The sequence below is a fragment of the Paraburkholderia sp. GAS334 genome (assembly GCF_050436625.1).
Lineage (GTDB): Bacteria > Pseudomonadota > Gammaproteobacteria > Burkholderiales > Burkholderiaceae > Paraburkholderia.
On the sequence record NZ_JBNDMO010000014.1, the window covers coordinates 1 to 57671 of the forward strand.

General features: G+C 62.5%; 48 protein-coding genes (1 of these 48 running past the window's edge). 16 read left to right on the forward strand and 32 right to left on the reverse strand.

What is annotated here, in order from left to right; translation table 11 throughout:
* Positions 1 to 135 precede the first annotated feature (135 nt).
* The 3 genes from P3T21_RS23550 to P3T21_RS23560 all read right to left on the reverse strand — a co-directional run bounded on the left by P3T21_RS23550 (position 136) and on the right by P3T21_RS23560 (position 7147).
* Entirely contained in the window at positions 136 to 1041 is a 906-nt protein-coding gene (locus P3T21_RS23550) for a cation diffusion facilitator family transporter (protein WP_429258359.1), read from the reverse strand.
* Between the two features lie 50 nt (positions 1042 to 1091).
* Positions 1092 to 2156: a selenide, water dikinase SelD gene (selD, locus tag P3T21_RS23555; protein WP_429258360.1), complete on the reverse strand. Its 1065-nt coding sequence runs from the start codon at positions 2154 to 2156 to the stop codon at positions 1092 to 1094.
* Positions 2157 to 2308: 152 nt separating this feature from the next.
* The gene (locus P3T21_RS23560) at positions 2309 to 7147 is read right to left on the reverse strand and encodes an NAD-glutamate dehydrogenase (protein ID WP_429258361.1); all 4839 of its coding nucleotides are present in this window, start codon (positions 7145 to 7147) and stop codon (positions 2309 to 2311) included.
* Between the two features lie 413 nt (positions 7148 to 7560).
* Here P3T21_RS23560 and P3T21_RS23565 point away from each other — a divergent pair, with 413 nt between their 5' ends.
* Complete coding sequence (locus tag P3T21_RS23565) at positions 7561 to 9126, forward strand: acetate kinase (protein WP_429258362.1); 1566 nt, start codon at positions 7561 to 7563, stop codon at positions 9124 to 9126.
* Positions 9127 to 9167: 41 nt separating this feature from the next.
* Here P3T21_RS23565 and P3T21_RS23570 read toward each other — a convergent pair whose 3' ends face one another.
* The 6 genes from P3T21_RS23570 to P3T21_RS23595 all read right to left on the reverse strand — a co-directional run bounded on the left by P3T21_RS23570 (position 9168) and on the right by P3T21_RS23595 (position 16049).
* On the reverse strand, positions 9168 to 10910 hold the full coding sequence (locus P3T21_RS23570; protein WP_429258363.1) for a hypothetical protein: 1743 nt from the start codon (positions 10908 to 10910) through the stop codon (positions 9168 to 9170).
* A gap of 8 nt (positions 10911 to 10918) precedes the next feature.
* Positions 10919 to 11605, reverse strand: a complete 687-nt coding sequence (locus tag P3T21_RS23575) for a C39 family peptidase (protein WP_429258364.1) — start codon at positions 11603 to 11605, stop codon at positions 10919 to 10921.
* Between the two features lie 3 nt (positions 11606 to 11608).
* Positions 11609 to 12088, reverse strand: a complete 480-nt coding sequence (locus tag P3T21_RS23580) for a hypothetical protein (RefSeq protein WP_429258365.1) — start codon at positions 12086 to 12088, stop codon at positions 11609 to 11611.
* 191 nt (positions 12089 to 12279) lie between these two features.
* The gene (locus tag P3T21_RS23585) at positions 12280 to 13563 is read right to left on the reverse strand and encodes a hypothetical protein (protein WP_429258366.1); all 1284 of its coding nucleotides are present in this window, start codon (positions 13561 to 13563) and stop codon (positions 12280 to 12282) included.
* Between the two features lie 672 nt (positions 13564 to 14235).
* Positions 14236 to 15018 carry an alpha/beta fold hydrolase gene (locus P3T21_RS23590; protein WP_429258367.1) on the reverse strand — a complete coding sequence of 261 codons (783 nt, stop codon included), beginning with the start codon at positions 15016 to 15018 and terminating at the stop codon, positions 14236 to 14238.
* Positions 15015 to 16049 carry a M14 family zinc carboxypeptidase gene (locus P3T21_RS23595; RefSeq protein WP_429258368.1) on the reverse strand — a complete coding sequence of 345 codons (1035 nt, stop codon included), beginning with the start codon at positions 16047 to 16049 and terminating at the stop codon, positions 15015 to 15017. The genes P3T21_RS23590 and P3T21_RS23595 overlap by 4 nt, the downstream gene beginning before the upstream one ends.
* Before the next feature lie 279 nt (positions 16050 to 16328).
* Between P3T21_RS23595 and P3T21_RS23600 the strand changes: the two genes are divergently transcribed.
* Entirely contained in the window at positions 16329 to 17165 is an 837-nt protein-coding gene (locus tag P3T21_RS23600) for an EamA family transporter (protein ID WP_429258369.1), read from the forward strand.
* Between the two features lie 68 nt (positions 17166 to 17233).
* On the opposite strand, the gene P3T21_RS23605 is transcribed toward P3T21_RS23600, so the two are convergent.
* Positions 17234 to 18754: a PLP-dependent aminotransferase family protein gene (locus P3T21_RS23605; RefSeq protein WP_429258370.1), complete on the reverse strand. Its 1521-nt coding sequence runs from the start codon at positions 18752 to 18754 to the stop codon at positions 17234 to 17236.
* Between the two features lie 131 nt (positions 18755 to 18885).
* Between P3T21_RS23605 and P3T21_RS23610 the strand changes: the two genes are divergently transcribed.
* Both P3T21_RS23610 and P3T21_RS23615 read left to right on the forward strand, forming a co-directional pair.
* Complete coding sequence (locus tag P3T21_RS23610; RefSeq protein ID WP_429258371.1) at positions 18886 to 20184, forward strand: 4-aminobutyrate--2-oxoglutarate transaminase; 1299 nt, start codon at positions 18886 to 18888, stop codon at positions 20182 to 20184.
* 36 nt (positions 20185 to 20220) lie between these two features.
* Entirely contained in the window at positions 20221 to 21690 is a 1470-nt protein-coding gene (locus tag P3T21_RS23615; protein ID WP_429258372.1) for an NAD-dependent succinate-semialdehyde dehydrogenase, read from the forward strand.
* 59 nt (positions 21691 to 21749) lie between these two features.
* Here the strand turns inward: P3T21_RS23615 and lipA are convergent, their stop codons facing one another.
* The 5 genes from lipA to P3T21_RS23640 all read right to left on the reverse strand — a co-directional run bounded on the left by lipA (position 21750) and on the right by P3T21_RS23640 (position 27079).
* Positions 21750 to 22727 (reverse strand): lipoyl synthase, encoded by a 978-nt coding sequence (lipA, locus tag P3T21_RS23620; protein ID WP_429258373.1) that lies wholly within the window; start codon positions 22725 to 22727, stop codon positions 21750 to 21752.
* Between the two features lie 2 nt (positions 22728 to 22729).
* Positions 22730 to 23842, reverse strand: coding sequence for an acetoin dehydrogenase dihydrolipoyllysine-residue acetyltransferase subunit (locus tag P3T21_RS23625; protein WP_429258374.1), 1113 nt, complete (start codon positions 23840 to 23842; stop codon positions 22730 to 22732).
* A 3-nt stretch (positions 23843 to 23845) separates the two neighbouring features.
* Positions 23846 to 24850, reverse strand: a complete 1005-nt coding sequence (locus tag P3T21_RS23630) for an alpha-ketoacid dehydrogenase subunit beta (RefSeq protein ID WP_429258375.1) — start codon at positions 24848 to 24850, stop codon at positions 23846 to 23848.
* A 106-nt stretch (positions 24851 to 24956) separates the two neighbouring features.
* A complete protein-coding gene (locus tag P3T21_RS23635) occupies positions 24957 to 25940 on the reverse strand; it encodes a thiamine pyrophosphate-dependent dehydrogenase E1 component subunit alpha (RefSeq protein ID WP_429258376.1) in 984 nt (327 codons plus the stop codon).
* Positions 25941 to 26020: 80 nt separating this feature from the next.
* Entirely contained in the window at positions 26021 to 27079 is a 1059-nt protein-coding gene (locus tag P3T21_RS23640; RefSeq protein WP_429258377.1) for an ATP-NAD kinase family protein, read from the reverse strand.
* Positions 27080 to 27508: 429 nt separating this feature from the next.
* Between P3T21_RS23640 and P3T21_RS23645 the strand changes: the two genes are divergently transcribed.
* Positions 27509 to 29437, forward strand: a complete 1929-nt coding sequence (locus P3T21_RS23645) for a sigma-54-dependent Fis family transcriptional regulator (protein ID WP_429258378.1) — start codon at positions 27509 to 27511, stop codon at positions 29435 to 29437.
* An 11-nt stretch (positions 29438 to 29448) separates the two neighbouring features.
* On the opposite strand, the gene P3T21_RS23650 is transcribed toward P3T21_RS23645, so the two are convergent.
* Entirely contained in the window at positions 29449 to 30381 is a 933-nt protein-coding gene (locus tag P3T21_RS23650; protein WP_429258506.1) for a helix-turn-helix transcriptional regulator, read from the reverse strand.
* 161 nt (positions 30382 to 30542) lie between these two features.
* On the opposite strand from P3T21_RS23650, the gene P3T21_RS23655 reads away from it, so the two are divergent.
* On the forward strand, positions 30543 to 31820 hold the full coding sequence (locus tag P3T21_RS23655; protein WP_429258379.1) for an APC family permease: 1278 nt from the start codon (positions 30543 to 30545) through the stop codon (positions 31818 to 31820).
* 60 nt (positions 31821 to 31880) lie between these two features.
* Here P3T21_RS23655 and P3T21_RS23660 read toward each other — a convergent pair whose 3' ends face one another.
* From P3T21_RS23660 to P3T21_RS23670, 3 genes are all read right to left on the reverse strand, one after another.
* Entirely contained in the window at positions 31881 to 32450 is a 570-nt protein-coding gene (locus P3T21_RS23660; RefSeq protein ID WP_429258380.1) for a hypothetical protein, read from the reverse strand.
* A gap of 242 nt (positions 32451 to 32692) precedes the next feature.
* Positions 32693 to 33895, reverse strand: a complete 1203-nt coding sequence (gene pcaF / locus P3T21_RS23665) for a 3-oxoadipyl-CoA thiolase (protein ID WP_429258381.1) — start codon at positions 33893 to 33895, stop codon at positions 32693 to 32695.
* Positions 33896 to 34223: 328 nt separating this feature from the next.
* Positions 34224 to 34808: a hydroxypyruvate isomerase family protein gene (locus tag P3T21_RS23670; protein WP_429258382.1), complete on the reverse strand. Its 585-nt coding sequence runs from the start codon at positions 34806 to 34808 to the stop codon at positions 34224 to 34226.
* Between the two features lie 172 nt (positions 34809 to 34980).
* Here P3T21_RS23670 and P3T21_RS23675 point away from each other — a divergent pair, with 172 nt between their 5' ends.
* Positions 34981 to 35814, forward strand: coding sequence for an IclR family transcriptional regulator (locus tag P3T21_RS23675; RefSeq protein ID WP_429258383.1), 834 nt, complete (start codon positions 34981 to 34983; stop codon positions 35812 to 35814).
* Between the two features lie 48 nt (positions 35815 to 35862).
* Here the strand turns inward: P3T21_RS23675 and P3T21_RS23680 are convergent, their stop codons facing one another.
* The gene (locus P3T21_RS23680) at positions 35863 to 37053 is read right to left on the reverse strand and encodes a M20 aminoacylase family protein (RefSeq protein ID WP_429258384.1); all 1191 of its coding nucleotides are present in this window, start codon (positions 37051 to 37053) and stop codon (positions 35863 to 35865) included.
* 126 nt (positions 37054 to 37179) lie between these two features.
* Positions 37180 to 37734, reverse strand: a complete 555-nt coding sequence (gene phnN / locus P3T21_RS23685) for a phosphonate metabolism protein/1,5-bisphosphokinase (PRPP-forming) PhnN (RefSeq protein ID WP_429258385.1) — start codon at positions 37732 to 37734, stop codon at positions 37180 to 37182.
* A gap of 529 nt (positions 37735 to 38263) precedes the next feature.
* Between phnN and P3T21_RS23690 the strand changes: the two genes are divergently transcribed.
* Both P3T21_RS23690 and P3T21_RS23695 read left to right on the forward strand, forming a co-directional pair.
* Positions 38264 to 39046, forward strand: a complete 783-nt coding sequence (locus tag P3T21_RS23690) for an ABC transporter substrate-binding protein (protein ID WP_429258386.1) — start codon at positions 38264 to 38266, stop codon at positions 39044 to 39046.
* 343 nt (positions 39047 to 39389) lie between these two features.
* Complete coding sequence (locus tag P3T21_RS23695) at positions 39390 to 40511, forward strand: succinylglutamate desuccinylase/aspartoacylase family protein (protein ID WP_429258387.1); 1122 nt, start codon at positions 39390 to 39392, stop codon at positions 40509 to 40511.
* A 110-nt stretch (positions 40512 to 40621) separates the two neighbouring features.
* On the opposite strand, the gene P3T21_RS23700 is transcribed toward P3T21_RS23695, so the two are convergent.
* Positions 40622 to 41434: a MetQ/NlpA family ABC transporter substrate-binding protein gene (locus P3T21_RS23700; RefSeq protein ID WP_429258388.1), complete on the reverse strand. Its 813-nt coding sequence runs from the start codon at positions 41432 to 41434 to the stop codon at positions 40622 to 40624.
* 293 nt (positions 41435 to 41727) lie between these two features.
* Between P3T21_RS23700 and P3T21_RS23705 the strand changes: the two genes are divergently transcribed.
* The 4 genes from P3T21_RS23705 (at position 41728) to P3T21_RS23720 (ending at position 45316) form a co-directional block, all read left to right on the forward strand.
* Complete coding sequence (locus tag P3T21_RS23705; RefSeq protein ID WP_429258389.1) at positions 41728 to 42900, forward strand: porin; 1173 nt, start codon at positions 41728 to 41730, stop codon at positions 42898 to 42900.
* A 299-nt stretch (positions 42901 to 43199) separates the two neighbouring features.
* Complete coding sequence (locus P3T21_RS23710; RefSeq protein ID WP_429258390.1) at positions 43200 to 43625, forward strand: DUF6232 family protein; 426 nt, start codon at positions 43200 to 43202, stop codon at positions 43623 to 43625.
* 195 nt (positions 43626 to 43820) lie between these two features.
* The gene (locus tag P3T21_RS23715) at positions 43821 to 44162 is read left to right on the forward strand and encodes a hypothetical protein (protein ID WP_429258391.1); all 342 of its coding nucleotides are present in this window, start codon (positions 43821 to 43823) and stop codon (positions 44160 to 44162) included.
* Between the two features lie 92 nt (positions 44163 to 44254).
* Positions 44255 to 45316: a hypothetical protein gene (locus tag P3T21_RS23720; protein WP_429258392.1), complete on the forward strand. Its 1062-nt coding sequence runs from the start codon at positions 44255 to 44257 to the stop codon at positions 45314 to 45316.
* An 84-nt stretch (positions 45317 to 45400) separates the two neighbouring features.
* Here the strand turns inward: P3T21_RS23720 and P3T21_RS23725 are convergent, their stop codons facing one another.
* Entirely contained in the window at positions 45401 to 47854 is a 2454-nt protein-coding gene (locus P3T21_RS23725) for a glycogen/starch/alpha-glucan phosphorylase (RefSeq protein WP_429258393.1), read from the reverse strand.
* 312 nt (positions 47855 to 48166) lie between these two features.
* Between P3T21_RS23725 and P3T21_RS23730 the strand changes: the two genes are divergently transcribed.
* Positions 48167 to 48394 carry a hypothetical protein gene (locus tag P3T21_RS23730; protein ID WP_429258394.1) on the forward strand — a complete coding sequence of 76 codons (228 nt, stop codon included), beginning with the start codon at positions 48167 to 48169 and terminating at the stop codon, positions 48392 to 48394.
* Positions 48395 to 48750: 356 nt separating this feature from the next.
* On the forward strand, positions 48751 to 50118 hold the full coding sequence (locus tag P3T21_RS23735) for an MFS transporter (protein WP_429258507.1): 1368 nt from the start codon (positions 48751 to 48753) through the stop codon (positions 50116 to 50118).
* A 149-nt stretch (positions 50119 to 50267) separates the two neighbouring features.
* On the opposite strand, the gene ltaE is transcribed toward P3T21_RS23735, so the two are convergent.
* The 3 genes from ltaE to P3T21_RS23750 all read right to left on the reverse strand — a co-directional run bounded on the left by ltaE (position 50268) and on the right by P3T21_RS23750 (position 52487).
* Complete coding sequence (ltaE, locus tag P3T21_RS23740) at positions 50268 to 51272, reverse strand: low-specificity L-threonine aldolase (protein WP_429258395.1); 1005 nt, start codon at positions 51270 to 51272, stop codon at positions 50268 to 50270.
* Between the two features lie 137 nt (positions 51273 to 51409).
* Entirely contained in the window at positions 51410 to 52147 is a 738-nt protein-coding gene (locus P3T21_RS23745) for a peptidoglycan DD-metalloendopeptidase family protein (protein WP_429258396.1), read from the reverse strand.
* Between the two features lie 28 nt (positions 52148 to 52175).
* Positions 52176 to 52487, reverse strand: coding sequence for a cupin domain-containing protein (locus P3T21_RS23750; protein WP_429258397.1), 312 nt, complete (start codon positions 52485 to 52487; stop codon positions 52176 to 52178).
* Positions 52488 to 52833: 346 nt separating this feature from the next.
* Here P3T21_RS23750 and P3T21_RS23755 point away from each other — a divergent pair, with 346 nt between their 5' ends.
* On the forward strand, positions 52834 to 53154 hold the full coding sequence (locus P3T21_RS23755; protein ID WP_429258398.1) for a hypothetical protein: 321 nt from the start codon (positions 52834 to 52836) through the stop codon (positions 53152 to 53154).
* 59 nt (positions 53155 to 53213) lie between these two features.
* On the opposite strand, the gene P3T21_RS23760 is transcribed toward P3T21_RS23755, so the two are convergent.
* The 6 genes from P3T21_RS23760 to P3T21_RS23785 form a co-directional block, all read right to left on the reverse strand.
* Positions 53214 to 53525: a DUF4148 domain-containing protein gene (locus P3T21_RS23760; protein WP_429258399.1), complete on the reverse strand. Its 312-nt coding sequence runs from the start codon at positions 53523 to 53525 to the stop codon at positions 53214 to 53216.
* A 257-nt stretch (positions 53526 to 53782) separates the two neighbouring features.
* Positions 53783 to 55192 carry an NADP-dependent phosphogluconate dehydrogenase gene (gene gndA, locus P3T21_RS23765; RefSeq protein ID WP_429258400.1) on the reverse strand — a complete coding sequence of 470 codons (1410 nt, stop codon included), beginning with the start codon at positions 55190 to 55192 and terminating at the stop codon, positions 53783 to 53785.
* A gap of 125 nt (positions 55193 to 55317) precedes the next feature.
* Positions 55318 to 55932 carry a DUF938 domain-containing protein gene (locus P3T21_RS23770; RefSeq protein WP_429258401.1) on the reverse strand — a complete coding sequence of 205 codons (615 nt, stop codon included), beginning with the start codon at positions 55930 to 55932 and terminating at the stop codon, positions 55318 to 55320.
* A gap of 26 nt (positions 55933 to 55958) precedes the next feature.
* The gene (locus P3T21_RS23775; RefSeq protein WP_429258402.1) at positions 55959 to 56876 is read right to left on the reverse strand and encodes an NAD-dependent protein deacetylase; all 918 of its coding nucleotides are present in this window, start codon (positions 56874 to 56876) and stop codon (positions 55959 to 55961) included.
* Positions 56873 to 57061 (reverse strand): oxidoreductase-like domain-containing protein, encoded by a 189-nt coding sequence (locus P3T21_RS23780; RefSeq protein WP_429258508.1) that lies wholly within the window; start codon positions 57059 to 57061, stop codon positions 56873 to 56875. Before P3T21_RS23780 ends, P3T21_RS23775 begins: the two co-directional genes overlap by 4 nt.
* A gap of 123 nt (positions 57062 to 57184) precedes the next feature.
* Positions 57185 to 57671: the 3' portion of an SDR family oxidoreductase gene (locus P3T21_RS23785; RefSeq protein WP_429258403.1), read on the reverse strand. The gene runs 281 nt beyond the window's last position; 487 of the gene's 768 nt are visible here — the last part of the coding sequence; its start codon lies beyond the right edge, outside the window; its stop codon occupies positions 57185 to 57187.

The window sequence follows — 57671 nt, forward strand, 5'->3', positions numbered from 1 at the left end:
GCTGTCTGGGCCTCGGGGCTCGTCTTGGGTTTGCGTGGCATACATGCTCCTTGAGCTACATGTTATGCCTTACACACAAAATTTATGACAGGCCCGGAAAGGCCAAAAAAACCCCGAACAGACAAACAAAAAACCCTAACCCCGAGCCACATCGGGCTCAAAAAAAACCCACCGCACCTGCGGAAACCTCTCCTGCATATCGGCTTCAATAACATTAATCGCGTCGACCATCGCGCGCCCACTCTCATAGTCGATCATCTCCGCCTGAACGGCGACCACCACATCCCGTCCCCACTGCAATGTAATCAGATTGATCACGCCGCGAACTTCAGGCCGTGCGCGCACAAACGCCTCGACCTCGCGTCGAACCTCCGGGCTCGCGGACTCGCCGACAATCATCGACTTCACCTCTCTCGCCACCAGCCACGCAATCGCCATCAAAAGCACGCCAACGCCTATCGATCCCAGCGCATCGTATACCGGATTGCCCGTCATCATCGTCAGCAGCACGGCCACAAACGCGGTCGCCAGCCCCGCGAGCGCAGCAACGTCTTCGCCCGCCACCACCAGTAATTCCGACTCGCGCGTTTCCCGAAACCATCGCCACATCGACTTGCGCGGATGGCTCTTGCGGATTTCCTTAACGGCGCCCGCAAGCGACAGCGACTCAAGCACCACCGATACACCCAGCACCACCAGAGCAACATACGCATGCGAGAGCGGCTCGCGCGCAAACAACCGGTGAATCCCCTCATAAACCGAAAACGCACCACCCACAAAAAACAGCAGCAACGCAACCAGCAACGAGTAAAAATAGATCTCGCGCCCCGAGCCCATCGGATGAAGCCGGCTTGCCGGTCTTCGCGCCTGGCGCAGTCCGAAGAGCAAAAGAATCTGGTTGCCGCAGTCCGCCGTCGAATGGATCGCCTCCGCAAACATCGAACCCGAACCGGTAAATGCAGCGGCGGCGAACTTGAAAATCGCAATGCCCAGGTTTGCAGCGAGCGCGTAGAAAATGGCCTTCGGCGATTCTTCTGTCATCGTGAGTGCAACGGGTTAAAGTTGAAATCGGCCACTAAACGACCGAACGGTCAGCCAGCGAACACGCGCGGCAGGCCATCGCGCATCTCGCCAATCACGGTCGCGCAATCGAAACCGTCGGCATGGAAGAGCGCCAGCACATCGTCGACAGTGTCCGGCGCGCACGCCACCAGCAATCCACCCGATGTCTGCGGATCCGTGAGTAGCGCACGGGCGTGATCGGGCAAGCCAGCGTCAAGCGAAATGCTTTCGCCAAACGACAACCAGTTGCGCGCCGATGCACCTGTCACCACGCCCGACGAAGCGAACGCTTCCACGCCCGGCAGCCACGGCAGGTCGGCATATCGCAGATGCGCACTCAGCCCCGCGCCGCGTGCAAGCTCCAGCGTGTGACCCAGCAAACCAAAACCGGTGACATCCGTCATCGCATGCACGCCCTTTAGCGCAGCGAGTTCAGTGCCCGGACGATTGAGCTTCGTTGTCGTCGCAATCATCGCTGCGTAGCCCGCTTCATCCAGTTTCTCTTTCTTTAATGCCGCCGATAGCACGCCCACGCCCAGCGGCTTCCCAAGCACGAGCACGTCACCCACCTGCGCCGAAGCATTGCGCTTGACGCGTTGCGGATGCACGATACCAAGCGCAGCGAGCCCGTAAATCGGCTCGACAGAATCGATCGAATGACCACCCGCAACAGGAATACCAGCCAGTGCGCAGATGTCCTCACCGCCGCGCAATATCGTTGCGATCACGTCATGCGGCAAGACGTTGATCGGCATGCCGACCAGCGCCAGCGCGAGAATGGGCTTGCCGCCCATCGCGTAGACGTCGGAGAGCGCATTCGTGGCTGCAATTCGGCCAAAGTCATAAGGATCGTCGACGATCGGCATGAAGAAGTCCGTCGTCGCGACGATCGCCTGTTCGTCGTTCAGGCGATACACCGCTGCGTCATCAGCGGTCTCAGTACCGACCAGCAGATCGGGAAATGCAGGGAACGGCACACTGCGTTTCAGCAGTTCTGACAGCACGCCAGGTGCGATCTTGCAGCCGCATCCGCCGCCATGCGACAGGCTGGTAAGGCGCGGCGCGGCCGCATTCAACGATAAGTCTTGGGTCATGGCGGGTAACGGGTCGGGATGGCAATAATCCGTATTATGGGCAATCCCGCAGACATACGTACAGCAGGCGCGCCACGCATGCTCCGCGTGCGCGCCTCCAGCCCGCGCTGATCAGCCGCGAGGAACAGGGCCAAACGCGGCCCTGAATACCGTCAGGCCCGTTCAAGCACTGCCATTTCCCGCACGATGACAAGGAGCATCGAGAGACTCGCGCCGCCTGTCGCCCGAAGATCGGCCAGCAGCCTCGCGTAGCGTTCCAGCGCAGCCTTGCGCTTCTCGTCCCATGTTTCGACCAGCGACGCCGGCGTGTCGTGCTCAGAAGCGGATGCCAGCGCACTCGTCGTCAGCGCGCGCTTCAGGCGCGCCAGCTCAGCGAGCGCCGCCGCACGCGCCAGCATGTCCCAATGCGTCGGCGTGGGTAACGCCAGCGCGCGTTCGGCGATCCAGCTGTAGTTCAGCCGCGTGCCGAGCGCGAAGTACACACCCGCAACGAGTTCAAGGTTGCGATTGCACGTCGCCGCGACTTCGGCAATGTCAAGCAGTTCCGCTGAAATCCCGCCACTCGCCACATGTAACGCCAGTTCACTATCGACGCCTGCCTCCACCAGTTCGCGCTGACGTTCCGATAACGCCTCCATATCGGCCTGCGGCAAAAGCGTCGGCAATTGCGGCGCAAGCCGTTGCACGGCCTCGCGACACCGGCCAAGCAGATCCGCAACACCGCCGTCGTGCACGGCCCCAAGCTGAAATTGCCGCATAAACCAGAGCGCAGCACGCTCAAGCAGGCGTGTGACTTCGACAAACATGCGTGCCTGCACATCGTCAGCGACATGGTTATCGAGCGCATCGATCTGCCGCCAGACTTCGTTCAGATCGAACACATCGCGTCCCATGACGCACGCCCGCACGATGTCGCCAGGCTTTGCATCGGTCTCCTCCATCAGACGATGCACGAATGCACAACCGACGCGATTCACTAACGCATTCGTCAGATGCGTCGCCAGAATTTCCCGTCTTAGCGGGTGATGCGCCATTGGCGCACTAAAGCGCATCTGCAAAGGCCGCGGAAAATATTCGACCAGCATGTCAGCCACCAGCGGATCTTCCGGCATGTCGGATTCGAGCAGCGCGTCGTACAGCCACATCTTGCTGTACGCGAGCAGCACCGCGCGTTCCGGCGTCGAGAGACCGAGCCTGGCCGTCTGCCGCTCGGTGATTTCCTCGTCGGTGGGCAGAAATTCGATCACGCGGTTGAGCCGTCCAGCCCTTTCCAGCCAGCGCATCAGGCGCACTTCCGTATCGAGCATGTCGACGCCATAACGCCCGGCGATCGATAACGCCTGTGTCTGATAGTAGTTGTCCTGCAGCACCAGCAACCCGACTTCATCGGTCATTTCCGCCAGCAGCGCGTTGCGTTGTTTCTCCGTCATCTCGCCGTCGGCCACCACGAGACCCAGCAGAATCTTGATGTTGACCTCATGATCCGAGCAGTCGACGCCAGCGGAATTGTCGATTGCATCCGTGTTGATGCGGCCGCCGCGTTGCGCGAATTCGATGCGGCCGAGTTGCGTCAGCCCAAGATTGCCGCCTTCCGCGACGACCTTGCAGCGCAGATCGGCACCGTTCACGCGTATCGCGTCGTTCGCACGATCGCCGACCTGCAGATGCGTTTCGCCGCTCGCCTTGACGTAGGTGCCAATGCCGCCGTTATAGAGCAGATCGACCGGCGCCATCAGGATCGCGCGCATCAATTCGTTTGGCGCGAGCGCAGCAGCGTTGATGCCGAGCGCGGCCTGAACAGCCGCCGACAGCGGGATCGTTTTCGCCGTGCGCGGAAACACGCCGCCACCCGGTGAAATCAGCGCGCTGTTGTAATCGGCCCAGCTCGAACGTTCCAGCGCGAACAGACGGCCGCGCTCCGCAAGACTCGTCGCCGGATCCGGCGTGGGATCGAGAAAAATATGGCGATGATCGAAAGCCGCGACGAGGCAGATATGTGGCGACAGCAGCATGCCATTACCGAACACATCGCCTGACATATCGCCTACGCCGACAACCGTGAAATTCATCGTCTGCGTATCGACGCCCATCTCGCGGAAGTGTCGCTTTACCGATTCCCACGCACCGCGCGCGGTGATCGCCATCTTCTTGTGGTCGTAGCCGACCGATCCGCCCGAAGCAAACGCGTCGTCAAGCCAGAAGCCATACTCGCGGGAAATCGCATTGGCGTAGTCGGAAAACGTAGCCGTGCCCTTGTCGGCGGCGACGACAAGATAAGGATCGTCAGGATCGTGGCGCACCACGTCTGGCGGTGGCACAATCGTGCCGCTTGCGAGGTTGTCCGTCACATCGAGCAGCCCGCGCAAAAACGTCTGATAACACGCAACGCCTTCGCGCAGCCACAATTCACGGTCCGAAGGCGGCGGCGGATTCTTCACGACGAAGCCACCCTTCGAGCCGACGGGCACGATCACCACGTTCTTCACCATCTGCGCTTTCATCAGGCCAAGCACTTCCGTGCGGAAATCCTCGCGACGGTCGGACCAGCGCAAACCGCCGCGCGCCACGCGCCCACCGCGCAGATGCACGCCCTCGACACGCGGCGAATACACCCAGATCTCGAACATCGGCTTGGGCTCGGGCAAACCCGGCACCTTTGACGGATCGAACTTGAACGACAGATACGGCTTCGGTTCTCCGTGCCCGTCGTGCCGGTAATAGTTCGTGCGCTGCGTCGCGTTGATGACGCCGAGAAACTGGCGAAGAATCCGGTCCTCATCGAGATTCGGCACCTGATCGAGTGCGGTATCGATCGCCTTCAGCAACTGTTCGCGTCTGGCTTCACGCGTTTCGCCATAGGCGGGATCGAATCGCGCAATGAACAGTTCGACAAAGCGGCGCGCAATATCCGGATTGCCCGTCAACGCGCGTTCGATGTATGCGTCGCTGAAGGTGGATCCAACCTGGCGCAGGTATTTAGCGTACGCCCGCAGGATCGTCACTTCGCGTGCATTGAGCTTCGCACGCAGCACCAGACGGTTGAAGCCATCGTTTTCTATTGCACCTGTCCATACCTGTTCGAACGCGTGTTCGAACAGGTCCTTGACGTGCTCGATGTCGAACTCGACATCGTCTGCGAGTTCAAGGCCAAAATCGTGAATCCATGCGGGCGTCGCATCAGGCGCTTCGATCAGATACGGCCGCTCTTCATCCACACGCACGCCGAGATTTTCGAGCATCGGCAGGCTGCGTGACAAGGCAATCGGCTCGCCGGCCCGATAGACCTTGAAGCGGAACGCACGCGCCCCCGCTTCGATTGGCCGGTACAGGTTCATTGCAAGCCGTCCGGTGCCCTGCAGACGCTCGATCAGATCGATATCGCGCACGGCCGTTCGTGCAGGGTAGTCGTCGCGATAGCCGGCCGGAAAGGAATCCGCGTAATGTTGCAATAACCGGTTGCCCTGCTCTTCGCCAAATGCATCGAGGAGCGCATCGGCGAGATCGTCCTGCCAGCGGCGCGTAACCTGTACGAGTCGTGCTTCGAGTTCGCGGGTATCGACGTCGGGCATCGCGCCCGGCTCGGCACGCACGACAAAATGGATACGCGCGAGTGTCGATTCCGACAGCAAAGGTGTGAACTCGACGCTCGCGCCGTTAAACGCGCCTCGCAGCAGCTGCGCGATGCGTCGGCGCAGATCGGTGTTGTATTTTTCGCGCGGTACGAAGACGAGGCACGACACGAAGCGGTCGAAGCGGTCGCGTCGTATGAAGAGGCGTGTGCGCTGATGCTCCTGCAAACGCAGCACGCCTAGCGCAGCGTCATATAGCGAATCTTCATCGGCCTGAAATAGTTCATCGCGCGGCCATGTTTCAAGCACGGTGACGAGCGACTTCGCCAGATGTCCCTTCGGTAAAAAGCCTGCCCGCCTGACGATATTCGCGCACTTGCGGCGCACGATCGGAATCTCCGAACTCGACACCATATAGGCCGTCGATGTATACAGCCCGATAAAACGCCGCTCGCCGGTCACCTTGCCGTCGGGTCCGAGCAGTTTGACGCCCACGTAGTCGAGATAGCCGGGCCGATGCACGGTCGCACGCGAATTGGCCTTTGTGAGGAAGACGGGCGATGGGCCGCTGATGATCTCGCCTGCCCCAGCGGGCAATGGCGTGACGTCGGCGGTGCCGGGGCGCTGCGTTTCGCGCAGGATGCCAAGCCCGGAGCCCGCTACCGCGCGCAGGCCGAAGCCCGCGCCGTGTGGCACGAGTTCATAATCGCGCTGGCCGAGGAAGGTGAAATGATCGGCTGTCATCCACTCGAGAAACGCACGCGCCTCAGTTGCGTCGGCGCTGGTTTCCTGCGCCTTCATCGCCTTGATTGTCTGACGCGAAATATCGACAATCTTCGGCCAGTCTTCGACCGAGGCGCGTACATCGTGGAGTACCCTCGCGATGTCGTCACGCAGGGCGTCGAGCTTCGCTGCATCGCCGCATCGATCGACTTCGAAGTGGATGAATGACGTTAGCTGCGACTGCGGATCGGCGGCATCGGCTGCGCCTGCACCGACCCGCACGATAGCGCCTTCCCGATCGCGCCAGATGCGAAAGACAGGGTGCACGACGGAATGCAGCGCCAGACCCAGGCGGTTGACGGCCATCGATACTGAATCGACCAGAAACGGCATGTCGTCATTGACGATTTCAATAACCGTATGGTCGGAATGCCAGCCGTGCTGTTCGAGAATCGGGTTATAAACCCGGAGGCGTTCGCTGCCAGGTACGAAGCGCTGCGCCGTCTGCCAATGCGCCATCGCCGCGCCATACAGGTCGGCGATGCTACGACTTTGCATGTCATCAGCATCGACGAAGTCGTAATAATGCAACAGGAACGGTTCGACGATTGCATACGCGGGCTGTGGCAATCTCCCACGTGCGAATTCGGCAATATCGATCAGTAAATGCGCGACCGCTTCTTCGTTCTTCGCCTGCATGATGTCCTCCGCGACGGGTGGCAATCGATAGCAATGCTAGAACCGGATTATGCGCCCTTCGGGTGCAAAAGCGATGACCGGTAACCCCAGATTAATTGCATCGTTGTGTTGTTTATCGCGCATCTCAGGGTTCGCCGCATTAGCGCGATGAGCACGCCTGCGCTAGTCTTTTATGGTCCAGTCGGGCAGTCGTTTTGGGGACGAAAAAATAATCGTTTGATTGCGAAGTACGGCCTTTCTGCCGATACATTCGCGCGCGTGGCCAGGCGCTCATCGATGTCGTGCGATCGCACGCTTCACGGGATCCTGTCCACGCCCAGCGCCGAAAGACCCGCTCTTTCCAGTCTATGGCACTGGCCTGTTGTCGAACCGGGGTGAACCTGTTGCAAGCCAAGTCATGGAGTGACAGCACCATGAAGCGCATGCCATTTCGACACATCAGTACCATTAGCTATGCGGCGATTATCCTCTTCAATGCAGAGGCGGCCGCGCAGTCGCTCGAGGATCAGGCAGCGCAGGCAGCGCGGGCATTGCCAGCTCCGCCTGCATCGCCCGCTACGTCCGCTACGTCCGCTACGTCCGCTTCGCCCGCTACGTCCGCTTCGCCCGCTACGTCCGCTTCGCCCGCTACGTCCGCATTACCCGCTGCGTCCGCATCGCCCGCATCGCCCGCCGACGTCGCCGCATTGCGCGAGGAACTCAATCAGCGCATCAAGGAAATCGATATCCTGAAGCGCAAGCTCGCTGACGAAGAGGCCGGCCTCACGCGGCTGAGCCGGGCACTGGACGCGGGCAAGCTCGAAACCCAGCGCGGTACCGGTGGAACCGATGCTAACGGACTGCCAGTCGGTACGGCAGCGACAGGCGACGCGGCTGTAACAGGCGGTGCAGCAGCGACAGGCGGTGCGACTGCAGCGGCGCAAGCCGTGACTGCAGATCAGGCAGCAGCGGCCGACCAGGCGCAGTCCGGCAACGCCGCGCCCGCACAGAACCAGCCGGTAGGTCAGGCGCCCGTGGTGGACTCGCGCCCGCCTGCCGTCGCACCGATCTTCGACCAGCCTGGCGTGCTTACGCCACGCCATGTGCTCGTGGTCGAACCGTACTTCCAGTTTGCGTATTCGTCGGCGAATCAGCTCTCGCTCGTCGGGTACACGATCATCCCTGCGTTGCTGATCGGGCTCATCAACGTGAGCGAAGTAAAGACGACCACGCTGATAGGCGGCGTAGCCATGCGCTACGGGATCACGAACCGGCTGGAATTTGAGGTCCGCGTCCCGTACGTATATCAGACCAACGATACCGTCGCCCGCCAGATCTTCACCGGCGCGGCGGCGAACAGCGTGATCAACAGCAATGGCAATGGCATCGGCGATGTCGAAATGACGATGCGCTATCAGTTCAATGAGGGCGGCCCCGACAAGTTCTACTATGTCGGCTGGCTGCGCTTCAAGACCGCGACCGGTAAGAGTCCGTTCGACGTGGTGACCGACTGCGTCACGCGGTGTATCGCCAATACGACCGGAACCGGCCTGCCGCTGCAACAGCCGACCGGCTCCGGTTTCCTCGCGATCCAGCCGGGTCTCACCTGGCTCTTCCCGACCGACCCGGTCGTGTTCTTCGGCAACTTCAGCTACCTGCACAGCTTCGGAAAAGACGAGAGTCTCACGCTGATAAACGGTGTGCAGGAGTCCCTCGGCAAGGTTCAGCCGGGCGACATCTGGGGATTCAACATCGGGATGGGCCTTGCGCTGAACGAGAAGGCGTCGGTCAGCATCGGCTATGACATGTCCATCGTGCAACCAACCAGCCAGAACGGTCAGACCGTGACCGGCTCGGTGCGAACCATTCTCGGCACATTGCTGATTGGCTATTCATACCGCCTGACGCCGAAAACCACGCTCAACTTCTCGATCGGCGCCGGTCTGACGCGTGACACGCCAGACGTAACCCTCACGATGCGCGTGCCGATTGCCTTCTGAACGGTCTTCTGGTCCCGAAACCCGCCACCCGCCCGATTTGTCTAGCGGGGACGCACGGCGCTGATGAGCGCGGTGTTCAGCGTCGCGCCGATGTTCATTGACTTGAACGCGGAAAGCGAATTGACGCTCGTATTGATCGTCGTGAGCGCCTGAATCTGCTGGTTGCTCATCGTGTTCTGGATGACTGCTCCGGTCACGCCTGGCAACGCGCCGGGCTGCACGGTATTGTTCAGCCCGTTCTGGACCAGCGCCCCGGTATTGGCATTCGCAAGCATCTGTGCCTGCTGCGGGGTCATCTGGGCGATGTTCGGAATGTTGAAGCTCGTCGACGAGACAAGATTGCCGTTGACGAATGCAGCCCGCGAAATGCCGAACGACACCACCAGACCGGACGGCAGCTCGAAGCCGCCACGCATGCTGTCCAGACGGGACTCGTCGACCGCAACCAGATCGGCAGAAGCCCATGCCGGGTCCGCTTCATCGCGCTTTTGCGCTGCATGTGGCGTGGCCGTCTTGCCGCCGGCTGTCGCTTCGAGCACCTGGCCCGTGCCTGCCAGCGGCGCGTGTTGCGCCGACTGGACGGGCGCGTCCATCTTGACCTTCAGGTTCAGCGCTGCACGATCGAGCAGTCCGCCACTTGATGCCGGCGCAGCAGCGACTTCCGTTGGGCGCGCAACGTTCGGTGCGGCGTGTGCCGGCGGAGGCATGGCAATCATTGCCGGCGCGATCGTCAGGTCTGCCGTACGCGTAACTTGAGGCGAGGCGTGAGATGCCACAGGCGCGACGTCCTTTGCCGGCGCAACCGTCCTGCCTGGCTCGGGGGTGACGACGCTGAGTGTGACACCCGCCGTCACGGGCGCGGGTTCTAGCGTTGATACCGCAGGCACATGCGCCGCATGCACGACATCCGACGATGGTGTACTGTCCGCGGATACAGCTTGCCGTGCCGACTTAGCCGGCGCCTCAGGTACATATGCGGAATCCGGGACAGCGCTCATCACCGGGACGACAACCTTCACCGACACAGTCGGCGCACGCGCGGTAACCGGGACGGCATTCGCCGTCGGGACAACGTTCTGTGCAGATACCGCCGGCAGTTCCTGTACTTGTACTTGCCCGGAGTCAGGCACGGCAACCGCCACCGGAGCAACATCCTGTGCCGACACAGCTGGCACGTCCTGTACATACGCGGGATCCGGCACATCGTTCATCTGCGGAGCAACAGCCTGCGTCGACACAGCCGGCACTTCCGCTACATGCGCGGAATCCGGTACATCACCCGTCACCCGGGCAACGTCCTGCTCCTGCATCGACACAGCCTGCACTTCCGGTACACGCGTGGAATCCGGTACATCGCTCATCGCCAGAGCGACATCCTGCGTCGACGTCGACACAGCGGGTACTTCTGGCACACGCGCGGAATCCGAAACGGCACTTGTCACCGGAGCTACGTCCAGTGTCGACAGAACCGCTGTACGCGCTGCATAGACAACCTCGGGCGCAGTACCTTCCTGCGCAACCGGTGCTGCACTCGGCACCGGAGCACCACTTGCGTCCTGCGCCTGCGCCCCATCTCGCGCATCGTCCGGCGTCACTGACGCAGTATCCTGCACTACGTCATCGGTCATATGCAAAGCGGCATCCAGCGCCGGATCGCGCATCGGTACAATCCGCCCGGTCGCGACGCCCGGCGATTCGTTGCCTGCTGCGTTGGCACCCAGAGACGACATGGCACCGCATACCATCGTTACGATGGTGGCGAGCTTTAGATGTTCGGGTCTCATCATCGCTCTCAGAATTCACCTGGGCCGAGTTTCGGAATTACCACACTGAACAGACCTTCGCGCGGAATGCCCGTATAGAGCGGTGCATCCGGCGCAACATGCCAGTCACTTGCATCGTTGAACTTCGCCTGTTCATGCCGGTTGTGAATCACGAACAGTACGCGGTCCTGCCACTTCTCCTCGAAACTCTCCCGCGACATGGCGCGCGTGCCGGTAGCCGGATCGCCGACCAGGACCCGCCCGTTCCGTACGCCCTTGACGACGACGAAGTGGTGATAGCCGTGTTCGATGATCAGCACGATCGCAGGCGTTTGGGTCTGCTCGAGCTTGTCCAGCGGAACCTCATAGCCATCCGCCTCGAAGCCGCGCGCGACCAGAAAATTGCGGATGTCGAGCAGAGAGAATCCTTCCCTTCTAATCTTCTCCTGGTCGCCGCGCTCGAACATTTCCGTGAAGGCCTGCTGCTCGTTGACCGGGAAATCGTATTGATAGGTCAACAGCGTGGCCAACGCGGCCGAGCCGCAACTGAAGTCGAATTGCTGCCTGATGGTCCGCTTGTAGCGAGCTTCCTTCAGGCTCGTTACGTGCATCGCATAGTAGCCGCCAGAAGGATCGGCGATATTGATCGGATCGGCGAGCGCAGTCGACGCCCAAACCCCGCAGGCGAGCGCGACGCACACTGCGAAGGGTTTCATCGCTCATTCCCCGAAGCGCACGTTCAGCACGGTCGCATTCTGGATCAGCACGTTAGCGCCGGTATTCTGGATCACTGACGACAATCCGTTTGCGCCCGCGAACGATCCCTGCGTAATCGCGTTCGATCCTGTCGAGACCTTGTAGGCCGTGTTATCCGAGACGGAACCGTTCAAGGTGTTCTTGCCGACCTGGACATCTCCGCCCCGCCGCTCGGCGAGCTGGTCGTTACTCATTGCAACCCCGAAGCTCACGTCGCCCGACGGCTGTCCGGCGGTTACGGGTGTCGCAGGTGCCAGGGGTATCGCTGCGTCGACCGCCACGGCGGGTGACCCAGCTAAAGCGACAGGTGAAGCGACCGTCGCGCCGGTTTGCACCTGCGCGGGTGGCGATTGTGACTCAGCGGCAGCCGCCTGAACGATCAGGCCAGGCAGCGCAAACGCGAAAGGCAATACCAGCTGCGCAAACCGTTTTTGCGCTTGCATGGTTGTCTCCTTGGCCTCTGCCCCGGTTCACGGAGCCGGTACAGAAAGCTCGATACCTGCGGTCTTCGTCACGCGATGTTGCGACCGTTCCGGGCGCCTCGTCCGCATGACGACGGAGCGATTGCCGTAAGGCGCAACTGCACGCCTTACGGCAAACCGCACGACTTACTGCTTCAAGCTGGCCGTTCTGTCTAGTGTCCGACAGTCAGGTTAGCCTGCACCGTGACAGCCTGCTGCACAAACGCTGCCGCACCGCTGTTCTGGTTGGCAACGAAGATGCCTGCTGCAGCCGCGCCGGTGCTCGTCATGTTGTTGGACATGTCGAACGTACCTGCACTGACGCTGATGGCTCCGCCTGCACCGCCGGCCGCACCTGCACCACCGGTACCAGCACCGCCATTACCTGCCGTGGCCGTTGCTGCGCCACCTGCGGCACCTGCTCCACCGGCGCCGCCAGTGCCAGCACCACCATTACCAGCCGTCGACGTTACCGTACCGCCAGCACCTGCCGTCGATGCCGCTGCACCGCCCGAACCTCCCGTCGACGTTGCTGCGCCGCCAGCACCTGCCGTCGCCGTGCCTGCTGCACCCGTGCCAGTGCCTGCGCCACCCGTGCCGGTGCCTGCGCCGCCTGTGCCGGTACCTGCCCCGGCGGTAGCCGTTGCCGCACCTGCTGTGGCTGCGCCGCCCGTACCCGTACCCGTGCCCGTACCGGTGCCCGTGCCCGTGCCCGTGCCAGACGTTGCCGTCGCCGTGCCGCCACCGCCGCCAGCCTTGGCCTTGGCCGAGCCTGCGTCGCCCGAACCATAGCCGAGGCCCTTGCCGTAGCCAGAACCATCGCCGCCTACGCCAACCGATGCGGACAGTGCACCGCCGCCTTTGCCGGTAGCATCGCCGCCGGATACTTTAGCGTCTCCGCCAGATCCTTTGCCGTCACCACCTGCTGCATAGGCACTGCCGCCCTTGCCAGCATCAGCAGAGGACTTCGCACCGTTACCGCCTTCGGCTGAGGACTTGCCGCCGTTGGCGCCCGCGGCCCGGGCGTTGCCACCGTCGCCGCCCACGCCCTTCGCGCCGCTACCGCCCTTGCCGCCGTCGCCGCCAGCTGCCAGCGCACTGCCGCCCTTGGCGCCGATGCCCTTGCCGCCGCTACCGCCTTTACCGCCACTCGCGTCGCCCCAGTTACCCGCCGTATTGCCGATACCGTAGACGGCTACCTTGCTCACATAGCCTGACAGGTTGCTGGCCGCGACTACCTTGGTGGAATTCCAGGAGTCCTGTGCCACCTTGCCGCTTATTTCATTCGCGTTGCTTCCAGTCGTAGCGGTCTGGGTCGAAGTTGCGGCTGCGGAGATGCTGTCCGTGCCATTGCCCTCGTTTTGACACGCTTTATCGCCACTACATGGATTTGCCATCGCGTACCCACTGAAGCCCAAAGCAAGGGCCGCAGCGGTCGCCATTAAAGTCTTGCGCATGGAATCCTCCTGATGTTGATTCGGGGGTGGTCGGCTTGGCGAAGTTCACCAATCCGCGGACCCTAGACGCATAGGGGATGCCATGCGCGTAAGTAATTGAAAACAAAGAGGAAGAAATATTTTCCATAATACGGAATAATTTTCCTCGGGTTTTCACCTACTTTTTATGTTACGGAATTGAAACGCATGTCGCGAGCCACCAGGCGTGCCTCGCTTTTGTGCAATCGCACAATTCTTTATTTTTCAAATACTTACGATGTATTTTTGGTGTAAAACAACGAAAACAAAAAACGTTTCTCTTCTGTCGGGCGAAATCGGCTTACCGTGATTCGCTCCAGCCCCAGACGTCCCATATTTTGAGGCGCGCGCCTTATCTGGCTTGGTTTCGAGCGATCACTCCCGCTCTGTAAAGCGTCATGACGGGGGGACGGAGCCGAAGGCAAAACGTATCTTTTGACGTTAAAAAGTATTGCGCGGACTTCTTAAATAACCTCGAGTCACTCATTTGCGGGACGGGTAAACCCGTCTGCATCACACGAATGAAATGCGGTTTAGTTCGCACTGCAACATAGTTTTTTGCATCCGCTTAGGTGACCCGTAAATGGTCACAAAAGATCGCCAATGTGAAGACTTCGTGACGCTTGCGTGACAGGTTGAAAAGCGTTCATCCGGTCATTCAGCGGTGGTGGAACGCGCATGATCCGATGGGTTCGCGAGCCACGCGGAAGCGCTTTCACAGACCCATGCCGGATCGTCATGCGGCAGATCGTGACCGGCCCATTGATGCTGAAGATGGCGCGCATGCCAGGCGCTCGCGAGTTGCGCTGAGCACACGGGATTCACGAGGTGGTCATTCTCAGACGAAAGGATCAGCACGGGGCACGACGGGACCGTGGATCCCGCATTGAATTGCGCTGCAGCAAAAAGCTGACGCAATGCGTTCATCCTGCTTACCGGCGCGCTTTCACGAATCGCGCGCCACGCGGTCAGATCATCCGCGAAGTTGCGACGGTTACTGCAGGTCAGCGAGTGGATAAGCGATTCCGCTTCATCCGACCGGCGCCAGTTCAACGCAACCCGCAACAGGTCCGGCCACGCTTCCGGACGCAGCCGTTCACGCGCGCCGCTGAACGGACGCATGCTTGTATTGATCAGGACAATTCGTTCGATATCCTTCGGATGTCGCTGCGCCCACGATGTCGCCACCATGCCGCCAAGCGACATTGCAAGCAGACGGTACGGACCCGGCACGCCGCTTTGCAGTGCTGCAAGACGCGCGAAACCCACCATGTCCGCAACGTCCAGCGGCGCGCGCAACCCCGCGTAAGCACCGTTGCCCGGCAGATCGAGCGCAAGCACATCGTCCGCATCGGTTGCTGCGCGCAGCAGTTCCGGCAGCGGCCCCCAGTGACGCGACTCGCGTGTCAATCCACGTAGCAGGATCCACGTGCTCATGTGCCGCCCTTCCCGTACCAGTGACTGATTGCCTCCTGCTGCAACTGCTGTCGACGATTACCTTGCGGCAGCCAGCGTTGCGACGAGAACGCGGCGCGCGTCAGGAACTCGAGCAGGTTCGCGTGCCGGCGCAACACGCGCGCGGTGCGATGCGCCTTCACGGGATTGAACATGCCCTGCCGAGAAAACAGTTGCAACGGATTTTTCTTGATCCATAGCCACGAGCCAAGCTCAAGTGTCATCGGTAACATGACGTTCGGCGCAGGCGTGCGATCGTATGCGCAATCCCACAGGTCGCCGTGCAGCAGGTATTGATGGCTTTGCGGCTCGAACGTGTAGCCATGATGGGGATGCGCGCGCTCGAACATCGTCTTGAGCGCGAACATTTCCGGCAGATGCTGCATCAGCTTACGCGTGCGGGCATACGGAAACCAGATGCTGTCGCCCCAACCATAGCCCGAATGGCAATCGAGCGCGAAGCTGAGGGGACGCGTCGCGAGCTGGCTTTCGACGACCTGCAACAGCGCCATCGCTTCCGGTTCCATCGGCGCGCCGCGACTGCCGCGATACCAGGGCAACCACGCGCCGAGACGCTGGCCGCCCGCGAGAAACGGCACCCGTTCGTCGGCGTCCTGCGGCGCGTTGCGCATCAGGTCGACACCGTTCGGATTGGCCCGCGTCGCGGCCCACATGCCGCCGGGATTGATGATCGGCATGAAGACCAGGCGAATGGACTGCAGTTGCCGTACGAGCAGTTCATCCCACTCGAGCCGGCCAAGCAGCGCGCGCATATAGTCGAGCACGAGTTGCGTGCCGATGCGCTCGAGGCCGTGAATGCCGCCGAAGAAACCGATGGCCGGTGCCTGCGGATCGGTCGAGCCGATGCTGGCCGTGTGCACCGCGAACACGCGTCCACGCACGCGCGTTTCGCAGACCGTGTTGATTTCGAAGCTCGCACTGCCGTCATCGAGGATCGACTTGAGGTCCTCGTATTCCGCAAAGCTGTCGGCCAGGAAGCTGAGTGGTTGCATGGCGACGCCAGATTACATTCGAACGTTATTGGGGACGGCACGCGCTGATCCGCCAATATATCGCGTCTGCGGGCAATGCAGCATGACAACGTGCGTTTCGGCGCGACGTGTCATGCCGGCGTCACAGCACGGTTCGTGCCTTTGCTGGCAACGGCTTCCGCTTTCGCCTGATGAAAGATTCTGATAGAAAGGCATGTTCGCCGGCCTGCCCGCCGCGGATACCCTCTTTGAACAATCACATGCTCGCGGTGAACGCCGCCTTCTTCGTCCAGGTTCCTGATGGAAACGTTCGTCGTGTTGCTGGTTTTGATATCCGCGTTATTGCACGCGACCTGGAACGCGTTTCTGCATCTCTCTGAAGACCGCATCTGGCTGCTCGGCATGATGGCGATTCCATACGTGATCGTCAGCGCGATCGGCGTCTGCCTGCTGCCGTTGCCGGCGCCCGGCGCGTGGCCCTACATCATCGCTTCAGTCGTACTCGAATCCGGTTATTGCCTTGCGTTGATCCGCGCCTATCGCAGCGGCGACTTCGGCCAGATCTATCCAATCGCCCGCGGCCTGTCGCCGATGCTGGTCTTTGTCGGTGCGCTCGTGTTCGCACACGAAGCGCTCAAGCCGCTGGCCGCGATCGGCGTCGCGCTCGTATCGCTTGGCATCGTCTCGCTCGCGTTTCGCCGCAACATGCGTTTTTCCGGCGAGAGCGTGCCGTTCGCGCTGCTGACCGGCTTCTTTATCGCGACGTATTCGGTCGTCGACGGCATCGGCGCGCGCGTGGCGGGGAACGGGCTCAGCTACATCATGTGGGTCTATCTGATCTGGAACGTGCCGCAGTTTCTGCTGGTCTGGAAATGGCGCGGTGGCGCGAAAGGCCTCTTCATCGGTCGTGAAAAGGTCTTCAAGGGCGTGCTCTCCGGTGTGATTGCGCTGACCGCGTACTGCTTCATCATCGAAGCGTACCGTTATCTGCCGATCGCGATGGTTTCCGCGCTGCGTGAACTCAGTTCGATTTTCGCTGTGTTGATCGGCTGGCTCGTGATGCGCGAAAAGCTCACGACGCGACGCATCGTTGCGTGTCTGCTCGTCACGCTCGGCGCGGTGCTGATCCGGATTTAAGGGCGTACCAGCGTGGGCATACCGGCGAGGGCTTACCGCCGTGCGCCTGCAGGCCCGCGCGCCGGAAGCTACACGAACTGCACGAGCGTCGAATCGATCGCGTCGGCGAGCGTATCGAACGCGGGCGCGATCTCTTCGTCAGGCACGCACGCGTAACCGATCAGAAGGCCGGAAGGCGCGCTCGCCGGCTCGGCGTAATACCCGGACAACGGCCGCACGATGATGTTGCGCTCCAGCGCCGCCTTTGCCACCGCGCGATCGTCGGCGTCTTCGGGCAACTGCATCACGAGATGCAAACCCGCGTCGCCGCCGACAGCGGGGAATTCCTCGCCATAACGTCGCGAAGCGGCGTCGAGCAATGCCTGACGGCGCTGCCCGTACAGCGTGCGCATCCTGCGGATATGCGACGTAAAATGCCCTTCAGCGATGAATTCAGCCAGCATCGCCTGCTGCAGCAGCTGGCCTTCGCGGTACAGCTCCGCGCTCGCCGTCGCGAAACTCTCGGCCAGCGCTTCCGGAACGACCAGATAACCGATGCGCAGCCCAGGAAACAGCGTCTTGCCGAAGCTGCCGACGTAAATCACCTGCCCTGCCGTATCGAGTCCCTGAAGCGACGCAAGCGGCCGGCTGCCGTAGCGAAATTCGCTGTCGTAGTCGTCTTCGATGATCCAGCATTGGTGCTGGCGCGCATATTCGAGCAGCATCCGGCGCCGCGCGAGACTCATCACCATCCCAAGCGGATACTGATGCGACGGCGTGACGAGCATCAGCTTCGGCGGATGCGCGAGATCGTCGGGAGACGGGTTGATGCCCTCTTCGTCGACCGCGATCGGGCGCGATTGCAGACCCGAAACGTGCAACACGCTGCGCACGCCCCAGTAGCAGGGATCCTCCGTCCAGATCACGTCGCCCGGGTCGGAAAGCAGACGCACCGCCAGGTCGACCGACTGATGAATGCCGGTCGTGATCACGATCTGCTCCGGCGTGCAGCGCACGGAGCGCGACGTCCGCAGATAGTCGGCCAGAGCATGACGCAGCAACGGCAAGCCGCCGCCAGGCGCATACGTCAGCAGGTCGGGCCGCAGCCGGCGCCAGTACTTGTTATGCAAACGGCTCCAGACGCGCGCCGGAAAACGGGTCACGTCCGGCACGCCCGGCATGAACGCGCCCCACTGGCGCTTCGACACGCCCGCGCCCGACACGAGCCGGGCACCTCGCGTAGATAAAGCCCGCGCGGCGGGCAGCGGCATGGAATCAGAAGACGGCGTGGCCGGCGCAGCGTCCGGCACCGCGACTTCGGGCGCGCCGACGATCTCGTCAGGCGCGCTATCCGCGACAAACGTGCCGCGCCCGGTCGCCGACGTCACATACCCCTCGAGCGCGAGCTGCTCATACACCTGCGTCACCGTATTGCGCGCGATGCCGAGTTCCGCAGCCAGCAGGCGCGACGACGGCACCTTGGTGCCAGCCGGCAGTTCCCGCGACAGGATCGCCTGCTGGAGCAGCCGGTGCAGTTGCCGGTAGACCGGTTGACCGTTGCCACGGTCGAGCCGCTGGGCCAGCCAGTCGGATAGAACGCTCGCACGCATGATTGGCTCCTGTATTTTTATTGAAATGGCTCTGAAGTTTAGAGCCAAACCTGATTATAGTCACAGCATGCGATGCAAAGGGGCGGCGCCCGCCGTTTTCCACCTGTTCCCGATAACCGGATGTGAAGGAGATGACCATGGCCGACAACAAAAACGCAGGACTTCAGGCCCGCAAGGACGCCGCTACGCCGCGCGGCGTAGGTGTCATGTGCGATTTCTACGCTGAGCGCGCCGAAAACGCCGAGCTGTGGGATATCGAAGGCCGCCGCTTCATCGACTTTGCCGCTGGCATTGCCGTCACGAACACGGGCCATCGTCATCCGAAGATCGTTGCGGCGATCCGCGAGCAGCTTGAACATTTCACGCACACCGCGTATCAGATCGTGCCGTACGCGTCGTACGTCGAGCTCGCCGAAAAGATCAACGCCCGCGCGCCTGGTGATTACCCGAAGAAAACCGCATTCTTTACGACCGGTGCAGAAGCCGTCGAAAACGCCATCAAGATTGCGCGTGCGGCGACCGGCCGTCCGGGCGTCATCGCGTTCACGGGTGGCTTTCATGGCCGCACGCTGATGGGTATGGCGCTGACCGGCAAGGTCGCGCCGTACAAGATCGGCTTCGGACCGTTCCCGTCGGACGTCTTCCACGCACCGTTCCCGAATCCGCTGCACGGAGTCACAACCGCCGATTCGCTGCGGGCTATCGAGCATCTGTTCAAGGCCGATATCGATCCGAAGCGCGTCGCGGCGATCATTTTCGAACCGGTGCAGGGCGAAGGCGGCTTCTATGCCGCGCCGGCTGAGTTCGTGCGCGCGTTGCGCAAGCTGTGCACGCAGCACGGCATCCTGCTGATCGCCGACGAAGTGCAAACCGGCTTCGCACGTACCGGCAAGCTGTTCGCGATGCATCACCACGACGTCGTGCCCGATCTGATGACGATCGCGAAGAGCCTCGCTGGCGGCATGCCGCTGTCGGGTGTGGTCGGTCGCGCCGACATCATGGACGCGCCTGCGCCGGGCGGTCTGGGTGGCACGTATGCAGGCAATCCGCTGGCACTCGCCGCAGCGCACGCCGTGCTCGACATCATCGATGAAGAAAATCTGTGCGACCGCGCCACTGTGCTGGGCGATCGCCTGAAGGCAAAGCTCATCGCGCTGCAAGGTGAAGTACCGCAGATCGCCGATGTGCGCGGTCCCGGCGGCATGGTCGCGGTCGAGTTCTTCAAGGCCGGCACGCGTGAGCCGGATGCCGATTTCGCGAAGCGCGTGCAGACGCGCGCGCTCGAACGCGGTTTGCTGCTGCTCACGTGCGGCGTGTATTCGAACGTGATTCGCTTCCTGTTCCCGCTCACGATTCAGGACGCCGTGTTCGACGAAGCACTGGCGATTCTCGAAGGCGTGTTGAAGGAAACGGTCGGCATTGCCGCGTAATCCGCGATTTTCCCAGACAGGCACGGGCGAAAACACATGACGAACAAGGCATTTGAAAACCTGAAGGATCCGACGCTGCTGCGCACGGAAGCCTTCATCGCAGGCAGCTGGCAACAGGCGGATGACGATAGGACGTTCGACGTCGTCAACCCGGCGACGGGCGAGCGCATCGCAAAAGTGCCGCGCATGGGCACGCAGGAAACGCGTCGCGCGATCGAGGCGGCGAATACGGCGTGGCCCGCATGGCGCGCGAAAACGGGCAAGGAGCGTGCTGCAATTCTGCGCAAGTGGTACGAGCTGATGCTCGCGAACGCCGACGATCTCGCGCTGATCCTGACCACCGAGCAAGGCAAGCCGCTTGCCGAAGCCAAAGGCGAGATCGCTTACGCGGCATCGTTCCTCGAATGGTTCGGCGAAGAAGCGAAGCGCATCAACGGCGACACGATTCCGACGCCGGCGGCCGACAAACGCATCGTCGTGACGAAGGAACCGATCGGCGTGTGCGCCGCGATCACGCCGTGGAATTTCCCGGCTGCAATGATCACGCGTAAGGTTGGCCCGGCGCTCGCCGCCGGCTGTCCGATCATCGTGAAGCCGGCCGAAGCCACGCCGCTGTCGGCCTTCGCGCTTGCCGTGCTCGCGGAACGCGCTGGCGTCCCTGCGGGCATCTTCAGCGTGCTGACGGGTGATCCGAAAGCCATCGGCGCCGAGATGACCGGCAACCCGATCGTGCGCAAGCTCTCGTTCACGGGTTCGACACCGGTTGGGCGTCTGTTGATGGCGCAGTGCGCGCCGACGGTGAAGAAGGTCTCGCTCGAACTCGGCGGCAACGCGCCGTTCATCGTGTTCGACGATGCCGATCTCGATGCGGCTGTTGCAGGCGCGATCGCGTCGAAGTATCGCAACAGCGGACAGACGTGCGTGTGCACGAATCGCTTCTACGTGCATGACCGCGTTTATGACGCGTTTGCGGCGAAACTGCGCGATGCGGTTGCGGGCCTGAAGGTCGGCATCGGCACCGACGCAGGCGTGACGCAGGGACCGCTGATCAACGAAGCGGCAGTGCTCAAGGTCGAGTCGCATATCGAAGATGCGCTCGCTAAAGGCGCACGCATCGTCACTGGCGGCAAACGGCACGCGCTGGGTCATGGCTTCTTCGAACCGACGATTCTCGCCGACGTCACACCCGCGATGAAAGTCGCGCGCGACGAAACGTTCGGTCCGCTGGCACCGCTGTTCCGTTTCTCATCAGACGAAGAAGTGATCCGCCTTGCGAACGACACCGAGTTCGGTCTTGCGGCGTATTTCTTCAGCCGCGATATCGGCCGCGTGTGGCGCGTCGCTGAAGCGCTCGAATACGGCATGGTCGGTATCAACACCGGACTGATTTCGAACGAAGTCGCGCCGTTTGGTGGCGTCAAGCAGTCGGGGCTGGGGCGTGAAGGCTCGCACTACGGCGTCGACGATTACGTCGTCATCAAGTACATGTGTATTGGCGGCATTTAAGTCAGACGTTGAAGTTGAACCGCGCATGCATGACACACATGCATGCGCGGTTTAAACGCTCATTCACCCAGGCCGGAAACCTGGTCGGCGTGATACGACGATCGTACCAGCGGCCCTGCGACTACCTCGCGAAATCCCAGCTTCATGCCCGCCTCGCGCAATACGTCGAACGTGTCCGGCGGCATATAGCGTCGCACGGGCATATGAAACCGCGACGGCGCAAGATACTGCCCGATCGTCAGAATATCGACGCCATGCGCGCGAATATCCTGCATGGTGCGCAGCAGTTCGTCATCGGTTTCGCCGAGACCGGCCATCAATCCGGACTTCGTGATCACAGACGGATTCGCCCGTTTCACACGCGCCAGCAGTTCGAGCGATCCATCATAATCCGCGCCCGCGCGTGCTGCGCGATACAACGACGGCACAGTTTCGATGTTGTGGTTGAACACATCCGGCCATACCGCTTCGAACGCGGCCAGTGCCCGATCGATTCGCCCGCGAAAATCCGGCGTCAGCACTTCAACGCGGATTCCCGGCATGCGCTCACGAATCAGCGTAATGCAGCGCGCGAAATGTGCCGCACCGCCATCGCGCAGATCGTCACGATCCACTGAAGTAATCACGACGTAGCGCAAGCCAAGCGCCGCAACGACATCGGCAAGACGCTCAGGCTCGTTCGGATCGAGCGCCTCGGGCCGCCCATGTGCCACGTCACAGAACGCACAGCGACGCGTACAGATCCCTCCCATGATCATGAACGTTGCCGTGCGCTGCGCGAAACACTCGCCGATGTTCGGGCACATCGCCTCCTCGCACACCGAATGCAGACGATGCTCGCGCAAGACCGTCGCCATACTCGCGACGGTTTCGCTCATCATCGGCTTTGCGTGCAGCCATGGGGGTTTCTGCAAGGCCCTGTTCGCACCTTCGGTGACGGGCACGATCTTCACGGGGATGCGGGCCAGCTTCTCGCGGCTACGCAACCCGTGTTGACCGAGCGCCGTCGTGCTCTGATTCGGGAGCGCGGCGCTCATCGTCATGACCCGAAGAAGTCGTTGAGCAGGCGGTTCACTTCCGAGGCGGCTTCCATCTGCACCATATGCCCCTTCCCCGCGATGATGTGGACGTGCGTGGTCGCGGGCAACCCTTCTGCGTGACGCGCAGGAATGATCTGATCTTCGCTGCCCCAGATCACGAGCGTGCGCGGCGCAAGTTTCTCCAGCTGGTCGCGATAGTTCCGTTGCTGCACGCCGCCTTCAAACGCCGACGCCGAAATCTTCTGCAGCGCATCGCCGACACCCTCAAGCCGCTTGTACTTGACGATATCTTCCACGAGCTGGCGCGTGACCAGCGATCCGTCCGCGAACAGCTTCGTCAGATGTGGCTTCAGCGTGTTGCGGCTGTTGCCCGCAGCAAAGCCTTCGATGTATTCGCGGTTGATCTCTTCACCGAGTCCCGCGCCGCTTATCAACGCAAGCGAAGCGACACGCTGTGGCGCGCGCGCCGCGACGGTCATGGCGATGAGTGCGCCCATCGAATGTCCGACGAGATGCGCCCGCTCGATCTTACGATCGTCGAGAAATGCGATGACGCTGTCGGCCAGTTCGTCTGCGCTGCCGGTGTCGATCGTCTTGCCCGACTCGCCGTGACCCGGCAGATCGAGCGCCCACACCGCGCGATGTGCGGCGAGATCCGCGTGATTGAAGAGCCAGTTGTTCAGATCGCCACCAAAGCCGTGAATCAGCACCACGGGCGTGCCACCGTCGCCGAGCTTCAGGTAACGCACCGTACGTCCGCCGATCTGCGCTTTCTCCGGCTGCGGACCCGATTCGCCGTCCGCGGCCGTCGGCGGTACGAAGTCGCGCTGGAACGCTTCGACTGCGGCATCGATGTCGCTGTCGGGCGTTTCCACGTCGGCTACGACGCCAAGCAGCGCGCCGATCGGCAGCGTTTCGCCTTCCTGCGCGACCTGACGGCGCAACGTGCCGTTGAACGCGCATTCCACGCCCGACGAAATCTTGTCGGTCTCCACGTCGAGCACTTCGTCGCCTTTACCGACCTTGTCGCCAACCGACTTCAACCAGCCGTTGACCTGTCCCTGCTCCATCGACAGGCCCCACTTGGGCATCGTAATCATGTGAATCGGCATTGCTCAGCTCCTTACTTTGCGCACAGCGGCGGCGATCTGGTCCGGCGAAGGGATATACATGTCTTCGAGCACGCCCGAAAACGGCACCGGCGTATGGGGTGCAGTCACGAGTTCGATCGGCGCCTTCAGTGAATGAAACGCACGCTCGGCAATGAGCGCGGAAATATCGGTCGCCATCGAGCAGCGCCGATTCGCTTCGTCCACGACGACCACGCGGCCTGTGCGTTCAGCGCTTTCGAGAATCGTGTCCTCATCCAGCGGTGACGTCGTGCGCAGATCGATCACGTCGACCTGAATGCCTTCTTTTGCGAGTTTTTCTGCGGCGTCCGTTGCGTAATGCACCATGCGGCCGTAGGTCACGATGGTTGCGTCATCACCTTCACGCACGACGTTCGCTTCGCCGAAAGGAATGGCATACGACTCTTCGGGTACATCGCCTTCACGGGTGTACAGCAGCTTGTGCTCGCAGAAAATGACCGGATCGTTATCGCGGATTGCCTGAATCAGCAGACCTTTCGCGTCGTACGGTGTCGACGGGCACACCACCTTGAGCCCAGGAATATGCGTGAACAGCGACGTCAACATCTGCGAATGCTGTGCCGCCGCGCGCAAACCCGCACCCTGCATCGCGCGTATAACAACAGGCGTCACCGCTTTGCCGCCGAACATATAGCGGAATTTCGCGGCCTGATTGAAGATCTGGTCGAAGCACACGCCCATGAAATCGATAAACATCAGTTCGGCCACGGGCCGTAACCCGCACGCCGCCGCGCCCACGGCCGCGCCGATATAACCGCCCTCCGAAAGCGGCGTATCGAGCACGCGCCCCGGATACTTGTGATAAAGCCCTTTGGTGACGCCGAGTACGCCGCCCCACGCATCCTGTTCGCCGGGCGAGCCGGCGCCGCCGGCGTTGTCTTCGCCCATCACGATGACGCTGTCGTCGCGCGCCATCTCCTGGCTCAAGGCTTCATTGATCGCCTGAGAAAATGTGATCTTCCGTGCCATGTCTGTCTCCTGTCGACCAGCGTTGACGCTTTAGCGTCTTACTCTGGTCCCATGCAAGATGGTTGCTGATTCGATCGGGTTCGTCCCGCACTGCAACGCGACGGTGTTACGGATACGACACGTAGACGTCGGTCAGCAGATCTTCCGCCGTGGGCATCGGCGCGGCCTTAGCCTCGCTGACGGCTGCGTCGATCAGCGTCTTGACCTTGGCGTCGACGCCACGCAGGTCGTCTCGCGTCACCATTTCCGCACGCAGGACGCGCTCTTCGAAACGCTTGAGGCAATCCTTCTCGTCACGCAGCTTCTGCACTTCGCCTGGTGCGCGATAAGTCTGCGCATCGCCTTCGAAATGCCCGAAATAGCGGGAGAATTTCACCTCGACCAGGGTCGGCCCGCCACCGCCACGTGCGCGTTCGATCGCTTCACCCAGCGCTTCGTGCACCGCGAAGAAATCGAAGCCATCGACAATCACGCCTGGCATGCCGAAGCCGCTCGCGCGATCGGCGATGTTGTCGGTGGCCACCGAATACGTCGATGACGTTGCTTCTGCATAGCCATTGTTTTCGGCAACGAAAATCACAGGCAGCCGCCACACCGAAGCGAGATTCATCGATTCGAAAATCACACCCTGATTCGACGCGCCGTCACCGAAGAAACACACGCCCACGCCGCCGGTCTTCTTCTGCTTCGCAGCAAGCGCCGCGCCGCACACGAGCGGCCCACCCGCGCCGACGATGCCGTTAGCGCCGAGCATGCCCTTCGACAGATCGGCGATATGCATCGAACCGCCTTTGCCGTGGCACACGCCCGTCCTGCGGCCATAAATCTCGGCCATCATGCCGCGCACGTCGACGCCCTTCGCGATGCAATGACCGTGTCCGCGATGAGTCGTTGCGACGTAATCGGCATCGTTGAGATGCAGCATCGTGCCGACTGCCGACGCCTCTTCGCCGGCATACAGGTGCACGAAACCCGGGATTTCTCCTGTCGCGAACTCGACGTGCAGACGTTCCTCGAATTCGCGGATCGTGCGCATCATTCGATACGCCTCCAGCAGTTCGTCCTTGCCCAACTGTGCTGAAACAGACATGGTGCGTCTCCTTGATTGATTTCACTGCCTGCTGCAATGAGCGCCGGACGAATGCAACCTGCTTCGTCCGGCGCCGACTCCTACAAACCGTCCTGCACTGCCACTTCACGTATCAGTTGCCGCGACGCCGAATAACGCAGCACACGTTCGACGTCGACCGTCAGCGGCCCTCTCCAGTCAAGCGACACTTCGTAACGGTCACCGCGTTCCAGTTCGATCTCGCGCTCGCCATCGAACGCCAGCGTTCCGTGTTCAGTGTGAAGCGGCGTCCATGCACCCACTTCGAGGCGCTCGCAGGTGCGCATCGTCACCTGATCCACGCGTCCCGGCGCAATCGGCGCGAAGATCGGCATGCCCGATTCGCCGGCACGTGCAAAGGTCAGATGCAATCCGTGCGACGCGGCGCGATCGACCGGTGCCCACGCACCGCCAATCGACGACAGGCCGATGCCGTCCGGCGCGGCGAACGTCAGAAAGAGGGTTTCGATGTCCGCGGGTTCCGAGACCGCGCGTGCGCCGACAAAGCGCTGACGACTCACACAGACATCGACGAGCGCGATCTCTTCGCGTCCACGATTCGGACCTTCGACACAACGCACGAGAAGCCGCTTGTTACGCACCAGCGCGACATCTGGCGGCACGGCGCGCGATGCGACGAGTGCGCCAGCAAGACCCGCGACCGTCGCTTCACGCAGATCCGGAAACGCGTTGTTGGTGCCGGTTGAAAGCGTCAACAACGGCACGTCGCCGCAATGCGCAGCGGCCGCGCGATGCGTGCCGTCACCACCAAGCACCGCAATGAGGCCGACGCCTTCGCCAACCATATGCGCCACGCCAGCGTGCGTATCGGCAACGCTGTCCGTGAATGGCAACGCGAGAAATTCGACCTCGGGCCAGCGCTGACGTGGGGCGATCGCTTTGTGCGTTTCGATCGCGCGCAGCAGGAGCGCCGAAACGCCCGTCTTGTCGCGCAGTGTGAGCACGCGTTCGACGCCAAGCGCACCGAGACCCGCAAGCAGACGCACGACCATGTTGGCCTTTTCTGCCGTCGGAAAGACGGACGCGTGCGTCGTGAGGCGCCGGATATCGCGGCCTGATGCAGGATTCGCAATCACGCCAACGGTGACGGGAAGTGACACGGGCTTGTCTCCTGTCCGCGTGTTCGCGGACCTGTTTTCCGGGAAACGCGATTTTCGCTTCGGTGCAGGGAGACTCTGCAAAGGGTGTGCCAATACGCAATCAGGAAGTGTGGATGCAAGGAAAAGCCCGTGTTTAAAGGGCTCTGCGCAATCAGGCGTGCTTCGCAGCCGCCATGCGGTCGCACACGCTGCAACGCGTGCTGCGCCTCGTCGTCTCATCAATGGAGAAGCACGCGTTCTCACGCAACATGAAAGCGGGCCCGCATGCCTTACAGGGCATACGATTGCCGCTGAACAAGACCGTCTCACAGTATGTTGAGACAAACGTCTCACGCATCTCCCGTGCTGCAGTGCAGTGTGATTGCGATTTCGAGTTGTGCTACAAGAACGTACCGGAACCCTCCAGCGCTGCTCGACGGGGAGTCGACCATGCCTTACGTTTCACAAACACAGCACGTCGATCGCGTGCGCGGCGCCATTGAAGGGCGTCTACCCGCGCCCGCAGGCTCGCCGCGCCTTGTCTCTTCATGGCAGCGCTCCTTCGAAACCTGGCAGCTCGATCCCGGCTCGGCCATCGGTCCGCGCGTCCTCACATCTTCTGAACTACGCGAAATTCAGGGCAAGGAAGAAGCCTTCCTGCGCGCGTCCGGACAATGTCTGTCGCGGCTGCATGACATGATTCGTGTCGCCGACTACTGCGTGATGCTGACCGACGCGCACGGCGTGACGATCGATTACCGGATCGATCGCGAGCGACGCAGTCATTTCAAGCATGCCGGCCTGTATATCGGCTCATGCTGGTCCGAACGGGAGGAAGGCACCTGCGGCGTCGCCAATGTGCTGACGGATCTCGCGCCGATCACCGTGCACAAGACCGATCACTTTCGCGCCGCGTTCACCACGCTGACGTGTAGCGCCGCGCCGATTTTCGCGCCTGCTGGCGAACTGATCGGCGTGCTCGATGCGTCAGCGGTTCAGTCGCCCGATAACCGCGACAGCCAGCGGCTCGTGTTCCAGCTGGTACGTCAAAGCGCCGGTCTCATCGAAGACGGCTACTTCCTGAACCAGACCACGCAGCACTGGATTCTCTTCGGTCATCAAAGCCGCAACTTCGTCGAGGCGCAGCCGGAACTGCTGATCGCCTTCGACGAATGCGGCAACATTGCGACGGCCAACCGCAAGGCGCGCGAGTGCATTCCTGGCCTCGACGCGCCGCGTCACATCGACGATATCTTCGATACCTCCGATATCCATCTCCACGACCTTGCACGCACCGGTGCGATCGTCGGGCTGCGCCTGCGTGCAACGGGCGCGACGCTTTACGCGCGCATCCGCGCACCGATGCGTCGTCCTGTCCGCATGGCGACGGCAGCGGCGCCGCGCGAATCGCAAGCGGAAAGTCATCTCGGCACGATGAGCCGTTTCCTGCATAGCGTCGATACACGTATCGCGCAGAACGCGCAGGTCGCGCTACGCATCGTCGGAAAGCATCTGCCGATCCTGATCCTCGGTGAAACCGGTGTCGGCAAGGAAGTGTTCGCGCGTGCGATTCACGATTCAGGCGCACGTTGTGCGCGGCCTTTCGTTGCGGTGAATTGCGCGGCGATTCCTGAATCGCTGATCGAAAGCGAACTGTTCGGCTATGCGCCCGGTGCATTCACCGGTGCACGCAGCCGCGGCGCGCGCGGCAAGATCGCGATGGCGAGTGGTGGCACGTTGTTCCTTGATGAAATCGGCGACATGCCGCTCAGTCTGCAGACGCGTCTGCTGCGCGTGCTGGCAGAAGGCGAGGTCGTGCCGTTGGGAGGTGACGTGCCGGTGCGCGTGGATATCGACGTCATCTGCGCGACGCACCGCAGCCTCACGGAGATGGTGGACGAAGGTGCGTTTCGCGAAGACCTGTTTTACCGTTTGAGCGGCGCGACGCTGACGATGCCGCCGCTACGCGAACGCGCGGACGTTCGCGATGTAATCGAAGCGGTGTTTGACGAAGAAGCGCAAAGCGCTGGCCACGTGCTGACGCTCGACCCGCATCTTGCGGAACGGCTTGGCACGCTCGCGTGGCCAGGCAATATCCGGCAGTTGCGCAACGTGCTGCGCTACGCGTGCGCGGTGTGCGATTCGTCGCGGGTCGAATTGCGGCACGTTTCGCCTGATATGGCCGCCCTCCTTTCACCCGATGCCAGACACGAACTGTCGCACGATTCTGCGTCAGGCGACGAACGCGCACGCATTATCGAAGCGCTCACGCGACAGCACTGGCGACCCAACGCAGCCGCGCAGGCGTTAGGCATGTCGCGCGCGACGCTGTACCGGCGAATGACGAAGCTGAAGATCGTCGGGCCACACCGCAGCTAAAGCGAATCACATCACGCCGCGTTGAGCGTCGCGACACGTTGCGCGAGCGTTCTCAGGCGCTCGCGCAGTTCGAGCGGCTCCAGTACCTGCACGTGCCCCGCGAGCGAAAGGAGCTGCTCGACGGCGTAATCGAAGCCTTCGACCGGCAGCGTAACGTCCTGCCAGCCGTCCTTGGCTATCGGTCCGAAAAGCGCCTGCTCTTCGGCCGCCGCGCCGAGGCGATGCAAACGCGCCACACCTTCCGGTGACAGGCGCAGTGTCGCGACACCCGTCAGCAGACCTTTTTCGAACGCCGCGACGGCGGCCGACCATTCGGCACGCAGATCGAACGAAGCAGGATGCTCGAACGTCTCGTCGAGCACCGTGAGATGCGTGATGCTGGCGACCTTGTAGATGCGCATCTGGCGGCGCACGCGCGCGAGCACGTACCAGTCGCCCGCTTTCAGCACGAGGCCGAGCGGATCACGCGTGCGATGACCGCTGTTCTGCCAGCTCTCGTAGTGCATCGTGATACGTTTCTGTTCCCACACGGCGCTGGCCAGCACCGGCAGCAGCGGTGTTGGGGCAGGACGCCTGTACCAGCCAACCGCATCGATGTGCAGCCGGGAACCGATCCGCGATGCGTCCTGCGCGGCATCCGGCACGGCCGCAATCAGCTTCAATTGAGCAGCACGTAGCTGATCCGTCAGGCCAAGATCCGACGCCGCGCCGCTCAAGCCGGCAATCGACAGGGTCTCGGCTTCGGCCCGGGTGATCCCGGTCAACCGCGTGCGATACCCATCGAGCAACGCGAATCCGCCGCCCGGCCCGCGATCCGCATACACCGGAATGCCTGCGGCGCTCAGTTGATCGATGTCGCGATACACCGTGCGAATCGATATTTCGAATTCTTCGGCGAGCGCCTGCGCTGTCACGCGGCCTTTCACCTGCAATAGCAGCAACATCGACACCAGCCGGCTCGTTCGCACATTCGACCTCGCGCTCTCTCTCTGTCTGTTGCATCCGATATCCTGACATGGTTTGTCAGCTATTAACGATTATAACGATAGAGACAGGCGGCCCGACCCACGGAGCATCACGCCGTTACTTCAAAGGATCGTTACGCATGAGTTCAACTTCCGCAGTTGAAACGGGAACCAGAAACGGCCATCTGACCGTCATGCAAGGCGCGGCGCTGTACGTCGGCGCTGTGCTGGGCACAGGCGTCATCGCGCTTCCCGCGCTCGCTGCACAGGCTGCCGGGCCTGCTTCGCTGCTCGCGTGGCTCGGACTCGTGCTGCTGTCGGTGCCACTCGCCGCGACCTTCGCCGCACTTGGCGCGCGATTTCCGGACGCGGGCGGCGTGTCCACTTATGTACGCAATGCGTTTGGGCCTCGTGCGGCGGCCGTCGTCGGCTGGTGCTTCTATTTCGCGGTGCCAGCCGGATCGCCCGCTGCAGCGATGTTTGGCGGCGCCTACGCGGCGGCGGCGTTCGGCGGCGGACAGGAAACCGTCATCGCCACTGCGGCCGCCCTCACGCTCATCGTGACTGCGGCCAATCTCTTCGGTCTGCAGGTGTCCGGTCGTCTGCAGCTCGTTCTCGCAGCATTGCTCGTCGCGCTGCTGTTGACAGCGGTGGCCGCGTCGGTGCCGCATGCGCACGCGGCCAACCTGCATCCTTTCGCGCCGCATGGCTGGTTCGCCATCGCGCCTGCCGCCGCGCTGCTTGTATGGCGTTTCGCGGGCTGGGAAGCGGTCACGCATCTCGCAGGCGAATTCCGCCATCCACGGCGCGATCTGCCACTCGCGGCGGGCATCGCGGTAGTCGTCGTCGGCGTGCTGTATATGGGCATCGCGACGGCGGGCATCCTGGTGCTCGGACCCGCCGCCGGCACTTCGAGCGCGCCGCTTGCGGAACTGCTCGCGCTCGGCATCGGCGGCAAGGTTCAGGTGCTCGCCGCTGCTGCGGCATTGCTGCTGACGCTTGGCACCATGAACGCCTATTACGCGGGCGCAGCCAAGCTCGGCGCTGCATTGGGGCGTGACGGCGCGCTACCTGCGTGGCTCGCGCACGGCAGTCGCGCGGGCGATGTGCCGCGTCGCAGTCTTGCGGTTATCGCGGGCCTGTCCGCGCTTGCACTGGCTGTCGTGGCGATGGTGGGCGTCGGCCCCCGGCCCCTCGTGCTGCTGACCACCGGTTCGTTCGTCACTGTGTATGCGCTCGGGACCGCCGCTGCGTTGCGGCTCCTTCCACGCGGAAGCTGGGCACATCGCTGCGCATTCATCGCGCTGGTTGCGGTCGCGGCGCTATTCGTCGCAACGGGATGGTATCTGCTGTGGCCGCTTGCGATAACAGGCTTCGCGCTCCTGTACCTGCGGGCGCAGGAACGTCCCCGCAACTGAATAAAAAAGCCCGTCGCTATGTGCGACGGGCTCTCCTTGCGTGGACCGGAAACGAAGCACTTACTTCGGTGTGACCTGTACGGCGGCCGCGGACACGAACACGGCATGCACGGTATCGCCCACCTTCACGCCGCTCAGATCGATATCAGGCCGCGCTTCGACGGTCTGCGTCTGATACGGCCCACGCAACGTGACCAGCCGCTTCTTGCGATCGATCTTCTGCACAGTAGCGAGAATCTCAATCCGACGCGCCGATTCGAAGCCGCCCGATGCAGGTTGATACACCTGCGTATCGACACGTTTGCGCAGGCCCGCATCCGGGCCCGTCACCTTGTCGGCCGTGAGCAGTAGTGCGTTCTTGTACAGCACGTCGACGCTATCGCCTACCTTGAGCCTGTCGAAATCCGTCACCTGCTCGCTCACCACGACGATGACCACATTGCCCGCCGAGCCTTTCAACGTCAGCGTACGCGAGGCGGGTTCGATGCCGATGATCTGTGCTTTCATGTGAACCGGGTGTACCGCCTCGATCACGCTCTGCGCCTGACTCGCGAGCGAGTCCTCCGCCCACACGGGTTGCGTGACGGCCAGCGTCAGCAGCAAGGCTGTTCCAATGGTCGCTACCTTCATCGAATGTTCTCCTTTGAAAGACGGGTCCAGCGCTTTTGAATCAGATGCACGGCGGGTTTTGACGGCAAGAAACGGCACAATCGAATGGATCATGCTCACGACCGAAACAGTCGACGGCCTCAGGCGAAACGATTGTACAGATGAAGCGTGAAGCGAAGTCTTTGAAGCATCGAGCATAAAAAAAGGGAACCGCGTACGGGTTCCCTCGTGTGCCCTGAAAAGCCGTCTGGCGCGACGGACCCTTAAACGCGTTCGATCGCGATCGCGATGCCCTGCCCGACGCCGATGCACATCGTGCACAGCGCAAAGCGGCCCTTCGTGCGTTGCAACTGATACATCGCGGTCGTGACCAGACGCGCACCGCTCATGCCGAGCGGGTGGCCCAACGCAATCGCACCGCCGTTCGCGTTCACGCGTGCATCATCGTCGGCAACGCCGAGCATGCGCAGCACCGCCAGGCCTTGCGACGCGAAGGCTTCGTTCAGTTCGATCACGTCAAACTGGTCGATGGTCATGCCAAGGCGTGCGAGCAGCTTCTGCGTTGCCGGTGCCGGTCCGATGCCCATCACGCGCGGCGCCACGCCTGCGGTCGCGACGCCGAGCACACGTGCGCGCGGTACGAGGCCAAAACGCTTTGCGGTTTCTTCATTGGCGAGCAGCAAGGCTGCTGCGCCATCGTTCACGCCCGATGCATTGCCCGCTGTCACCGTGCCATCGGGGCGCACAACGCCCTTCAGTTTAGCCAGCGTTTCGACGCTGGTTTCGCGCGGATGCTCGTCCTGCGACACGATCACCGGATCGCCCTTCTTTTGCGCAACCGACACCGACACGATTTCCTGCGCGAGCGTGCCGTCGCGTTGGGCACGGGCCGCTTTCTGCTGGCTGCGCACTGCGAACGCATCCTGATCGGCACGACTGACCCCGTAATCCTGCGCGACGTTTTCACCGGTTTCCGGCATCGAATCGACACCGTATAGCTGCTTCATCAGCTTGTTGACGAAGCGCCAGCCGATCGTCGTATCGTAGATCGCCGCTTCGCGCGAGAAGGCGCTGCTGGCCTTGTTCATCACGAACGGCGCGCGGCTCATGCTTTCTACACCACCCGCCACCATCAATGCCGCCTCGCCCGATTTGATCGCGCGCGCCGCGATACCGACTGCGTCCATGCCCGAACCGCACAGACGATTGACCGTGGAGCCCGGGACGTCCATCGGCAAACCCGCGAGCAGCAGGGACATGCGCGCGACGTTACGGTTGTCTTCACCGGCCTGATTGGCGCAGCCGTAGATCACATCGTCGATGGCCGACCAGTCGACGTCCTTGTTGCGTTCCATCAGCGCCTTGAGCGGCACCGCGCCCAGGTCGTCGGCGCGAACCGACGACAACGCGCCCGCATAGCGGCCGATCGGCGTACGAATTGCATCGCACAGGAAAGCTTCAGTCATGTGGTGTCTCCAGTTGTGAGCTGCGCCGCTTCGCATGTCCGGCCAGCAGCATGGCGCGAAATCCGCCCGCCAGCCGGGCATCGTTCACGATGAGCGGAACAGATTCCGTGAAGCCCCGCCGCGTTGCAACGGTGACATCCCACGCCGCTCATCGCGGGGCCGGAATGATCGGAATCGGGATCGAAATTGTTCTACATACGAACACAGTGTCGAATAGCGAACATCAAGGCTCAATAGTAGGGGTCAGCGGGAGCCCGTGTCAAGCCGCCCCTGGTTCAGGAAAGGGTATACGTGCAGCGCAAAATGTGCCGGAAAGCCGTTCTCCTCATCACGTACGCGGCAGCCAGGCCTTGAGCCACCCGAGCCCCGCCGACGTGCTCGCGCGCGGCCGGTATTCGCAACCGATCCATCCCTCGTAACCCAGCGAATCGATCAGTTCGAACAGATACGGGTAGTTGATTTCGCCGATATCCGGCTCATGCCGCTCGGGTACGCCCGCGATCTGGATGTGCCCAATGCGCGCCATATCGCGTCTGAGCTTCACGGCAAGATCGCCTTCAACGATCTGGCAGTGATAACAGTCGAACTGCACCTGCAGGTTCGCTGCACCGACTTCCGCGCAGATCGCCTGCGCGTCGTCCTGACGGTCAAGAAAATAGCCCGGCATATCACGCGTATTGATCGGCTCGATCACAACCGTGATGCCATCCGCCTGCGCGGCCTGCGCTGCGTACGCGAGATTCTTCAGATAAGTCTCTCGATGATCGAGCCGCGCCTTCAGTTCCGCGGCGGAAAATTCGTACGGGAACAACAATTCGACGCCCTTGAAGCCATCACGCGCCGCCGCGCCGAAACGATCCAGAAACGGGTGTTCGGTGTACATCATCGTGAGGTTGGCGGCAAAGCGCGGCATGGACCTGTCTCCTGCATGGCGGGTTTTCGTCCGTCTATCATACAAAGAGTTGCAGCCCTACACGCGGCCATACAAGGTGCTGCTGCCGCGAAGGTTGGCGAAATGCGGGCCATAGGCTATCGTCACGGCTTTCCAGGCAACTCCGCCGCCCATCGCTTTTCCCCTGAGGCACATGAGCAAAGCTCCTCACGCGTCCCCGCCGTTGTCCGCCAACGTCGCGGATACACCGGAAACACCCGAAAAGCCGGGCGATTCGTACGTGCAGTCGTTCGCACGCGGTCTCGCCGTGATCCGTGCGTTCAACGCCGAGCGGCCCGAACAGACGCTCACCGACGTCGCCGCCGCGGCCGGCCTCACGCGGGCGGGCGCGCGCCGCATCCTGCTCACGTTGCAGACACTCGGCTATGTCGAAACCGAAGGACGGCTTTTCCGGCTCACGCCGAAGATTCTCGATCTCGGCTTCGCGTATCTGACGTCGATGCCGTTCTGGAATCTCGCAGAACCGGTGATGGAGGAGCTGTCAGGGAAGGTGCATGAAAGCTGCTCGGCGGCCGTACTCGATCGAACGGAAATCGTCTACGTGCTGCGCGTGCCGACGCACAAGATCATGACGATCAACCTCTCGATCGGCAGCCGTTTGCCGGCCTATTGCACGTCGATGGGCCGCGTGCTGCTGTCCGCGCTCGACGACGAAACGCTCGACGCGACGCTCAGCTCCACGCCGCTCTATGCGCACACGCCACGCACGGTTACCGACAAGGAAGAGCTAAAGAAGCTGATCGCGCAGGTGCGCCGCCAGGGATGGGCGATTGTCGATCAGGAGCTGGAGGGGGGTCTGATTTCGCTGTCCGCGCCGATCCGCAACCGCCAGGGACGCGTGATCGCCGCGATGAATATCAGCGGCAACGCGCAGCGTAATTCTGCAAAGCAGATGGTGAAGGCGTTTCTCGAACCGCTGCAGCACGCGGCGCAGACGGTGTCGGAAATGGTCGCGCGACGCGGATAAACCGCGGTCGCGCCGATCCATCAGACCCGTTGGCACGGGCCCAAAGCATTATTGCCCGAGATAACGCTCGACGAGCCGCGTCCAGAACGCAGCGCCAACCGGCAGGTTGAAATCGTTGAAGTCATAGTGCGGGTTGTGCACCATGCAGCCGTCTTCGCCGACGCCATTACCGATGCGCAGGAACGTGCCCGGCCGCTCCTGCAGCATGAACGCGAAGTCTTCGCTGCCCATCAGGATATCGGTCTGTGCGACGACCTTGTCATCGCCGACCAGTTCGCGCGCCACTTCGACCGCGAATTCCGTCTCCGCGTGCGAATTGACGACCACCGGATAGCCTTCGATATATTCCACGATCGCCTTGCCGCCATAGCTCGCGGCCTGGCCCTCGGCGAGTTCCCTGATGCGCTGTTTCAGCAGCGCGCGCACTTCCTCGCTGAACGAGCGCACGCTCAGTTCGAGTTTCGCCGTGCCCGGAATCACGTTGTTCGCGATGCCCGAGTGCATCGATCCCACTGTAACGACCGCCGGTTGCGACGGATCGACATTGCGCGCGACGATCGTCTGCAACGCCATGACGATGCTCGCCGCAATGACAATGGGATCGACCGTCAGATGCGGCCGCGCCGCGTGGCCGCCGACGCCTTCAATGGTAATGATCGCCTTGTCGCCGGCCGCCATGAACGCGCCCTTGCGGAACAGCAGCTTGCCCGGTTCGGCGCCCGGATGATTGTGCAGGCCGAACACGGCATCGCATGGAAAGCGCTCGAAAAGGCCATCTTCGATCATTTTCTTCGCGCCGCTATCGATGCCGGTCTCTTCCGCCGGCTGGAAGTACAGATGCACAGTGCCGGAAAAACGCCGCGTCGCGGCGAGATGCTGCGCGGCGCCCAGCAGCATCGTCGTGTGGCCGTCGTGGCCGCATGCGTGCATCTTGCCGTGCTCGGCGCTCGCATACGGCAGGCCGGTCTGCTCGACGATCGGCAATGCGTCCATATCAGCGCGAATGCCGATGCTGCGCGTGCCGTCGCCCAGTTTCATCGTACCGACCACGCCTGTCTTGCCGACTCCGCGCGTAACCTGCCAACCCCACGCTGCGAGCTTTTCAGCGACAAGCGCGGCGGTCGCGACTTCCTCGTAAGCGAGTTCGGGATGATGGTGAATGTGGTGGCGAATCTCGCGCAGGCTTTCGGCGGCGGGAACAAGATCATCTACTTCGGCAAAACGCGGTGCTACGGTCATCACTTACTCCGTCCATTCGAGCCAGGTCGCGCCGCGCAGGTTGCGGCAAATGGCGAGCATTATATCGACGCCGTTCAGGCTCGATGCCATGCCATTGATTGCCCTGCCCTGAAAGATCACCGCAGATTATCGACGCGACGCCGCCCGCCGCACGACTTCGACGAATGCATGGCCCGCGTCTTCGAGCGCGCCGGAGTTATCAATGACAGTCAGCGATACGCCTTCCGGTAACGTGAACGTGGCGCGCCGCGCAAGACGCGCGGCCACCTGCTCCGGCGTTTCGCGCGCCCGCGCGCCGAGCCGCGCTTCGAGAATATCGGGCGCCGCCTTCACATGCACAACGATCGCCCGCGGATAGCGAAGCAGCGCTTGCGCCAGATGCGCTCTCGAACCATTGACGACCACCGTGCAGCCGCGCGCAAGCCATGCGTCGAGCTCGATGCCGATGCCATAACGCAATGCATGGCTCGACCACTCGAGCGCGAAGAGACCCAGCGCCGAGCGCGCCTTGAATTCGTCGAGCGTCAGTGCGACGTGGTTTTCCCCCTCGCCCGCCGGACGCGTGATGTAACGATGCGCGAACACGACGGGCTCACCCGGTACTTTTTCGCGCGCAAAGCTGAGCAGCGAATCCTTGCCGGCGCCGGATGGTCCCATTACATAGATCAAATGGCCGCTCATTGTGTCTCCATCGAAGCAGTGCAAAACGCATGACACGGCCGACCGGGAAAAAGATGGCCGCTTCCGTCGGCTCATTCTAACGCGGGCGTCGTAACGTCCCGGCGCTAGAGGCGGCGCTCGAAAGCAGCCAGCAGGCCGCGGATCCGGCCAGCAAAGCCCGGCACGTGCACATCCGGCAGTGGAATCGTTGCCCGTTTCCGGCGGTACAAGGCGACGCAAAACCATGGAAGGCCCGGGTCCGGGCCTGCTTGGACCTGGCCCCAGTCCAGCCCCTCAAGCTGTCATCCACCTTTCACTCAACCCTTCAAAAGCGCTTTGCTCAGCGTCCACATTGGCGTCTAATGCGCATGTACGTTTGCTATCCGGTGTTTCACTAGCTACGCGGATTTTTTTTCTTGGTAAGCTTGGCCCGCGCTGCTGGCCCTGGCTGGCAGACGATAACCATGTCCGGCCGCAACTCGCGCCGGGCAGTGCCTCGCAGCGGCACAACCGATGCGGGGCAATTTGAACCACTCCGAGGAGTAAATAAGTGAAAAAACTGCTGGCGACTTTGACGATTGCCCTGCTTGCCACCGTCTCGATTACCGCACACGCTAAAGACTGGTCCACGATCCGCTTCGGCGTCGACGCCAGCTATGCCCCGTTCGAATCCAAGGGTCCGGACGGCAAACTGGTCGGCTTCGACATCGACCTCGGCAACGAAATCTGCGCGCGCCTGAAGGCAAAGTGCGTGTGGGTTGAAAACGACTTCGACGGCATGATCCCGGCCCTGAAGGCCAAGAAGTTCGACGGCGTGCTGTCGTCGATGTCGATGACGCCGCAACGCGCTGAGCAGATCGCCTTCTCGTCGAAGCTGTTCAACACGCCGACGCGCCTGATCGCCAAGAAGGGTTCGGGCATCATGCCGACGGCGGAATCGCTGAAGGGCAAGAACGTGGGCGTGGAGCAAGGCACGATCCAGGAAACCTACGCGAAGACTTACTGGGAAGCGAAGGGCGCGAAGGTTACGCCGTACCAGAACCAGGACCAGGTCTATGCCGACCTGCTGTCGGGCCGTCTGGACGCAGCCCTGCAAGATGCAGTTCAGGCTGACATCGGCTTCCTGAAGACGCCGCGCGGCGCTGGCTTTGAGTTCGTGGGCAAGGATCTGGACGATCCGAAGATCCTCGGCAACGGTGCTGGCATCGGCATGCGCAAGGAAGACACGGATCTGAAGGCCAAGGTCGACAAGGCCATCGCCGACATCATCAAGGACGGCACCTACAAGAAGCTCGAGAAGAAGTACTTCGACTTCGACGTGTACGGCGGCTGATCCGGGACGGCGCGTTTTCGGGCGCGCCATGCCAGGCTGATCAGGCTGACGAAACGGGCTCTGCGGTATGCGGAGCCCGTTTTGTTTTGGGCTTCGCTGTGCGCATCGTTCAGGGCGCCGGTCCCGGCAAAAACACCGCGCAACGACCGCTACGACCGGGTGGGAAACCCCGCCCGCGGGCCAGAATCGGCTAAGATCGAATCATTCGCAGCCTTTCGACCACGATGCGATCCACGTTTCGCATCGCCCGGACCCTGCACTTCATCCTCTTTGTTCATAGCTTTCATACCCTGCAACCAACCGAAAACGCCGCCGGCTTTGTGCTCGCAGCGTCTGAAGAACCATGCAAACCCAGACCCATCCGCTGATTTCCCCGACGCTCGGCACCGCGCGCAACCTGACGAGTTTTCACTACGGCGCCGGCGGTGGACAGAAAATTTATATCCAGTCGTCGCTGCATGCTGACGAACTGCCCGGCATGCTGGTTTCGCATGTCTTGAGCCAGAAGCTGGCCGCGCTCGAAGCGGCCGGCAAGGTGCGTGGCGAAGTCGTGCTCGTGCCGGTCGCCAATCCGATCGGGCTAAACCAGCACGTCCACAGCCATCTGGCGGGACGCTTCGAAGCGAACAGCGGCCAGAACTTCAACCGCAATTTCTACGATCTGGCCGGGCTCGTGCAGCCCGTCATCGAAGCGCGCCTGACCCGCGACATCGACGAAAACCGTCAGGCCATCCGCCGCGCGATGCGTGAAGGTCTCGACGCGCAGCAGCCGAAGAACGAACTGGAATCGCAGCGTCTTGCGCTGCAAAAGCTCTCGTACGACGCCGACGTCGTGCTCGATCTGCATTGCGACTGGGAAGCCGCGATGCACATCTACACCAACCCGGACATCTGGGCGGAAGTCGAACCGCTCGCGCGCTATCTGGATTCGAAGGCATCGCTGCTCGCGCTCAATTCGGTGGGCAACCCGTTCGACGAAATCCACAGCTTCGCCTGGTCGGATCTGCGCAGCCGTTACGGCGACCGCTTCCCGATTCCGAATGGCTCGGTTTCGGTGACGATCGAACTGCGCGGTCAACGCGATGTATCGTACGAACTCGCCGAGCACGACGCGCAGGCGATCGTCGAATATCTGACGCACCGTGGCGTGATCGAAGGCACGGCTGCCGACATGCCGCCGCTCGAATTCGCCGCGACGCCGCTCGCCGGCAACGAACCGATCATCGCGCCGATCACGGGTGTGGTGGTGTACCGGCCTGCGGTCACCGTCGGCGCGTGGCTCGATGCGGGCACGGAGATCGCCGATATCGTCGATCCGCTGACGGGCCAGGTCGCGACGCTGAAGAACGCGGTGGCCGGCGTGCTGTACGCGCGACATTCCGCGCGTTTTGCGACGGCCGGGCTGGAAGTGGCGCGCGTGGCCGGCGCGAAGGCGTATCGCACGGGTTCGCTGCTGTCGGCTTGAAGCGCTGACCTCGCAGGTTGCCGCTGCTGCAATGAAAATCGCCCGCTGATGCGGGCGATTTTTTTATGCCGGTGCGATCCGCTGCAGAGCGCTGCACATTGCGACGCCGCTTAGAACGCCGGCACAATCGCGCCCTTGAACTGCGTGTCGATGAACTTGCGCACATCGTCGGATTCGTACGCGGCCACGAGTTTCTTCACCCACGGCTTGTTGCGGTCCTGATCGCGCACGGCGATCAGGTTGGCGTATGGGCCTTTCAGGTCTTCGATGCCGATCGCGTCCTTCGTTGGCTGCAGGCCGGCCTTCACCGCGTAGTCGGTGTTGATCGACGCGGCGTCGAGGTCGTCGAGTGCGCGCGGCAATTGCGCGGCATCGAGTTCCACCAGCTTGATCTTCTTCGGATTTTCCGCGACATCGAGCGGCGTTGCGTTGACGCCGTTCACGCCGGCGCCCGCCTTCAGCTTGATGACGCCGTATTTCTGCAGCAGCAACAACGCGCGATTGCCGTTTGACGGATCGTTCTGGATGCCGACCTTCGCGCCTTCCGGCAGGTCCTTCAGCGATTTGTACTTCTTCGAGTAGAAGCCCATCGGCGACGTGTACGTCAGGCCGACATTGACGATCCTGTAGCCCCGCTGTCTGATCTGGCTGTCGAGAAACGGCTGGTGCTGCAAGCCGTTCGCGTCGAGATCGCCTGCGTCGAGCGCGGCGTTCGGCTGCACGTAATCGTTGAATTCGATCACCTTGACCGTCAGGCCGTCGCGCGCCGCGACCTTTGTCACGACCGACCAGATCTGCGCGTCGGGACCGCTCATCGTGCCGACCTTGAGAACCTTGTCGTCGGCGCGCGCGACTGTTGCTGCCAGCGTGACGCCGGCTGTGGCCAGCGCGGCGAGTGTCTTGATGAGTGTTCTGCGCTGCATACGTTCCCCGTTGAATCCATGAATGTTGGATGCGCATCGTCACACAACGCTCTCGCCGCGATAACCAATGATTTCTCATACACATATTCACGCAGGCGCGCGGAGCATAGGTGCGAGGCGCCTGCGCGATTTCGTCCTCCCCGTGACGCGGTTGTCGCGTGCGCGCGACACATTCCTATAAAAAACCGGGCTGTCATATTCACTTCCCGGCGTTCACTTACATTGCGGTCCATCGCATGACCAGCCATAGAGCGAGGCGTGGCGATCGCATCTTTTCTAATCGGAGAAACGTCTTGAACAAGAAAGTACTGACCACCGCTCTACTCGCAACATTCGCAGGAGCGGCACACGCGCAAAGCAGTGTCACGCTGTACGGGATCATCGACGCGGGTATCAGCTATGTGAACAACGCCAGGGTTGGCACCACGCACGACAAACTCTTTAAGTACGACGACGGCGTTGCCCAGGGCAGCCGTTGGGGCCTGCGCGGCACGGAAGATCTCGGTGGCGGCCTGAAGGCAGTCTTCGTGCTCGAAAACGGTTTTAACAGCGGCAACGGTACGGCCAGCCAGGGCGGCGCGATGTTCGGCCGTCAGGCATACGTCGGCCTGACGAAGGACGGCATCGGCTCGTTCACGCTGGGTCGTCAGTACACGTTCAACACCGATTATCTCGGCTCGCTCTATTCGACGGGCGGCCAGACGGTTGCGGGTAACTACGCTTACCACATCAATGATATCGACCAGCTGACGTCGAGCCGTATCAACAACGCCGTCAAGTTCAGCAGCGCGAATTTCGCGGGCTTCACGTTCGGCGCGTTGTATGGCTTCTCGAACGCAGCGGGCGCATTTGCGGGCTCGCCTGGCACGGTGGCGGCACCGACCAGCGGTTCGTCGCGCGCTTATAGCTTTGGCGCAAACTACGCGATGGGTCCGTTCGGCCTCGGCGCGGCTTACACCGACATCCACTATCCGAGCCAGGCTGTGCCGGCATTTTCGACGTCGCTCGCCAACGTCACGCCGCCGGCCGTCGGTGGCGCTTCGATCCGTGACCTGCGCTCGTACGGCGTAGGCGGCCGCTACGTCATCGGACCGGCTACGATGTGGGCGTTGTACACGAACACGCGTCTCGAAGCCATCACGGGCTCGGCGACGACGTTCGCAGCGTATGAAGTCGGCGCGAAGTACGCCGTGACGCCGGCGCTGACGGGTGGCCTCGGCTACACGTACATGCACCTGTCGAACGCCAACACGGGCCACTGGAACCAGGTCGATGCAAGCGTCGACTACGCACTGAGCAAGCGTACCGACGTGTACCTGCTCGGCATCTACCAGCAGGCGTCGGGCCACAACGGCACGCAGGACCTGCAGGCACAGATCGGTTCGAGCACCAGCTACTTCGGCCCGTCGGGCCCGGGCGCGGACAATCAGGTCGCAGTGCGCGTGGGTCTGCGCGCCAAGTTCTGATCGTAGTGGCGTGATTCGCCGGTGGGGCTCAAAAGCCCCACCGAACGAAGCAAAAAAATGCCGTTCAGTGTTCAGCTGAACGGCATTTTTGTTTGCGGCATTTGCTGCCGGGCTGCTTCGAGCGGAGCGACTGGAAAGCGAAACGAAGATTGAACCCTCGCGCTTACGACGCCCGCCTCAACACGCGCACCGGCCGGCATTGCCTCTACGCGGCTTTTTGCCTCCGTTTGCACACCTTGCACCTACCCCACCGCCGCTTCTGTTACTCTGCGGCCTTTCCCCCGCCTGACTTCGAATCGATGGAAATTCCTTTCAATGAGCGCGGCGTGTCAGTCACGCGCAATTCGCTTTCGGCCTCCGGCCAGGTCTTCTCCTTGCGCGAGATCCAGAATGTGCGCGTCGTCACCGTGCAGAAAAACAGGATCGTGCCGGTCGTGATTTCGCTCGCGGGCCTGGTCGGCGCGATCGTCGGTGGCGTCCTCGGTTCCCCGGCGGGACTCGTATGTGGCGTGATGCTGATCGTCGTCGGCGCGCTGTCGTGGCTCACGCAGGACGTCACGCATCGCCTGATCGTCGAAACGCACGACGGCGAGCGCGAAGTGCTGTCCAGTGTCGAGAAGGACTTCGTCGTGCACGTCGAGCAGACTGTGCGTCAGGCAAAGGCTGCCCAGCAACACGCCGCGGCAGCAGCAGGCGCGGCCGCGCAAGCCAGGCCGCAGGCATAACGCCTGTCACGCTGCAGCGAACGCGCTGCGGCTGCGTCGCGTGCCGTGCCTGGTCGTGCCCCCTCGTGCCTCCTCGTGCCGTTAACACAAAATTAACCCCGCACGCACGAGCTTTATCACGGGCTTTAGACCCGCATCGATACAGTGGTCGCGTATCAACAACGCGCGCCGGCACGCCACTGCCGGTGACCATCGATGCTTCAGTCCACTGTTTCTGCCGCCGTTCCCATCCGGCGCACCGCGCGCACCTTGCGCGCGACGCGTCGCACACACGAGGTCGTCTCGCTCGTCACGATCGATATCACCGTGCCCGGCACCGCCTCGGCGGAAAGCCGGCGCGCGCTGCACGCCGCCCTCGGCGACGACCTGCGCCTCTATGTGATGACCATCGACCGCTCGAACGAGCGCGTCACCTTCCGCGCAGAAATCACCTCGCGCACGCTCGACGATGTCATCTGCGCGCTGACCGCCTCGCTTGACCAGGCGACGCTCGGACGCGCGATGTCGACCGTGCTGCGTCGGCCGCGACAGAACTGATCCGCGGCCTTGACACATTGTTTCAAGTGCGCGCGGCCAGCCGCGTACAGTGAGCGCCCCGTCATTCCGCGCTCACTGCGAAACAGGTGCACATGCTCAAGTCTTTCCTGCGCGGCCGGCTGGCCGTTGTTCTTCTGTCGACATGCGTCGTGGCCGGCGCCCTGAGCAGCTGCTCGACCCCGATCACCACACCGACGCCGCCTCCGCCTGCCGCCAGCCTCCTCAACGGCGGGCAGGACGGCGTGCTGATTCCGCTGCATGTCGAGCGCAGCGATCAGGGGCAGTCGCGTCTCGGTTTGCCGGTGCAGGTCGACGGCAAGGCGGTCTACATGATGCTCGACACCGGCACGCAGGGTGTGCGCGTGCTCTCGTCGGTCCTGCCGCGGTCGGACTATCCGTCCGTGGGTGGCAGAACGTTGACGACGTTTGCGAACGGCGCGCAGGTGTCCGGGCCGCTTGTCAAACTGCCGGTTGGCCTGGTCGGTGGCAAGGCATTCGACGTGACGGCGCAATCCGTCGACGATGTCCGCTGCCAGCCAGGCGCCAAACGTTGCGTCGCCATGGACGGCTATACCGGTGAATTCGGCTGGGCATTTTCGGGCATCGTCGGTGTTGGCGCGGAACAGCCTGACGACACGTGCTGCACGCAGCCGCTGCGGGCGCTGCCCGGCAACATCGGACTGCGCTACCTCGTGCACGCGAACCTCGCGCGGCCCTATCTCGTGCTGAGTCCGTCGAAGGCCGTGAGCAGCGAATTCGCGATGTTTCCGATGACTGCCGGCAACGATGGCGCACGCCCATGGCCGACCGGTTGCGTGCAGGTCGCCGACAAAATGCGCTTCTGCGCACCTGTCGTATTCTCAACGGGCGGCGTGGGCATGATCCGCATCGAAACGGACACGACACCCAACTGGCTCGACGACGATGACGAAGGAAAGGTGCTCAAACAGGGCAACTTCGATACGGCGTTGGGCGTCGGTTCGTGGGTCCATCGCTTCGACGCCGCGCAGGTCACGATCGCGAAGACAAAGCGCGGACGCAACCGTATCGTGATCGGCCTGATGGCGATGCAGCACATCGACGTGCTGTTCGATTTCGCGCGCGGCCAGGTCGGCCTGCGCGCGACGAAGCCGACGGAAGCGCTCGGCGGCTGAGTCACCAGACCCGAAAAGATGCGGCGAGGCCAGAACAAAACCCAGCCTCGCCGCATCTTGAAGCACCCGCGCCCAACGCAGGGATCAGCTCATCTCCAGCGGCTTCACATGCCAGATGCCATGCGCGTACTCCGTGATCGTGCGATCCGACGAGAACTGTCCCATGCCGGCGACGTTTTCGATTGCGCTTTCGGTCCACGCGCGCGTGTCGCGGAAGCGTTCATCGACAGCCTGCTGCGCCTCCGCAAACGCGACGAAATCGGCCAGCACCATGTAGTGATCGCCCCAGTCGACGAGCGTGTGGAAGATGTCCGAGAAGCGCAACGGATCTTCCGGCGAAAAGAAGCCGGTACGAATCTGGTCGAGCGCGGTATGCAGTTCGGGGTTCTCTTCATACAGCTGTCGCGGGCGATACCCTTTCGCCCGCAGATCATCGACCTCGTCCGCGGTGTGACCGAAGATGAAAATATTCTCGCGCCCTACCGCATCGCAGATTTCGATGTTCGCGCCGTCCATCGTGCCGATGGTCAGCGCACCGTTCAGCGCGAGCTTCATGTTGCCGGTGCCCGATGCTTCCGTGCCCGCCATCGAAATCTGTTCGGACAGGTCAGCCGCCGGAATGATGAGTTCGGCGACGCTCACCCCATAGTTCGGCACGAACACCACCTTCAGCCGGTCGCCGATCACGGGGTCGCTGTTCACCTTCGCGCCGACATCGTTGATCAGCTTGATGATCGTCTTCGCCATCCGGTACGCCGACGCCGACTTGCCCGCGAACATCACGACGCGCGGCACCCAGTCACGCTCAGGATGCGCGCGAATCTGGTTATAGCGGACGATCACATGCAGCACGTTCAGCAACTGCCGCTTGTACTCGTGAATACGTTTGACCTGCAGATCGAAGAGCGCTTCCGGATCGATCGACACACCCGTAGCGTGCGAGAGCCGATGCGCGAGCCGCAACTTGTTCTGCCGCTTCGCCTCATGGAACGCGGCCACAAACGCGTCGTCGTTACGCAGTTCGCGCAGCTTCGCGAGTTCGAAGAGATCGCGCCGCCAGTGCGTGCCAATCTGCTGATCGATCAGCGACGACATCGACGGGCTCGCCTGCGCGAGCCAGCGCCGCGGCGTAACCCCGTTCGTCACATTCGTGAAGCGCTCAGGGAACATATGCGCGAAGTCGGCAAAGATGTGCTTTGTCATCAGTTGCGAATGCAACTTCGATACGCCATTCACCTTTTGACTCGCGACAATCGCCAGATGCGCCATGCGCACACGCCGCTGTCCGTATTCATCGACGAGTGAAATACGGCGGATCATTTCCGCGTCGTGGCCAGACTTCTCGCTGACGTGCTTCAAAAACTCCGCATTGATCTCGAAGATGATTTCGAGGTGTCGCGGCAACAGACGCGCGAGCATTTCGACATCCCACGTTTCGAGCGCTTCCGGCATCAACGTGTGGTTCGTGTACGAGAACATCTGCTCGATGTGTTTCCACGCCTTGTCCCACGGCACGTGATGCACGTCGACGAGCAGACGCATCAGTTCCGGAATCGCCAGCACGGGGTGCGTATCGTTCAGATGCACCGCGACCTTTTCCGCGAAACGCCCGAACGTGCTGTGCGTGCGTTGATATCGACGGATCAGATCCTGCATCGTGGCCGACACGAAAAAGTACTCCTGCCGCAGACGCAATTCGCGACCTGCGGGCGTCGAATCATCCGGATACAGCAGGCGTGAGACGTTTTCCGATGTCTCTTTCGCTTCGACTGCACGCCGGTAATCGCCGCGATTGAATGCAGAAAGATCGAGTTCCTCGGTGGCGCGCGCGGACCACAGGCGCAGCGTGTTCGTCGCGCTCGTCGCATAGCCCGGGATCACCGTGTCGTATGCCATCGCGTTGACGTGCTCGGTATCGATCCACTCGATATGGCCGTCGCGCTGCACCGTGCGTCCGCCGAAGTGCACCATATACTGCACTTCCGGCCGCGGAAATTCCCATGGATTGCCGGCGCGCAGCCAGTAATCCGGCGTCTCGACCTGCTCGCCATCGACGATCTGCTGACGGAACATCCCGTATTCGTAACGGATGCCGTAACCGAAACCTGGGATACCCAGCGTCGCCATCGAATCGAGAAAACACGCGGCCAGCCGGCCGAGGCCGCCGTTGCCGAGCGCTGCATCGGGCTCGAGATCGGTCAGCGCTTCCATGTCGACGCCGAGATCGTGCAACGCTTCCTTCACCTGGTCGTAGATGCCGAGCGCGAGCAGCGCGTTCGTAAACGTGCGGCCGATCAGGAATTCCATCGACAGGTAGTAGACGCGTTTCACGTCCTGTTCGTACTGAAGACGCGTGGTCCTCATCCAGCGCGCGACGAGACGGTCGCGCACGGCGAGTGCCGCCGCGTGCAGCCAGTCCTGCGGGCGCGCCGTCACGGCGTCCTTGCCGACGCCGTACATCAGGCGGTTGGAGATGGAGCGCCGTAGCGCGTCGACGGTACTGTTGAGCTGGTCGAATTCCAGATCCACGGTTGTCATCGAAGCCTCCGGGTTGTGCCTGTGTGGCGCGCTCCGGCCGCGCGGTCGGCGGGCGGAATGGCGCGTGCCGGTCAGGCGGTTAAATTAGCAGAGTAGGACATTTGCGGCTTCGCGTCATTGGCAGCGCCAATCGGGCGACCCGCATAAACCTTCTCTCGAATGAACCGATGTAGCCCGTTTCCGCACGAATCCAGTGCATCCGGCGCGATGGGCTGCACCCGGTGCACTAACATGAAATGGCGCACACACAGCGCCGAAGGCCGCCAGCGACGCGCACGCGATCGTCACAGCCGGGTCCACGGAGAAAGCGCCATGAACGTACAGACAATGCTCGGCATGTTCCATGCCCAGGAGCTTTTCCTGGTCTCAGTGGTGCGCTCGATGCCGCCCGACGCGCGGCGCAGGATCGCGGACGAATTCCAGACGCAGGTCGAGCTTGCAGAGGCGCCGCATCTGGCCTCATCCCACGATCGCGACACCACAGAGGCATTCAAGGCGCATATCCGCAAGCTGTCGATCCTGCTGGCTTCGCTTTCCTGAGACGCACGCGCGCGTGGATGTGGCAGGCTCGCGGCAGCCCTTCTGCTGGCGTTGGCATCATTGTGCGTCCGGTTTATGTCACCCGCGCACGTGCTTGTGGGCACGCGCCGGGCTTGACCGTTAGTTGCGTTATGTGCGTATGACCGAAGCTGTGTCTGTAAGAGCTTTCAATCGCCTTCCTCCCTGCGAGGCCGCCAGCAGGAATCCGGCTCGTCTGTAACAATTGCTGAATTAGCGTGCGTCGACCTCCTTGAGGCGACGCACAGCCTTGTGATTGCCCTCAGCAACCCCTAACGAGCCAGCCTTTGTCCGACCCATCCACCTTGCCGGGCCATCTGCGTCGCGACGACGCGCCCATGTCGCCCACCGATCGCCGCGCAATGGCCGCGATCATGCTCGCCGTCGCGCTCGCGACGCTCGATACCGCCATCGCCAACACCGCCCTGCCCGCCATCGCCGCCGATCTGCACGCCGCGCCGGCCGCGTCCGTGTGGATCATCAACGCCTACCAGCTCGCGATGGTCGCGACGCTGCTGCCGCTCGCCGCACTCGGCGACATCCTCGGACATCGGCGCATCTATATCGGCGGGATCGTTGTGTTCACCATCGCCTCGCTCGCGTGCTCGGTCGTCTCGACGCTGCCGATGCTGACCGCCGCGCGCGTGCTGCAGGGGCTTGGCGCGAGCGCGATCATGAGCGTCAACACCGCGTTGATCCGCTATCTGTTCCCGCCGCATCGGCTTGGACGCGGCCTCGGCGTAAATGCGCTGATCGTCGGCGTATCGTTCGCCGTCGGGCCGACGGTGGCTTCGCTGATCCTGTCGGTCGCATCGTGGCCGTGGCTCTTCGCGATCAACGTGCCGCTCGGCGTCGTCGCGCTGACGTTCGCGCTGCCCGCCCTCCCGCATACGACGCGCGGCACGCATCAGTTCGATCCCATCGCCGCGTTGCTCAACGTGATCACGTTCGCGGCGCTGATCTTCGCGCTCGGCGAAGCGGCGCAGCGCGCGCCGCTGCGCACCGTGCTGACGGCGGCGGCCATCGCCCTCCTGTTCGGATTGCTGCTGATGCGCCGCGAGTCGGGTCATCCCGCGCCGATGCTGCCCGTCGATCTGTTCAGACGTCCGGTGTTTGCGCTATCGGCCGTGACCGCGGTGTGTTCGTTCGCGGCGCAAGGGCTCGCGTTCGTGTCCCTGCCGTTCTACTTCGAAGATGTGCTGCATCGCAGCCAGGTTGAAACGGGGTTTCTGATGACGCCGTGGCCGGTCGTCGTGGCACTCGCTGCGCCCATCGCCGGACGGCTGTCGGACCGCTATCCGCCCGGTTTGCTCGGCGCGATCGGCCTCGCGATACTGAGTGCGGGGATGGCCTCGCTCGCGTTGCTGCCGCCGTATCCGCATGTCATCGACATCGCGATACGGATGGCCGTGTGCGGAGCGGGCTTCGGCTTCTTCCAGTCGCCGAACCTGAAGGCATTGATGGCGAGCGCGCCGCCCGAGCGCAGCGGCGGCGCGAGCGGCATCATCGCGACCGCGCGTCTGCTCGGCCAGACGACCGGCGCGGCGCTGGTTGCGTTGAGCTTTGGCATTGCGGGCCGTCATGGGCCGACGCTCGCGCTGAGCACTGGAGCGGTGTTCGCCGGCGCCGCTGCCGTCGTCAGCGGACTGCGACTGCTGGCACCGTCGCATCGTGCGAGCGGCTACGTCGAAACGGCTACAAAGTGAAAGAGAAAGTGAAAGAAAAACGGCGACCGGCTGGGAAGGCGGGTCGCCGTGATCGACATGGGTTGGGCGCCGGTCAGTCCGTCAACTGATCGCCGGCTCAATGGGCGACCCGCAACGGCTCAGCAACCGGTCAACGCGCCCAACAACGCTCAACGCGCAAAATAACCCTTCACTGCAGCAAGAAACGTATCGATATCCGCACGCGAGACGTCCATATGCGTCACAAATCGCGACGCATACAGCATCTGCGTGAGAATGCCCCGCTCCTTGAGCCACGCTTCCAGCGGCGCGCAGTCTTCCTGCGGAAACTGCGCGAACACCATGTTGGTCGCCACCGACTGCACCTTCACCTGATCGATCTGCCCGAGCCCGGCGGCGAGATGCGCAGCGTTCGCGTGATCGTCGGCGAGACGCTCGACGTTGTGATCGAGCGCATACAGGCACGCTGCCGCCAGCACGCCCGACTGCCGCATACCGCCGCCCAGCACCTTGCGCCAGCGATGCGCGCTATCGAGCAGCGCCTTGCTGCCCACCAGCACCGAGCCGACCGGCGCGCCCAGTCCCTTCGAAAAGCAGATCGACACGGAATCGAACGGCTCGCACAGCGCCTCGATCGACTGCCCGGAACCGACCGCCGCATTGCAGACGCGCGCGCCGTCCAGATGCGTTGCGAGCCCGCGCTGACGCACGAACGCGACCGCTTCGGCCACGTAACCCGCCGGCAGCACCTTGCCGCCGATCGTGTTTTCGAGCGCGAAGAGACGCGTGCGCGCGAAGTGATCGTCGATCGGCTTGATGGCGGCGGCGACCTTGTCGAGCGGCAACGTGCCATCGGCGGCATTTTCGAGCGGTTGCGGCTGGATGCTGCCCAGCACGGCCGCGCCGCCGCCTTCGTATTTGTACGTGTGCGCAAGCTGGCCGACGATGTATTCGTCGCCGCGCGCGCAATGCGCCATCAACGCGGCGAGATTGCTTTGCGTGCCGCTCGGGAAGAAGAGTCCGGCTTCCTTGCCGGTGCGTTCGGCGACCGTCGCCTGCAGCCGCAGGACGGTCGGGTCGTCGCCCCAGACATCGTCGCCCACTTCGGCCGACGTCATGGCGGCCAGCATCGCCGCTGTGGGACGCGTGACGGTATCGCTGCGCAAATCGATCATGTGTATGTCCTGTACAGGCTGTCGGAGCCGTGCGGCGCGGTGAAGGTTCGCGGCGCCCCGGCGGATGGACCCGATAGTGTATGCAAATATGTTGAGAACCGCACGAACGCCGAGTGTCGCTCGATCACGTGGGCGAATCAGCCGCCCGGCTTCGGCAGCAAACTCAATGGATCGACCGGCTTGCCGCCGCTGCGCACCTCGAACTGCATCGAGCCGGAGCCGTTCGCGTCGGCGCCCATCTCGGCGATTGTCTGCCCCTGCGTGACCGCGTCGCCTTCCTTCACGAGCAACGCGCGGTTGTGGCCATACGCGGTGATGATCGTCGCGTCGTGCTTGATGATGATGAGCGGCCCGTACGCCTCCATGCCGGTGCCGGCGTAGACCACGCGCCCGGCCGCCGACGCCTTGACCGGGTCCCCGGGCTTGCCGCCGATCACGATGCCTTTTCTTGCTGCATTGAACGTCGACAGGATCGGGCCGCGCACGGGCCACATCAGCCGGACTGTCGATGCCTCCGCCGCGAGCGCGCCGCCAGCCGGCGGCACGACACCGCCCGGACCCGTCACGACCGCGGACGGCGGCGCGACGCGCAGGATCTGCCCCGCCGTGACCGGCGCGCCCGGTGCCAGGTGGTTCCAGCTCGCGACATCGTCCGCGCGCTGACCGAACGCGGTTGCCACCGACAGCAGCGAATCGCCGGGATTCACGCGGTAGTAACCCGCGGGCACGCCGCCTGAGGACTGCTGGTACGACTGGAGAGGCGGGCTCGGGCGCGTCGCGTCGGTCCATGGGACGATCGTGCATGCGCCCACCGATATCGCCACGCCTGTGACAAGCACAACCTGCGCCGTTCTGAGCGGCCATGCTGGTGTCATCGTTCGTCCTCGCTCCTGTTGCACTGCGTCAGACGCTGCCCCCGGTTTCGATCACCAGAATGCGCGCCTCACCGATCGGATAAGCGACATGCTCTGTACCCATAGACGCGTAAAACACATCGCCAGTTTCCAGAATGGCCGATTGCTCGTCGCCTTCGATGCGATATCGCATCTCCACCCGGCCATCGAGCACGGCGAACACTTCCTCGCCGTCGTTGACGTGCCATTGATACGGCTGGTCGGTCCAGTGAAGGCGGATCGTGATGCCGCGCATGCTCGCAATGTCGAGCGCGCCCCACGGGCGGCTGGCTGTGAAGTTCCTGCTGCGGATGATTTTCATGGTCGTGCCGTGGGTTCCGTGTTCGCGGCGCGATCAGGCCACAATCAGGTCAATCATGCCAATCACGCGCGATCTCGTGCATGGACCCGGCCGGCCTATGCGTGCCGGGTCGGATGCATGAAGAGGAATATGCTGCCCGGGAGAAGGTGCCGGACCATTATATGACCCGTCAACCCCGTGCAGGCCGCCGGGGGCCCGTGCTGGCAGCTTTTGAATCGGAATCGGCGGTCCGGAGGCTGCATTGATTACCCCCGGCGCTGGCCTATACTGCCCTTTGCTGCCGCGACGCACCGCGGGTGAGCCGATTGCCGATTACCGCGATGTCCTGTCCGCGAGGAGTTCGAGGATGAACAAAGCCACATTTCTGGCCCTGCAGCTCAACGTCGAGGATGTCGCGACGTCGCCTGGGCTGGCGGAGTTGCTGAATACGCACCTCGTCTTTGCCACCGATGTCGCCGAGGCCGCCGACGCCCTTGTCCAGCTGGCCAGCATCGCCCGCCTGTCGAGCGGCGTGGAGGCGACCGTGGAACTGCCCGCGGTCGCGATCGAGCGATTACGTGAGGCGCTCGACACCTTGAGCGGCTACGACGAAACCTGGCTGCTCGCGCTGGAGCCCAGCCGCGAACTTTTCGACGATATTGGCCGCCGTCATCGCACGCTGCACTGAACCATAAAAGAAAACGCTGACCGGAGCGATCCGGTCAGCGTTTTTTATTGCAATCCAGCTTAATTGCCGAAGAAAACCGACAGCGGACCCGGCTTTTCAGCGCGTGCACCGACTTGCGACGAACCGTTCGTCGCTGCGCCGTAGCTGGTGTTCACCGGCGTGCCGTTCTGCGCCGCGATGCGGGCTTCGGCTGCCTCAATGTGAACAGGATAGCTGTTACGGTCGTCGAGCGGGCTGTAGCCGGCCTTCTGGAGTTGCACGAGTTCTTCGCGGACCTGAGCGCGCGTAACCGGTTCGTTCGACTGGGCAAACGACACAACGGGCGCGGCGAGGACGGCTGCAACAACGGCTGCCTTGATCAGTGCTTTCATGGTGACTACCTCCGGACATGTACCTGGATCGCTTCGGGACCGTGTCCTTCAGCGTATGGGTGCAAGTCTAGAGAAGTCGGCCCATAGGGAAAACCACTAATCCAGGTAATATCTATTTCCGTAATCGCAACAATCCCGACGCTCAAATGCCGCTTGTCGAGGGCACTCACAGGCATTCCAGCAACAGTTCACGCGGCACAGATAGCGGGCCCGAAGGCACCGCCACTGCGCCGGTAGCAAACGCTACTCGATGACGCTCAGGACCAGTTCGCGTGGAAGCTGCCTGGCTTGTCGACGCGCTCGAACGTATGCGCGCCAAAAAAGTCACGCTGCGACTGCACGAGATTCGCGGGCAGGCGCTCCGAACGATATCCGTCGAAGTACGCGATCGCCGAGGCGAACGCCGGCACCGCCACCCCCGCCTGCACCGCTGCGACGACCACATCGCGCAACGCGCCCTGATACTTCGTGGCGATATCGTTGAAGTACGGATCGAGCAGCAGGTTCGCGATCGTCTTTTCTTTCGAATAGGCGTCGGTAATCTTCTGCAGGAAGCGGGCGCGGATGATACAGCCGGCGCGGAAAATCTTCGCAATCGTGCCGTAGTCGAGATCCCACTTGTATTCGTCCGACGCCGCGCGCAGTTGCGCAAAACCCTGCGCGTACGAAATCACCTTGCTGAAGTACAGCGCACGCCGCACCGATTCGATGAAGGCCGCCCGATCGCCGCTGAACGCCTTTTTCTCCGGCCCGGTGATGACCTTGCTCGCCGCCACGCGCTGATCTTTCAGCGACGACAGCACGCGCGCGAACACGGCTTCGGTGATGAGCGGCAACGGCGCGCCGAGATCGAGCGCGTTCTGGCTCGTCCACTTGCCGGTGCCCTTCTGCGCGGCGCGATCGAGAATCACGTCGACGAGATCCTTGCCGGTTTCGTCGTCTTTCTTGCCGAAAATCTTCGACGTGATTTCGATCAGGTAGCTGTCGAGTTCACCTTCGTTCCATTCGGTGTAGACCTTGCCAAGCTCCTCGTTCGACAGGCCGAGCACCTGCTTCAGCACCCAGTAGCTTTCGGCGATCAGCTGCATGTCGCCGTATTCGATGCCGTTGTGCACCATCTTCACGAAGTGGCCCGCACCGTCCGCGCCCATGTACGCAACGCACGGCTCGCCGTCCGGCGCCTTCGCGGCGATTTCGGTGAGAATCGGTGCAACCAGATCGTACGCATCGCGCTGTCCGCCTGGCATGATCGACGGGCCTTTCAATGCGCCTTCTTCACCGCCTGACACGCCCGTGCCGATGAAATGCAGGCCCGCTTTCGCGAGTTCCTGGTTACGGCGGATCGTATCGGTGAAATGCGTATTGCCGCCGTCGATCAGAATGTCGCCCTTTTCCAGCAGCGGCTTGAGCGATGCGATGGTGGCATCGGTCGGCGCGCCGGCTTTGACCATCATCAGAATGCGGCGCGGCTTTTCCAGCGAGTCGACGAATTCTTCCAGCGTGTAAGCCGGCACGAGCTTGCGATCCGGATATTCGTTGATCAGCTCGTCAGTTTTTTCGCGGGTCCGGTTGAAGACGGAAACCGCGTGACCGCGGCTCTCGATGTTGAGCGCCAGATTGCGGCCCATGACCGCCAGCCCCACCACGCCGATTGCCTGCTTGCCCATGATGTGAATTCTCCAGATTCCAGAAAGACGGGATGCCGCGACGGATTGCTGCCCGCGCGGCGTCGAGGGTGAAAGGATAAAAGAAATGGCCGGATGCCGCTTGTCTGCGACACATACGGCGCAAGTTAGCGCTTGCGGAACACGAGACTGAAGTTGTTCGCGGGCATCGCTACCGGTTCTTCCCCTTCGAACGCCGCCGCAGCGGCCAGTTCCACGACGGCTTCCATGTCGCGCACGCCCCACTCGGGATTGCGGCTCCTCAACTGCTGATCGAAGGCTTCATTGCTGTCAGCCGTATGCGCGCCGTTGCGGCGGTACGGTCCGTAGAGAAAGATCACACCGCCGCGCTCCAGTATGCGCCCGGCGCCGGAAAAGAGCGCCTCGGTCGCGGCCCACGGCGAAATGTGGACCATATTGATGCAGACGATTGCGTTCGCGGCTTCGATGCCCCATGGCGTACGACGCACATCGAGCGCGAGCGGCGCGCGTACGTTCGCGAGACCCGCATGCGCCGTCCACGCAGCAATCGAAGCGCGCGCGTCAACGTCAGGATCGCTCGGCTGCCATGTGAGTCCGGGAAGCGCCGCCGCGAAATGCGTCACATGCTGGCCGGTGCCGCTCGCGATCTCGAGCACGGTGCCCGTTTGCGGCAACGCGTGTTGCAGCACGGCAAGGATCGGCTCGCAATTGCGTTCCGCGGAAGGCGAGCGCTGTCGCAGGTTCGGATTCGGTGTGTTCATCATTTCGGTAAAAGGGCGTGCGCGGGTTATGCGCCGGGTCGTGCGCCGGCTTTTGTCGCGAGCTTCGCTGCAAGTGCCGTCAAGGCGTCGGCGCAGGGCGCGGCTACTTTCAGCGCGAGCAGCGGATCGGCGCGCGTTTTGCCAAGATTGATCGCAGCAACGGGTTTGCCCGCTTTCCCGGCCCACACGCAGAAGCGATAACCGGAATAAACCATCAGCGACGAACCCACGACCAGCACGGCATCCGCGGCTTCAAGCGCACGCCCGGCCGACTCGACGCGTTCGCGCGGCACGTTCTCGCCGAAAAACACCACCGAGGGTTTCAGCAGACCGCCGCAGGTTGGGCACGGCGGAACGCGGAATGTATCCAGATCGTGCCATTCGAGATGCGCGTCGCCATCGGCGGCGGGTTCCGCGCTGGCTTCGAGCAGCGCCGGGTTCTCTGCTTCGAGCGTGTGCTGGATGGCGGCGCGCGCATGTTGTGCGCCGCAGTCCAGACACGTCACGCCGCCGATACTGCCGTGCAGTTCGATCACGTCCGTGCTGCCCGCGCGTTGATGCAAGCCGTCGACGTTCTGCGTCACGAGCGTTTCAACGTGACCGGCGGCTTCCAGCTGGGCGAGCGCGCGATGCGCCGCGTTCGGCGCGGCATCGGCGACCACCGGCCAGCCGATCATGCTGCGTGCCCAATAGCGTTTGCGGGAATGCTCGGCGCCGAGAAATTCCTGCAGCGTGATTGGTGGCGAGCGCTTCCACTCGCCGTTTTCGTCGCGATAGCCAGGAATGCCGGAATCGATACTGATGCCCGCGCCGGTCAGCACGAAAAGCCGCGGATAACGCCGCACGAAATCATGCAATGCAGACAGCGCTTGCGGTTCGATTGCGGAGGTGCCGCTGGCGGAAGTGCCGCTGGCGGCGGTCGCGGGTAACTGGGGTTGGTTCATGAACGGGGACGGCTGGGCTTTTTTTCGTGAGCACCACGGGAGCCACGCGTGCGATGGCGCGCTTCCCATGCGGCGAGCGCGACCCGATAGCGCTCGAGCTCGTCTGCGTAAAGATCGAAAATGCACGGGTCGCAACCGCTGCCGCAACAATCCTCGAGCTCCGGCTGCCTGGGCGGCACCGGCATCGGGTCGTCCTCGGTCGACGCTTCGGGCACGACGGTATCCGGATGATGACTGGGATCAAACAGTATAGGGGGAACCCGCCCGGCGCGCTGCCGGCCGCCGCGAAAGCGGCCGGGTGAATGTGCCTAACCGCGTCCGACGTACGGCATCTTGCTCGCCATGATTGTCATGAACTGGACATTCGCGGACAACGGCAGATCGGCCATATGCAGCACGGCATCAGCAACGAGGCCGACGTCCATCAAAGGTTCGACCGCCGTTTCGCCATTCGCCTGCGGTACACCGCGCGCCATCCGTGCGGCCATTTCCGTCGCGGCGTTGCCGATGTCGATCTGGCCGCAGACGATGTCGTGACGGCGGCCATCGAGCGAGACGGATTTCGTGAGGCCGGTGATCGCGTGCTTGGTCGCCGTGTAGGCAATGCTCCACGGACGCGGCGCGTGCGCCGAGATCGAGCCGTTGTTGATGATGCGTCCGCCACGCGGCGACTGCGTCTTCATCATGCCGAACGCCGCGCGCGTGCAAAGGAAAACGCCTGTCAGATTCGTGTCGACCACCGAGCGCCAGTCGTCGATACTGATTTCGTCGATGTCGACGGGCGGCGCATTGCGG

Excerpts from the sequence above, each read along its gene's own strand:
- P3T21_RS23760 (WP_429258399.1), bottom strand. The coding sequence starts at position 53,525 with ATGAAAGCACTGATCAAGGCAGCCGTTGTTGCAGCCGTCCTCGCCGCG.
- P3T21_RS23655 (WP_429258379.1), top strand. The coding sequence starts at position 30,543 with ATGAGTTCAACTTCCGCAGTTGAAACGGGAACCAGAAACGGCCATCTG.
- P3T21_RS23710 (WP_429258390.1), top strand. The coding sequence starts at position 43,200 with ATGGAAATTCCTTTCAATGAGCGCGGCGTGTCAGTCACGCGCAATTCG.
- P3T21_RS23750 (WP_429258397.1), bottom strand. The coding sequence starts at position 52,487 with ATGAAAATCATCCGCAGCAGGAACTTCACAGCCAGCCGCCCGTGGGGC.
- P3T21_RS23660 (WP_429258380.1), bottom strand. The coding sequence starts at position 32,450 with ATGAAGGTAGCGACCATTGGAACAGCCTTGCTGCTGACGCTGGCCGTC.
- P3T21_RS23755 (WP_429258398.1), top strand. The coding sequence starts at position 52,834 with ATGAACAAAGCCACATTTCTGGCCCTGCAGCTCAACGTCGAGGATGTC.
- P3T21_RS23725 (WP_429258393.1), bottom strand. The coding sequence starts at position 47,854 with ATGACAACCGTGGATCTGGAATTCGACCAGCTCAACAGTACCGTCGAC.
- P3T21_RS23610 (WP_429258371.1), top strand. The coding sequence starts at position 18,886 with ATGACCATGGCCGACAACAAAAACGCAGGACTTCAGGCCCGCAAGGAC.
- P3T21_RS23780 (WP_429258508.1), bottom strand. The coding sequence starts at position 57,061 with ATGCCGGTGCCGCCCAGGCAGCCGGAGCTCGAGGATTGTTGCGGCAGC.
- P3T21_RS23715 (WP_429258391.1), top strand. The coding sequence starts at position 43,821 with ATGCTTCAGTCCACTGTTTCTGCCGCCGTTCCCATCCGGCGCACCGCG.
- P3T21_RS23590 (WP_429258367.1), bottom strand. The coding sequence starts at position 15,018 with ATGAGCACGTGGATCCTGCTACGTGGATTGACACGCGAGTCGCGTCAC.
- P3T21_RS23670 (WP_429258382.1), bottom strand. The coding sequence starts at position 34,808 with ATGCCGCGCTTTGCCGCCAACCTCACGATGATGTACACCGAACACCCG.
- P3T21_RS23645 (WP_429258378.1), top strand. The coding sequence starts at position 27,509 with ATGCCTTACGTTTCACAAACACAGCACGTCGATCGCGTGCGCGGCGCC.
- P3T21_RS23560 (WP_429258361.1), bottom strand. The coding sequence starts at position 7,147 with ATGCAGGCGAAGAACGAAGAAGCGGTCGCGCATTTACTGATCGATATT.
- P3T21_RS23570 (WP_429258363.1), bottom strand. The coding sequence starts at position 10,910 with ATGAGACCCGAACATCTAAAGCTCGCCACCATCGTAACGATGGTATGC.
- P3T21_RS23580 (WP_429258365.1), bottom strand. The coding sequence starts at position 12,088 with ATGCAAGCGCAAAAACGGTTTGCGCAGCTGGTATTGCCTTTCGCGTTT.
- P3T21_RS23635 (WP_429258376.1), bottom strand. The coding sequence starts at position 25,940 with ATGTCTGTTTCAGCACAGTTGGGCAAGGACGAACTGCTGGAGGCGTAT.
- P3T21_RS23695 (WP_429258387.1), top strand. The coding sequence starts at position 39,390 with ATGCAAACCCAGACCCATCCGCTGATTTCCCCGACGCTCGGCACCGCG.
- P3T21_RS23605 (WP_429258370.1), bottom strand. The coding sequence starts at position 18,754 with ATGCGTGCGAGCGTTCTATCCGACTGGCTGGCCCAGCGGCTCGACCGT.
- P3T21_RS23650 (WP_429258506.1), bottom strand. The coding sequence starts at position 30,381 with ATGTTGCTGCTATTGCAGGTGAAAGGCCGCGTGACAGCGCAGGCGCTC.
- selD (WP_429258360.1), bottom strand. The coding sequence starts at position 2,156 with ATGACCCAAGACTTATCGTTGAATGCGGCCGCGCCGCGCCTTACCAGC.
- gndA (WP_429258400.1), bottom strand. The coding sequence starts at position 55,192 with ATGGGCAAGCAGGCAATCGGCGTGGTGGGGCTGGCGGTCATGGGCCGC.
- P3T21_RS23700 (WP_429258388.1), bottom strand. The coding sequence starts at position 41,434 with ATGCAGCGCAGAACACTCATCAAGACACTCGCCGCGCTGGCCACAGCC.
- P3T21_RS23675 (WP_429258383.1), top strand. The coding sequence starts at position 34,981 with ATGAGCAAAGCTCCTCACGCGTCCCCGCCGTTGTCCGCCAACGTCGCG.
- P3T21_RS23720 (WP_429258392.1), top strand. The coding sequence starts at position 44,255 with ATGCTCAAGTCTTTCCTGCGCGGCCGGCTGGCCGTTGTTCTTCTGTCG.
- P3T21_RS23585 (WP_429258366.1), bottom strand. The coding sequence starts at position 13,563 with ATGCGCAAGACTTTAATGGCGACCGCTGCGGCCCTTGCTTTGGGCTTC.
- P3T21_RS23775 (WP_429258402.1), bottom strand. The coding sequence starts at position 56,876 with ATGAACCAACCCCAGTTACCCGCGACCGCCGCCAGCGGCACTTCCGCC.
- phnN (WP_429258385.1), bottom strand. The coding sequence starts at position 37,734 with ATGAGCGGCCATTTGATCTATGTAATGGGACCATCCGGCGCCGGCAAG.
- P3T21_RS23565 (WP_429258362.1), top strand. The coding sequence starts at position 7,561 with ATGAAGCGCATGCCATTTCGACACATCAGTACCATTAGCTATGCGGCG.
- lipA (WP_429258373.1), bottom strand. The coding sequence starts at position 22,727 with ATGAGCGCCGCGCTCCCGAATCAGAGCACGACGGCGCTCGGTCAACAC.
- P3T21_RS23630 (WP_429258375.1), bottom strand. The coding sequence starts at position 24,850 with ATGGCACGGAAGATCACATTTTCTCAGGCGATCAATGAAGCCTTGAGC.
- P3T21_RS23600 (WP_429258369.1), top strand. The coding sequence starts at position 16,329 with ATGGAAACGTTCGTCGTGTTGCTGGTTTTGATATCCGCGTTATTGCAC.
- P3T21_RS23595 (WP_429258368.1), bottom strand. The coding sequence starts at position 16,049 with ATGCAACCACTCAGCTTCCTGGCCGACAGCTTTGCGGAATACGAGGAC.
- pcaF (WP_429258381.1), bottom strand. The coding sequence starts at position 33,895 with ATGACTGAAGCTTTCCTGTGCGATGCAATTCGTACGCCGATCGGCCGC.
- P3T21_RS23625 (WP_429258374.1), bottom strand. The coding sequence starts at position 23,842 with ATGCCGATTCACATGATTACGATGCCCAAGTGGGGCCTGTCGATGGAG.
- P3T21_RS23550 (WP_429258359.1), bottom strand. The coding sequence starts at position 1,041 with ATGACAGAAGAATCGCCGAAGGCCATTTTCTACGCGCTCGCTGCAAAC.
- P3T21_RS23730 (WP_429258394.1), top strand. The coding sequence starts at position 48,167 with ATGAACGTACAGACAATGCTCGGCATGTTCCATGCCCAGGAGCTTTTC.
- P3T21_RS23575 (WP_429258364.1), bottom strand. The coding sequence starts at position 11,605 with ATGAAACCCTTCGCAGTGTGCGTCGCGCTCGCCTGCGGGGTTTGGGCG.
- ltaE (WP_429258395.1), bottom strand. The coding sequence starts at position 51,272 with ATGATCGATTTGCGCAGCGATACCGTCACGCGTCCCACAGCGGCGATG.
- P3T21_RS23770 (WP_429258401.1), bottom strand. The coding sequence starts at position 55,932 with ATGAACACACCGAATCCGAACCTGCGACAGCGCTCGCCTTCCGCGGAA.
- P3T21_RS23735 (WP_429258507.1), top strand. The coding sequence starts at position 48,751 with ATGTCGCCCACCGATCGCCGCGCAATGGCCGCGATCATGCTCGCCGTC.
- P3T21_RS23745 (WP_429258396.1), bottom strand. The coding sequence starts at position 52,147 with ATGACACCAGCATGGCCGCTCAGAACGGCGCAGGTTGTGCTTGTCACA.
- P3T21_RS23680 (WP_429258384.1), bottom strand. The coding sequence starts at position 37,053 with ATGACCGTAGCACCGCGTTTTGCCGAAGTAGATGATCTTGTTCCCGCC.
- P3T21_RS23615 (WP_429258372.1), top strand. The coding sequence starts at position 20,221 with ATGACGAACAAGGCATTTGAAAACCTGAAGGATCCGACGCTGCTGCGC.